Source organism: Nostoc sp., from assembly GCF_036917395.1.
Taxonomy (GTDB): domain Bacteria; phylum Cyanobacteriota; class Cyanobacteriia; order Cyanobacteriales; family Nostocaceae; genus Nostoc.
In genome coordinates this window covers 57,547-115,217 of record NZ_JBALDI010000077.1, presented here as the reverse complement: position 1 = coordinate 115,217, position 57,671 = coordinate 57,547, and the positions used below count along the sequence as shown (strand labels likewise).

Annotated in this window: 45 protein-coding genes and 3 pseudogenes (1 of these 48 running past the window's edge); 27 read left to right on the top strand and 21 right to left on the bottom strand. The window is 42.1% G+C overall.

The features are described 5' to 3' along the window. Positions 1–150 precede the first annotated feature (150 nt). Complete coding sequence (locus V7K46_RS26130; RefSeq protein WP_335118349.1) at positions 151–351, bottom strand: hypothetical protein; 201 nt, start codon at positions 349–351, stop codon at positions 151–153. A 72-nt stretch (positions 352–423) separates the two neighbouring features. Between V7K46_RS26130 and V7K46_RS26125 the strand changes: the two genes are divergently transcribed. After that, a complete protein-coding gene (locus tag V7K46_RS26125) occupies positions 424–1,722 on the top strand; it encodes a cation:proton antiporter (RefSeq protein WP_335118347.1) in 1,299 nt (432 codons plus the stop codon). Positions 1,723–1,881: 159 nt separating this feature from the next. Here V7K46_RS26125 and V7K46_RS26120 read toward each other — a convergent pair whose 3' ends face one another. Next, positions 1,882–2,271 (bottom strand): hypothetical protein, encoded by a 390-nt coding sequence (locus V7K46_RS26120; protein WP_335118345.1) that lies wholly within the window; start codon positions 2,269–2,271, stop codon positions 1,882–1,884. Between the two features lie 472 nt (positions 2,272–2,743). Between V7K46_RS26120 and V7K46_RS26115 the strand changes: the two are divergent. Continuing rightward, positions 2,744–3,013, top strand: a pseudogene (locus V7K46_RS26115) (cupin domain-containing protein); the annotation flags it as partial. Between the two features lie 123 nt (positions 3,014–3,136). On the opposite strand, the gene V7K46_RS26110 reads toward V7K46_RS26115, so the two are convergent. From V7K46_RS26110 to V7K46_RS26100, 3 genes are all read right to left on the bottom strand, one after another. Further along, positions 3,137–4,243 (bottom strand): saccharopine dehydrogenase family protein, encoded by a 1,107-nt coding sequence (locus tag V7K46_RS26110; protein WP_335118343.1) that lies wholly within the window; start codon positions 4,241–4,243, stop codon positions 3,137–3,139. Positions 4,244–4,344: 101 nt separating this feature from the next. Then, complete coding sequence (gene crtD / locus V7K46_RS26105) at positions 4,345–5,874, bottom strand: C-3',4' desaturase CrtD (RefSeq protein ID WP_335118341.1); 1,530 nt, start codon at positions 5,872–5,874, stop codon at positions 4,345–4,347. 421 nt (positions 5,875–6,295) lie between these two features. After that, on the bottom strand, positions 6,296–8,218 hold the full coding sequence (locus V7K46_RS26100; protein WP_335118339.1) for a pentapeptide repeat-containing protein: 1,923 nt from the start codon (positions 8,216–8,218) through the stop codon (positions 6,296–6,298). Positions 8,219–8,576: 358 nt separating this feature from the next. Between V7K46_RS26100 and V7K46_RS26095 the strand changes: the two genes are divergently transcribed. From V7K46_RS26095 to V7K46_RS26065, 6 genes and pseudogenes are all read left to right on the top strand, one after another. Further along, the gene (locus V7K46_RS26095) at positions 8,577–8,744 is read left to right on the top strand and encodes a hypothetical protein (protein ID WP_335118337.1); all 168 of its coding nucleotides are present in this window, start codon (positions 8,577–8,579) and stop codon (positions 8,742–8,744) included. 56 nt (positions 8,745–8,800) lie between these two features. Then, the gene (locus V7K46_RS26090) at positions 8,801–8,989 is read left to right on the top strand and encodes a hypothetical protein (protein ID WP_335118335.1); all 189 of its coding nucleotides are present in this window, start codon (positions 8,801–8,803) and stop codon (positions 8,987–8,989) included. Between the two features lie 5 nt (positions 8,990–8,994). After that, a complete protein-coding gene (gene aspS, locus V7K46_RS26085) occupies positions 8,995–10,782 on the top strand; it encodes an aspartate--tRNA ligase (RefSeq protein ID WP_335118333.1) in 1,788 nt (595 codons plus the stop codon). A gap of 121 nt (positions 10,783–10,903) precedes the next feature. Further along, positions 10,904–12,075, top strand: a pseudogene (locus V7K46_RS26075) (DNA cytosine methyltransferase). A 3-nt stretch (positions 12,076–12,078) separates the two neighbouring features. After that, on the top strand, positions 12,079–12,741 hold the full coding sequence (locus V7K46_RS26070; protein ID WP_335118327.1) for a restriction endonuclease: 663 nt from the start codon (positions 12,079–12,081) through the stop codon (positions 12,739–12,741). A gap of 55 nt (positions 12,742–12,796) precedes the next feature. Further along, on the top strand, positions 12,797–13,546 hold the full coding sequence (locus tag V7K46_RS26065; protein WP_335118325.1) for a Uma2 family endonuclease: 750 nt from the start codon (positions 12,797–12,799) through the stop codon (positions 13,544–13,546). A 132-nt stretch (positions 13,547–13,678) separates the two neighbouring features. Here V7K46_RS26065 and pirA read toward each other — a convergent pair whose 3' ends face one another. Then, entirely contained in the window at positions 13,679–13,834 is a 156-nt protein-coding gene (pirA, locus tag V7K46_RS26060) for an arginine synthesis PII-interacting regulator PirA (RefSeq protein ID WP_335024329.1), read from the bottom strand. Between the two features lie 111 nt (positions 13,835–13,945). On the opposite strand from pirA, the gene V7K46_RS26055 reads away from it, so the two are divergent. Then, positions 13,946–14,749 carry an SAM hydrolase/SAM-dependent halogenase family protein gene (locus V7K46_RS26055; protein WP_335118323.1) on the top strand — a complete coding sequence of 268 codons (804 nt, stop codon included), beginning with the start codon at positions 13,946–13,948 and terminating at the stop codon, positions 14,747–14,749. A gap of 228 nt (positions 14,750–14,977) precedes the next feature. On the opposite strand, the gene V7K46_RS26050 is transcribed toward V7K46_RS26055, so the two are convergent. Continuing rightward, positions 14,978–15,259, bottom strand: a complete 282-nt coding sequence (locus V7K46_RS26050; RefSeq protein WP_335118322.1) for a hypothetical protein — start codon at positions 15,257–15,259, stop codon at positions 14,978–14,980. Continuing rightward, positions 15,256–16,530, bottom strand: a complete 1,275-nt coding sequence (locus tag V7K46_RS26045) for a DUF4255 domain-containing protein (RefSeq protein WP_335118320.1) — start codon at positions 16,528–16,530, stop codon at positions 15,256–15,258. The genes V7K46_RS26050 and V7K46_RS26045 overlap by 4 nt, the downstream gene beginning before the upstream one ends. A gap of 570 nt (positions 16,531–17,100) precedes the next feature. Between V7K46_RS26045 and V7K46_RS26040 the strand changes: the two genes are divergently transcribed. After that, on the top strand, positions 17,101–19,014 hold the full coding sequence (locus V7K46_RS26040; RefSeq protein WP_335118318.1) for a protein kinase domain-containing protein: 1,914 nt from the start codon (positions 17,101–17,103) through the stop codon (positions 19,012–19,014). Between the two features lie 632 nt (positions 19,015–19,646). Here the strand turns inward: V7K46_RS26040 and V7K46_RS26035 are convergent. After that, the gene (locus tag V7K46_RS26035; RefSeq protein WP_335118316.1) at positions 19,647–21,248 is read right to left on the bottom strand and encodes a peptide ligase PGM1-related protein; all 1,602 of its coding nucleotides are present in this window, start codon (positions 21,246–21,248) and stop codon (positions 19,647–19,649) included. A gap of 748 nt (positions 21,249–21,996) precedes the next feature. Between V7K46_RS26035 and V7K46_RS26030 the strand changes: the two genes are divergently transcribed. Both V7K46_RS26030 and V7K46_RS26025 read left to right on the top strand, forming a co-directional pair. Then, positions 21,997–22,860 carry an SDR family oxidoreductase gene (locus V7K46_RS26030; RefSeq protein WP_335118314.1) on the top strand — a complete coding sequence of 288 codons (864 nt, stop codon included), beginning with the start codon at positions 21,997–21,999 and terminating at the stop codon, positions 22,858–22,860. A 495-nt stretch (positions 22,861–23,355) separates the two neighbouring features. Continuing rightward, a complete protein-coding gene (locus V7K46_RS26025; protein ID WP_335118312.1) occupies positions 23,356–23,613 on the top strand; it encodes a hypothetical protein in 258 nt (85 codons plus the stop codon). Between the two features lie 76 nt (positions 23,614–23,689). Here V7K46_RS26025 and mgtE read toward each other — a convergent pair whose 3' ends face one another. Next, on the bottom strand, positions 23,690–25,087 hold the full coding sequence (gene mgtE / locus V7K46_RS26020; protein ID WP_335118310.1) for a magnesium transporter: 1,398 nt from the start codon (positions 25,085–25,087) through the stop codon (positions 23,690–23,692). Between the two features lie 1,213 nt (positions 25,088–26,300). On the opposite strand from mgtE, the gene V7K46_RS26015 reads away from it, so the two are divergent. Then, positions 26,301–29,327, top strand: coding sequence for a PA14 domain-containing protein (locus tag V7K46_RS26015; RefSeq protein ID WP_335118307.1), 3,027 nt, complete (start codon positions 26,301–26,303; stop codon positions 29,325–29,327). 53 nt (positions 29,328–29,380) lie between these two features. Here the strand turns inward: V7K46_RS26015 and V7K46_RS26010 are convergent, their stop codons facing one another. The 4 genes from V7K46_RS26010 to V7K46_RS25990 all read right to left on the bottom strand — a co-directional run bounded on the left by V7K46_RS26010 (position 29,381) and on the right by V7K46_RS25990 (position 32,070). Beyond that, positions 29,381–30,934, bottom strand: a complete 1,554-nt coding sequence (locus V7K46_RS26010) for a mercuric reductase (protein WP_335118305.1) — start codon at positions 30,932–30,934, stop codon at positions 29,381–29,383. 466 nt (positions 30,935–31,400) lie between these two features. After that, positions 31,401–31,526: a hypothetical protein gene (locus tag V7K46_RS26000; RefSeq protein ID WP_335118303.1), complete on the bottom strand. Its 126-nt coding sequence runs from the start codon at positions 31,524–31,526 to the stop codon at positions 31,401–31,403. A 23-nt stretch (positions 31,527–31,549) separates the two neighbouring features. Beyond that, entirely contained in the window at positions 31,550–31,675 is a 126-nt protein-coding gene (locus V7K46_RS25995) for a hypothetical protein (protein WP_335118300.1), read from the bottom strand. Beyond that, a complete protein-coding gene (locus V7K46_RS25990) occupies positions 31,672–32,070 on the bottom strand; it encodes a CU044_2847 family protein (RefSeq protein ID WP_335118298.1) in 399 nt (132 codons plus the stop codon). Before V7K46_RS25990 ends, V7K46_RS25995 begins: the two co-directional genes overlap by 4 nt. Before the next feature lie 135 nt (positions 32,071–32,205). On the opposite strand from V7K46_RS25990, the pseudogene V7K46_RS25985 reads away from it, so the two are divergent. The 4 genes and pseudogenes from V7K46_RS25985 to V7K46_RS25970 form a co-directional block, all read left to right on the top strand. Continuing rightward, a pseudogene (locus V7K46_RS25985) lies at positions 32,206–34,554 on the top strand (nSTAND1 domain-containing NTPase); the annotation flags it as partial. Positions 34,555–34,627: 73 nt separating this feature from the next. Continuing rightward, complete coding sequence (locus V7K46_RS25980; RefSeq protein ID WP_335118486.1) at positions 34,628–35,698, top strand: pentapeptide repeat-containing protein; 1,071 nt, start codon at positions 34,628–34,630, stop codon at positions 35,696–35,698. Positions 35,699–35,921: 223 nt separating this feature from the next. Further along, the gene (locus V7K46_RS25975; RefSeq protein ID WP_335118296.1) at positions 35,922–36,305 is read left to right on the top strand and encodes a hypothetical protein; all 384 of its coding nucleotides are present in this window, start codon (positions 35,922–35,924) and stop codon (positions 36,303–36,305) included. 20 nt (positions 36,306–36,325) lie between these two features. After that, positions 36,326–36,787 (top strand): cupin domain-containing protein, encoded by a 462-nt coding sequence (locus V7K46_RS25970; RefSeq protein ID WP_335118294.1) that lies wholly within the window; start codon positions 36,326–36,328, stop codon positions 36,785–36,787. Between the two features lie 89 nt (positions 36,788–36,876). Here V7K46_RS25970 and V7K46_RS25965 read toward each other — a convergent pair whose 3' ends face one another. Then, on the bottom strand, positions 36,877–37,443 hold the full coding sequence (locus tag V7K46_RS25965) for a DUF2808 domain-containing protein (RefSeq protein ID WP_335118292.1): 567 nt from the start codon (positions 37,441–37,443) through the stop codon (positions 36,877–36,879). 22 nt (positions 37,444–37,465) lie between these two features. After that, positions 37,466–37,903: a DoxX family protein gene (locus tag V7K46_RS25960; RefSeq protein ID WP_335118289.1), complete on the bottom strand. Its 438-nt coding sequence runs from the start codon at positions 37,901–37,903 to the stop codon at positions 37,466–37,468. Positions 37,904–38,107: 204 nt separating this feature from the next. Between V7K46_RS25960 and V7K46_RS25955 the strand changes: the two genes are divergently transcribed. Beyond that, entirely contained in the window at positions 38,108–40,282 is a 2,175-nt protein-coding gene (locus V7K46_RS25955; RefSeq protein ID WP_335118287.1) for a DEAD/DEAH box helicase, read from the top strand. A 34-nt stretch (positions 40,283–40,316) separates the two neighbouring features. Here the strand turns inward: V7K46_RS25955 and V7K46_RS25950 are convergent, their stop codons facing one another. Both V7K46_RS25950 and V7K46_RS25945 read right to left on the bottom strand, forming a co-directional pair. Continuing rightward, positions 40,317–41,201 carry an SMP-30/gluconolactonase/LRE family protein gene (locus tag V7K46_RS25950; RefSeq protein ID WP_335118285.1) on the bottom strand — a complete coding sequence of 295 codons (885 nt, stop codon included), beginning with the start codon at positions 41,199–41,201 and terminating at the stop codon, positions 40,317–40,319. A gap of 63 nt (positions 41,202–41,264) precedes the next feature. After that, positions 41,265–42,203: an NAD-dependent epimerase/dehydratase family protein gene (locus V7K46_RS25945; RefSeq protein ID WP_335118282.1), complete on the bottom strand. Its 939-nt coding sequence runs from the start codon at positions 42,201–42,203 to the stop codon at positions 41,265–41,267. A gap of 313 nt (positions 42,204–42,516) precedes the next feature. On the opposite strand from V7K46_RS25945, the gene V7K46_RS25940 reads away from it, so the two are divergent. The 6 genes from V7K46_RS25940 to V7K46_RS25915 all read left to right on the top strand — a co-directional run bounded on the left by V7K46_RS25940 (position 42,517) and on the right by V7K46_RS25915 (position 48,832). Further along, entirely contained in the window at positions 42,517–43,659 is a 1,143-nt protein-coding gene (locus V7K46_RS25940; protein ID WP_335118280.1) for a glycosyltransferase, read from the top strand. A 112-nt stretch (positions 43,660–43,771) separates the two neighbouring features. Then, positions 43,772–44,530, top strand: a complete 759-nt coding sequence (locus V7K46_RS25935; RefSeq protein WP_335118484.1) for a sugar transferase — start codon at positions 43,772–43,774, stop codon at positions 44,528–44,530. Positions 44,531–45,055: 525 nt separating this feature from the next. Next, positions 45,056–46,135, top strand: coding sequence for a GDP-mannose 4,6-dehydratase (gene gmd, locus V7K46_RS25930; RefSeq protein ID WP_298917330.1), 1,080 nt, complete (start codon positions 45,056–45,058; stop codon positions 46,133–46,135). A gap of 23 nt (positions 46,136–46,158) precedes the next feature. Beyond that, positions 46,159–47,103, top strand: a complete 945-nt coding sequence (locus tag V7K46_RS25925) for a GDP-L-fucose synthase family protein (protein WP_335118276.1) — start codon at positions 46,159–46,161, stop codon at positions 47,101–47,103. 73 nt (positions 47,104–47,176) lie between these two features. Continuing rightward, complete coding sequence (locus V7K46_RS25920) at positions 47,177–47,752, top strand: 5-formyltetrahydrofolate cyclo-ligase (RefSeq protein ID WP_335118274.1); 576 nt, start codon at positions 47,177–47,179, stop codon at positions 47,750–47,752. 243 nt (positions 47,753–47,995) lie between these two features. Then, on the top strand, positions 47,996–48,832 hold the full coding sequence (locus V7K46_RS25915; RefSeq protein ID WP_335118272.1) for a carbohydrate ABC transporter permease: 837 nt from the start codon (positions 47,996–47,998) through the stop codon (positions 48,830–48,832). Positions 48,833–48,853: 21 nt separating this feature from the next. Here the strand turns inward: V7K46_RS25915 and V7K46_RS25910 are convergent, their stop codons facing one another. Together V7K46_RS25910 and V7K46_RS25905 are read right to left on the bottom strand one after the other, a co-directional pair. Beyond that, positions 48,854–49,567 carry a sugar transferase gene (locus tag V7K46_RS25910; protein ID WP_335118270.1) on the bottom strand — a complete coding sequence of 238 codons (714 nt, stop codon included), beginning with the start codon at positions 49,565–49,567 and terminating at the stop codon, positions 48,854–48,856. Between the two features lie 357 nt (positions 49,568–49,924). Next, the gene (locus tag V7K46_RS25905; protein WP_335118268.1) at positions 49,925–53,959 is read right to left on the bottom strand and encodes a hypothetical protein; all 4,035 of its coding nucleotides are present in this window, start codon (positions 53,957–53,959) and stop codon (positions 49,925–49,927) included. A gap of 556 nt (positions 53,960–54,515) precedes the next feature. Here V7K46_RS25905 and V7K46_RS25900 point away from each other — a divergent pair. The 3 genes from V7K46_RS25900 to cobT all read left to right on the top strand — a co-directional run bounded on the left by V7K46_RS25900 (position 54,516) and on the right by cobT (position 57,228). Beyond that, entirely contained in the window at positions 54,516–55,217 is a 702-nt protein-coding gene (locus V7K46_RS25900) for a Crp/Fnr family transcriptional regulator (protein ID WP_335025882.1), read from the top strand. 10 nt (positions 55,218–55,227) lie between these two features. Then, positions 55,228–55,965 (top strand): DUF2232 domain-containing protein, encoded by a 738-nt coding sequence (locus tag V7K46_RS25895; protein ID WP_335118266.1) that lies wholly within the window; start codon positions 55,228–55,230, stop codon positions 55,963–55,965. A 69-nt stretch (positions 55,966–56,034) separates the two neighbouring features. Continuing rightward, the gene (cobT, locus tag V7K46_RS25890; RefSeq protein WP_335118264.1) at positions 56,035–57,228 is read left to right on the top strand and encodes a nicotinate mononucleotide-dependent phosphoribosyltransferase CobT; all 1,194 of its coding nucleotides are present in this window, start codon (positions 56,035–56,037) and stop codon (positions 57,226–57,228) included. A gap of 213 nt (positions 57,229–57,441) precedes the next feature. Here cobT and V7K46_RS25885 read toward each other — a convergent pair whose 3' ends face one another. Continuing rightward, positions 57,442–57,671 carry the 3' portion of a hypothetical protein gene (locus V7K46_RS25885; RefSeq protein ID WP_335118262.1) on the bottom strand. Its footprint extends 142 nt past the window's final position, so only the last 230 of its 372 coding nucleotides appear in the window; the start codon falls outside the window, past its right edge; its stop codon occupies positions 57,442–57,444.

Here is a 57,671-nt window from a genome sequence, read left to right as displayed (position 1 = left end):
TGCATTTGGCTAGGCTTTGTGGACGCTATCTATATTATAGTATATTTGTACTAAATGGGGGCGATTCTGAGTGAGAAAGTAGAGAATATAGACCATTCATAGGAGCGTACGCTGTGCATTAACGATATTCCCGTGCTACAACCCATTGTTTTAATCCAGACGCGAATAATCTAAAGTGTGATGCCGTACCACTTCTCCTTTGGAGACGCTAGCGCGAACGTGGAAGCAAGCTACGCGTAGCGTCTCGTAGAGAAAGCAGGCAAAGCCAACGCCAAATTTATCTATTCCTTTCTTCTCTAATTTGGTAGCCTGTTTGAATCGCCAATCCCTAATCCGAAAAAATCTGTCCATAGGTAATTTCTAATACAAAGCTATTGCAATTAAGCTTATAAAGCAACACCTAATTTTTATATAAATCGCTATATGTTCGATACCTACATTATTGACCTATTTGTGATCGGTCTACTTTTGCTAATGGTCACATTAGGGTCAGGTTGGATTGCTCGCCTACCTCTTTCTTTTGCCCTTATCTACCTACTAGTTGGTATATTTCTAGGGCCTTACGGCTTAAAACTTGTTCAATTACGTCAAAATGAAGTTTTCAATGCTGAACTGCTGGAGAAAATAACAGAACTTGTAGTAATTATTTCTGTGTTTGGCTGCGGTTTAAGAATTATTCGTCCTCTAAAGTTGGGGGTTTGGGATATTACGGTGCGATTGATTGTATTTCTGATGCCAATTTCAATTTTTGCTCTGGCTGTTGTGGGTAAATTGTTTTTAGGGATGAATTGGGGAGAAGCGATTTTATTAGGAGCAATTCTTGCACCCACAGATCCAGTATTAGCATCAGAAGTACAACTGACCGATACAAATGACCAAGATGAATTGAGATTTGGTTTAACTTCTGAAGGTGGTTTAAATGATGCTTTAGCTTTTCCCTTCGTTTATTTTGGCATTCATGCATTAGAAAATGATAACTGGGGCAACTGGTTTAAACAGTGGATTGCAGTTGATTTAATTTGGGCGATCGCAGTTGGCATTATTATGGGAATTGTTGTTGCCAAATCTATAGTTTGGATTGAGCAAAAAATTCAAAAGCGCCGTGCTACCGATGAATTAATGGAAGATTTTGTTGCTATCAGCACAATTCTACTAACTTATTCTTTAACAGAAATGGTGAATGGCTATGGATTTTTGGCAGTATTTATTGCTGGGTTAGTTATCCAACGTAGTTACAGAAATCCGGAAAAGCCGCTAGCACAATTGGAATTTGTTGAGCAAATTGAAAAGCTGCTGGAAGTTGGAACCATTTTACTATTAGGTTCAATATTATTATTAAAACCAATACTCAATTATGGTGGGCAATCTTTGATAGTGATAATTTTATTATTCTTGATAATCAGACCTGTAGGAGTTTGGATTAGCACAATAGGTAAACGTCCTCTTGAATCACACCGTCGAACCATGCACCCAGGAACTCGGTTGTTATTTGGCTGGTTTGGTATTCGCGGTGTTGGTTCTTTATATTATCTTGCCTATGCGTTTGGTCATGGCTTAAAAGGTGAAGCAGGCGAACAAATTGCTTGGATAACTTACACTACTATTATTGCTTCTGTGATTATACATGGCATTAGTTCAACTCCATTAATGAAGTGGTATGAGCGCAATCTTGCAAATCAGAGAAAGACTACTCCTCCCGCCACAATAGATGAATTTGAGTAAAAGCAATTTTTGTAGAGTCGTTGTGAACAGTGCCCATCCTACTGCTTGGTCTAGTACAGTTTTTACTTCACTCCATACCTCTCTCCTTTTAGGAGAGAGGCCTTGAATCTTAATTTGCATCCCTTGTCGGGAAAGAGTTAGTGGTTAGGTCTATATTTCCTATTTACCTGTCACCTTTTCAATAACTTCTTTTGCTTTTTCACCGAAACTTTCTGGGGGATTTTGTTCTCTCTCAGCCTTCAAATTCCTTTCGTAAGCCTCCTCCATAGTAGTAAGGCTTCCTGCATCTTTTACTGCTTCTTCATAAGCTTCTTCTCGTTGTTCCTCTTGAACGCCAACACCTGGGTCAAATTCATTAGCGCGATTAATTTTTTCTTGAGAATTTGGTTTATATTCTGGAGGTACTAGCTTCAATTCTTCAAGAGTAGTTGCATAACTAGCTTGTTGAATGAAAATAAACGAACCTAACAAGCTGATGGAAATCATCAAGGCAAGAACCAAAAAGCTGGAACGTAACACTTGTTTTAAAGTTAATAGAATTTTTTGCATGAAAAAATCTCCTCTTTTTATTTTATGAGCCTTGGTCATGTATAAATATATTCAATATTTAAGGCTCACAGGCATCCTAAGTGTTTAAGTACAGTTCTTCCTTCTACCGCAGGGTATATTAATTTTTACCTATAGTTCAGTTAATGCTATCTGAACCTTTTAGGTTTTAGCACTACCTACATTTTTGTAATAGTCAAATTGTCGTGCTTACTGAGATCCTCTCCAGAAATAAATTTCAGCACCTTATAGCTAAAGTCCACTCAAGTGGACTGATATGATTGACAAAATTCCACATCCTGGTAAATGCGTAATTGGCTGGGGCTTAGAGGATGTCTGAAAAGTGTACCAAAGGTATAATTTGTCATTCTGTTCGTGCAGCGTTCCCGCAGGGTACGTAATAAAGTGGAGCGAGGAAGCGCAATTTACCGTGGGGTGATGAGATGCAACACTTGGCGATCGCTTCCAGCATGACGAGCAGACTATCGTTGCAACTGCTGGAACTTTCATGCATTTCACTAAGCGTCAATACCACGGTTATAAAAACATCGGGTCAAAGCCTGCCAAAATCCTAATGTGGGTGACACCAGCAGGGGGTGAGCAGTTTTTTGCAGAGGTAGGACAGCCTGTCAATTTACCATTGAATGAGCAAGAACGCAATCTTTTGGGAGTCATTAATCCCGCCGACCTCGAAAAAGCGATCGCACTTGCTTCAACAAAATATGATCTGCAATTTCAACAGTGATTGCAACACATGAATCAGTTCTAGGGACGTACTGCTGTACGTGCCCACCTATGTATCTGTATCTGATATTTGGTAAAATCAGATGAAATTTTCACTCGATATGCTTAACTCAAGCGTATTAAGCTATAACCAACTTTGATTAATTTTAATTCCTCGGCTTTGCATTACCTCTTCAAATAAATCTGTTGGTAGTGCTTCTTCCACAGCAAAAACACCTGGTTTCTTGAGTTTACCTTCTAGCAATAATTGGGCAATACTACCTGTGCCGCAACCAGAAGCCACCGCTGTATTTTCATGCACTACAGTTGAACAATAAACGGCGGTTTCACCATTTTTTTGCCCTGTAACTTCTGAACGAACTGCTACCCCAATTCCAGTAAAATTATTAGTGACATCTGTCATCGAATGGCTGACATGGGACAGAAATTCAATCATGTAACGACGCTGCATTAACCACTTGGGAAAAACGTGTGCCGCAATCCAAGTTAGGTGATTGTAAAAATCGGGAACAGAGCCAAACTTAGTAATTACAGTTTTTACTGATGGGAAAGCTTTGGGCAGTGTAAAGGTTTCTGGCATATCAAACCAGTAAACTCCGGTGCTTCCATAGGGAGGTGGAAACTCAACTAATTCTCTTTCACTGTAAGGCTTGATTAGCTGCCATTTTCCATCTATCCAAGTCTCAAAAGGATACTGCAACCCCAGAAAAGTTGTCCGCATCACTGTAATGCCAGCACCACCCGAACCCGAAACCAAATAACTTAAATGGATCTTTTCTGCTTGATCAAATTGTTCAACACCTTTACGTACCATGCTGTTAGAAATACCAGGAAAAATGCCAGTATTAATAATTGCTGTCACACCAGCAGCAGCAGCTTGTTCATTATACTTGAGAGCTTTGCTGGTATAGGAACGATGGTCGCTAACATCTACATAGTTAACGCCTAGAGCAATACAGGTTTCGAGAACATTAGTATCTCGATAGTGAAATGGGCCAGCACAATGGATGACTAAGTTAGAGTTTGCGATCGCATCTCGCAGCTTGTCAACTTCTGCCAAGTCCAATACTAAAAACTGCACTTGTCCTCCCGAAGACAAGCTAACAGCCTTCCCAAACTCCGCAGAACGTCCAGTAATCGTAATTTGTGCCTGCGTATGGGTAGCTAGATCCTGAGCAACAGTGCTACCAATCCGCCCTCGTCCACCAAGAATTAAAACGCTGTCTGTCATTACTCCAGATTAGCAATACTAATCTTATTTCACCAGTTTTCTGTACTGCTTGTCATCAGTTATAAGTATGACTTGCCTGCCAAGCAAGAAGGGCTTTTCAATTACTGGTAGTTAAGCAGTTTTTGTGCCTCAATTTGCCTGACTACCGTTAGCGCCGAATAACTCACCCCAGCAGTACCTTCGCCGGGATGGGTGGAGTCACCAACTAACCACAGATGCTGGATTGGTGTCCGATTAGCAAACCCAAAGGGGCCAAAGGTAGGTATTCTTTGACCAATGCCACCAACTATACCGCGATCGCGGGCTGTAAAATGGGCAAAGGTGCGCGGTGTTGCGGCTTCTTGATGAATAATCGTTTCTGGTTTGAGATAGAAGTATTGGGCAAGACGAGCGATCGCTTCTTGGGTAAACTTTTGTTTTAGTCCTTCATAATCTTCAGTCTGCCACCACTGTGCAGGATTGACAAATGAAGAAGCAATAATTGTGGCTTTACCATTTGGGGCGCGGCCGTCTCCAGGATGACTGACGGAAACAAATAGGGAATTATTCTCGCCAATCGGCCCATCAGCATCATACAGAAATTGTAGATGGGGAGGGCATCCAGGCGGAATCGCGCTGGCATCGACACCCAAATAAATCACAAACGCACTCGATGCTTGGGGCAGTTTTTCCACCCGGTTTTGATAACCAGATGGGGCTTGTTCTCCCAACAACTGCACCAAGTTTTGCACGGTGACGTTAGTAACTATGTGGTCGGCTGCTTCTGTCCAGACTTCGCCAGTTTTCTGATTTCTAATGACTACAGCAGTAGCTTTGCCATTCTCTACTTTGATTTCTTCTACAGTGTGGCGCATCAACAATTTGCCGCCATCTCTTTCTAAGGATTGTACCAGGCGATCGCTTAATACTTGCATACTTCCCTGGAGGTGAAACAATCCTTGGGGCAGTTGGGATACACTCAACGCTGTTGCAGCATAAAGTAATGCTGTGTTCTCTGCATCCACTTGGGAGTATAGCTTCAGTTGCAAATCTAAAAAAGTCCTCAGTCGTTGGTTATTTCCCAGTCCACATAACCGTAAAGCGTCTCCTACCGTAAACAAGGTGAAGGGTACGGTAATTAATGTACTGGGACGCACCGCTTGCGTTAGTTGCCACAAATCCCATAAATTACGTGGTGGTAGCACCGGATCGCGTCCTTGAAATTCCCAACTGGCATTAAATAAAGTTGCCATCAATTGCCAAAACGGTTCGCTACCAGGAAACTGTTTTTGTCGTTCCTCTTGCCATTTCTCTTGGTCGCGCCAGACATTAATCGGTGTGCTTTCCCCAGGTAAATAGACCGCACAAGCAGGATCACAAGGCGTTGCTTGGGGTAAATCTATTGACAATTCTGAGAAAATGCGGTGGTGAATTCCCCCTGGTTCCAACCCCGCCACCTGAGTTGCTCCCACATCGAAGGTAAATCCCTGCCGTTTAAACGTCGAAGCACAGCCTCCGGGTACGAGGGCCTGATCCAAAATTAAAACGCTGTAACCTCTATGAGCTAATAATGCTCCAGCAGTCAATCCACCTATTCCGGCACCGATAACGACAACACGAGAGTTACTTTTGTCAAGATAAATGCTGGACATTGATTAGTTTATTTAAAATTCTTAATACTTTTACTTATAATTTTACCTTAATCTCTAAGTTGAATGGGGTCGAAGGGTGCTGGTGTACACAAGTCATCGAATTACCCCCCTTAATCCCCCCTTATAAAGGGGGGAAACCGGAAAATCTGGTTCCCTCCCCTTTATAAGGGGAGGGTTAGGGTGGGGTAAATTTACGCCTAAATGCAAGTGAGTAGACTGTTTCAGACTTGTGTATACACGCCTTACTAAGGAGAGGGACAGGTTTTGCGTAGCATAACCTTTCTTAAGGTATCTCAGGGGTTACACGATAAATCTTAAATGGCCTCATCAATAATTTGTATATACACGGGGGTTAAGGAGGATCTAAAAGTGCCTAAATTCACAGCGAAACACTTTTTAAACAACCTCTTAATTTGACACGCTACCCTAAACCCAAAAAATTTGAAATCAACGGCAATATATTACTGCACTGTTCAACCAACTTTGTGGCACTGGGTAAACTAGAAATTGTCCCTTTTAAAATCTTTATAGCCGTTTTCGCCGCTTTTTGCATCGCCCCTTCTTGGGGACTTTTCCCCGCTTCTGCTAAAGCTTTCACTTGTTCTAATGCCTCAGCTTTATCTTCTTGCGGTAAGTTTTTATCAGCCTCAATCGCTGCTTGCAATTGCGTCAACAATTCCTTAATTCCCGGTTTCTCAGGTTCGGGAGACGCTGGTAACTGGTTGATGGTATTTTTAACCGTACCGCTAATATCACCTAAATTAATTGTTCCCGTTGCATTAAAATCTCTGCCGACATTAATATTGCGGCTGGCATCATTACTGTTAGTCATAGATATATTCCCTGCATTATCTCCAAATTGGAAGTTTTGAACATTACCACTTTGAGCCGCTAAAAATCTAACAATATTTGTCATTTCTGCACTTTTGCGGATTATCTCATCATATCGAGCTTGTGATAGTGCTTTATATTTTTCTACTTCTTGCAGCGCCAGTTGATACATTTGCTTCAAATCACTATGAATCTTTTCTTTATCAGCATCAATAGGCACTTTGATTCTAATAACAAATACGCCATATTTGTTCTCAATACTCTGGATAGCTAATTTTGTTTCTTCATTTTCGACTTGCACTTGTTGGAAAGCATTAACAAAAGCTTTCCAGTCGATGCCGTCGCGGAAAATTAAATCAACGGTATTTAAAACCTCTTCAAACAGCTTAGTAAATTCTCCTGGTTGAAATTCGCCACTACTGGGACGGCGTTCGCGGTCATCGGTTCCTAGCCTGGGATATTCTAAAAGATAGATAAAGCGACAATCTACGTTATATAACTTGGTTGTACTGTCAATATTCCATGCTTCTATAAAAGCACCAGTCATGTGAGCACTGGTAAAATTAGTATATATAGCTTGAGTAATAGTTAGGTTTGCCCATTCTAAACAAGCTCCCTCAAAGGTGACTGCAATAATATCAGCACCTTTAAGATTAGCCTTATTCAGGTCTGCATCTTTCAGATTTGCACCTCTCAGATTAGCACCAGCATAAGATTTTCCCCTACCATTGCAGGTAACAAGCAAGTTGAGAACAGCGCGGTTAGCTAGTATAGTGTCGTCTACTCTGGCAAAGTCTAGTTTTTTGGCTTCATAAAAACGAGTAAGTGTTAGGTTTGCTTTTCTAAAGTCTGTGTTTTCGAGAATTGCACCAGTAAAATCAGCATTAATCAAGTTAGCACCATAAAAACTTGTGCCACCTGTAGCAGCAAAGGTATTAACAACTGAATCAAACCAAGCGTCTTGGTCATCTCTACCTTGAATCCTCCACCCAATAAAGATATTAAATAATATGAAGGCAAAGCCCAAGAGTAGAGCAAAACCCAAGGCTAAACCTCTGGGTGATGTTCTAATCACAGGAAAGGCTTTAGGAAAGGCAACAAATAAAGTAAGAAATACGGGTGGAATAAGGATAAGAGTGACGGCTATAACTCCTAAACCTGCTATTAAATTTTTGCGAAGAGTGACAATACAAAAAACTGCTACAACAATAATGCAGACTGAACCAATGAAGAGGCTTCCAGTGTATCTAGTGTCAAAAATAGATGCTGCTGATAAACCAACACTGATTGAATAAATCGCTCCTTCTGCTAGTAGCACTAATGCGACTATGAGCAACATAATTACCCAATGAAGCTGTAGTCCAGCTTTAGCACCTGTAAAGTCAGCATTTTTGAGAATTGCGTTGGTAAAATTTGCCCCTCTAATATCCGCCTTGCTAAAGTTGGCTCCAGTCAAGTTTTGACCTTTAAAAGAGCGACCTCGGAGATTTTGATCTGCGTAGTCTGGCGGCATAATTGCGTCAGCAAGAGGTTTTTAATGAGATTTTATACAACTTTACTCTGTAATATTCAGTATTTAGGCAAAATCAAGAAAATATAAAAATTTTGGATGCAAGACGTGGTGTTAGTGCATAACTGTGCGACCTTACCTTTAAATGCTTGAGGTTTCATAAGCAATACTTAAGTTTTTATCACATTATTTAAGCTATAATTATCAATATTGCAACTGTAGCGGTCTACCTCGTGACGGGAGCGGTTCCCTAACTTATAGGAGCGGTCTACCTCGTGACGGGAGCGGTTCCCGAACTTATGGGAGCGGTCTACCTCGTGACGGGAGCGGTATCTCTCATGATTTCCAGGCAAAACAAAGTATGCGCCATCAAGTTGTGCTTGCCAACTTAGTGTTTTGTCTGAATTTAGCCGAATCACTCTCTGGTTCTAAATACAAAGCAAACAACTCACTCAAAACTTTTTCCCCAGCAATTTCTCCACGGCTGGTAAATCGTTCTACCTGTACAATATTACATCACGATGTGTAGGGGCACGGCACTGCCGTGCCCTTACGGGTGTACCTCACGTAAACGAGAACTGGTATATGAACAATCAACTATATGAACAAGATTTTAATCTGTGGCGAGAAAGCATTATTGAGCAGATTAAACAACATCCTTTACCAAATTGGCGTGAGATTATTGTATGTTTATTACTACAATTACTATTGATGCTAGATAATGGGAAGGCTTTGACATTTTCTTCCCAATCTAGCCCAGATAAACAGAACTAACACTTATGCGAACTCATTATTGCGGCGAACTCCGAAGAGAACATATTGGAGAAACAGTTACCTTTTACGGATGGGTAGACCGTCGCCGCGATCACGGTGGTGTGATATTTTTAGATTTACGCGATCGCTCTGGAATTGTCCAAATCGTCAGCGATCCGCAACGCACCCCAGACTCATACGAACAGGCGAACGCCCTACGAAATGAATATGTTGTCGAAATCACTGGTAGGGTAACGCACCGTCCCGAAGAATCCCTGAATCCCCGCATCCCAACAGGCGAGGTAGAAATCTACGCCGATAAAATTCAACTCCTCAATGCTGTCCGTAAACAGTTACCTTTCCAAGTTTCCGTAGCTGACACCGAGACAGTGCGGGAAGACTTGCGGCTGAAATATCGTTATTTGGATTTGCGACGCGAACGGATGGCACAAAACTTGCAACTGCGTCATCAAATTGTCAAAGCGATGCGTCGTTATCTGGAAGATTTGGAAGGTTTTATCGAAGTTGAAACCCCAATACTTACTCGTTCTACCCCAGAAGGGGCGCGGGATTATGTTCTACCTAGTCGCGTCAATCCTGGTGAGTGGTATGCTTTGCCGCAATCACCCCAGCTATTTAAACAATTGCTGATGGTATCCGGTTTGGACAGATATTATCAGATTGCCCGTTGCTTTCGTGATGAAGATTTACGCGCTGACAGACAACCGGAATTTACCCAGTTGGATATGGAAATGAGCTTCATGTCCCAAGAAGAAATTATCGAACTAAACGAGAAGTTAGTTTGTCATATCTTCAAAACAGTTAAAGGAATTGAGTTACAGCGCCCTTTTCCCCGTCTCACTTATGTCCAAGGGATGGAACGCTACGGTAGTGATAAACCAGATACCCGCTATGATTTGGAATTAGTTGACGTCTCAGATATTGTCAAAGACTCTAGCTTCAAAGTCTTTCGAGACACCGTTAACAATGGTGGGATCGTCAAAATCCTCCCCATTCCCAACGGTAACGATGTAATTTCTAATGTCCGCATTAAACCAGGCGGTGACTTATTTAAAGAAGCCAGCGAAGCTGGTGCGAAAGGTTTAGCTTACATCCGCGTCAGGGATGATGGCGAAATTGACACCATTGGCGCGATTAAAGACAACCTCAGCGACGAACAAAAACGAGAAATTTTACGCCGCACAGATGCAAAAGCTGGACATTTGCTGTTGTTTGGGGCTGGTGATGCTGCTACAGTTAATAAGACATTAGATAGATTACGGCAAGCGATCGCAAGAGAATTTGAGTTAATTGATCCAGAAAAAATCAACTTGCTGTGGATTACAGATTTCCCGATGTTCGAGTGGAATGCTGACGAAAAGCGTCTAGAAGCACTACACCACCCATTTACAGCACCGCATCCTGATGATTTGAGCGACTTAAAAACTGCACGCGCCCAAGCTTACGACTTGGTACTCAACGGTGTGGAAGTTGGCGGCGGAAGTCTGCGGATTTATCAGCGAGAAATTCAACAGCAGGTGTTTGAAGCAATCGGTTTATCTCCTGAAGAAGCACAAAGTAAATTTGGCTTTCTCTTAGAAGCATTTGAATATGGTACACCGCCGCATGGTGGCATCGCCTACGGTTTAGATCGTTTGGTGATGTTGTTAGCTAGAGAAGAATCCATTCGAGATGTAATTGCTTTTCCGAAGACACAACAAGCGCGTTGTTTATTAACAGATGCACCTTCGAGTGTAGATGCTAAACAGTTGAAAGAATTGCATGTTGCTTCGACTTATAAATCAAAGTCTTAGTGAACTAGGGAATTGTCTAAATAGGGTGGGCAATGCCCACCAATTAAATGAATTGAAAGGGCAAAGATAATGAATAATATACCTCTTTGCCCACAGTCATAACTTGTTTCAAAATTTGTAGATGACAACAAACAAACTCAAAGCCTTAGAGCTTTTTGCTGGGATCGGTGGCTTTCGCCTGGGTATGGCAAATGCAAATATTCAAACAGTATGGGCGAATGATATCAACGAACTTTGCTGTAAAGTTTATGAAAGTAATTTTGGCAAAGACTCTATTGTTTTAGGCGATATCAACGAAATCTCCATCTTAGATATTCCCAATCATGATATTTTAACTGCTGGCTTCCCTTGTCAACCTTTTAGTCCTGCTGGTAAAAAACTTGGCGTGAGAGATATAGTTAGGGGAACATTATTTGAGCGCATTATAGAAATATTAGACCAGAAGCAGCCAAAATATTTTTTTTGGAAAATGTCAAAAGACTTTTGACAATGGAAAACGGCTATCATTTTAGATTAATTTTAAATGCACTTTCTGAATTAGATTATTTTATCGAATGGCGAATAATTAGTCCCTTGAGCTTTGGTATCCCTCAAAATCGAGATAGAGTTTTTATCTTTGGCACAAAATTCAACTCAACAGATATAACACCTAATACTTTAGAAAAGCTATCAGTTTTTTTAACTAAGGAAAATAATATTTTACTGCCAAACCTTGATGCTCCATTGGTAAAATACATGTTGCCAATTATGACGATGAAAAGGAAAAACGATAATTGGGGAATTGCCTATAAAAATCAGATCTTAACTCAAAATATTTCATCTTTGCCTAATATCAAGCCGAAAAAGAGGCTACAGGATATTCTTCAGGATGAGTCAATGGTGGATACCCAGTTTAATTTTACTGCCGATACGCTGGAGCGGATTAAGCAAAGTAAGCCTGTAAATCGTTATTGTAATGGAGTTGAAATTTTGTATAACCAAGACGGAGGCGCGAGACTTGGCTATACCATATTCGGAACTAATGGCATTGCATCAACATTGACTGCCTCAACATCAAGGCATTATGAACGCTACCAAGTAGGTGATAAATTTCGACGTTTAACTAATATTGAATATGCCAGACTGATGGGTTTTCCTGATGATTGGTGTCAAGTTGCCAGAATTTACGATCAATACGCATTATTTGGGAATGCTATTGTACCAGCTTGTGTAGAGTGGGTGTGCAAAAGAATTGGTCAAACAAACTTTGAATTGAGTAAATCTGGTTGGCAACAATTAACTTTGGCTATTTAAAAAATGGAAGTGCTAACCTTATCTTCCTTGAAAACTGCTGCACGAGATTTTTGTGTTGTACTTAGTGCAACACCGATTCCTAATTTGTACGGGATTACAGATGGCAAAGCAGTAGGAACATATGTTGAGTTTACTTTTAATCAATATTTGTCTACAAAGTATGAATACATCCTTGGTAGTGCTGCTTTAGGGATTGATTTTCCTGGATTAGAAGTTGATTTAAAAGTGACATCAATTCGTCAGCCACAATCTTCTTGCCCCTTTCGGAATGCCAGCCAAAAGGTGTATGGATTGGGCTATCATCTACTGATATTGGCATATGAAAAGATTGATGAGCATAGCTCTCGCACTGCTAATTTAAAATTTCAGAATATTGTTTTTGTATCAAGAGAAAGAACTGGAGATTATCAAACAACCTACGGTTTAAGAGAAATCCTACGCCGTAATGGCAACAAAGAAGATGTAATAGCATTTTTAGAGGAACGCAACTTTCCATTAGATGAAATTGGGCGTGAGATACTTGCAGAAAGAATTTTGCAGCAACCGCCAGAAATTGGCTACCTGACAATTTATAATGCACTACAGTGGCGGTTGCAATACAGTAGGATTATCCAGGTAGCAATTACGACGACAACAGTAGGTGTAGAAAATCTACTGCTAGGGTGAAGAGAATTGATGCTGCTGCCACAATAGAATTAAGCTGCTACTCTCAGAATTCCTTATGAGTGAATCTATCATCTTGACAGACGTTGGCTTATTACCAGAAGATTTGTTACCAGATGTTAGTCATCTGGTGACAGAGGACGATGAACCCTTGGATAATTTGCCATCTGAAAAACAACAACGCCTACTGACAGAAACCCTTTACAGTTCTTGGAACGGCGCAAGTAATGCCCAAGGGTTTCTCGTAGCCGCCAATGTGGGGTTATTTACCACTGGTAAGCAACCGCCGATTGTGCCAGATGTATTTTTGAGCCTGGATGTACAGGTAGCTGAAAACTGGTGGGAAAAAAGACATCGCTCTTATTTCTTTTGGGAGTTTGGCAAACCGCCAGAGGTAGTGATTGAAATTGTTTCAAATCGAGAAGGCAATGAAACAGGACGAAAATTATTAGAGTACGCCAGGATGCGGATAATGTATTACATTATCTTTGACCCAACTCGGCAACTTGGTGGTGAAGTTCTACAGATGTACGAGTTGCGTGGGCGACAATATATAGCTACAAGCGAGCAATGGCTGACTGAAGTTGAGCTAGGTTTATGTTTGTGGGAAGGCGTATATGAAGGTAAGCGAGATGTTTGGTTGCGGTGGTGTGACGCTGAAGGTAATGTGATTCCTACTGGTGCAGAACGAGCCGAACAAGAACGCTTACGAGCCGAACTTGAGCGAGAAGCCAAAGAAACTGCCTTGCAACGGGTTGAACGCTTGGCAGCACAGTTACGAGCTTTGGGTGTTGAGCCAGAAGTATGAGGATGGAGAGTGGTGTAGTCCAACTAATTGAAAAACGCTGTAAGAGCGCAATTACCAGAGAAACCCCCCTAAAAACAAAAAAAACCCGCCGTAGCGGGTTACACAACAAACTAAGAACATTGAAAACTTGATTTAGCTGGAATACCTCATCTCAGCTTCCAGTTGACGAATCAGTTGTTCGTCGCCTTTTGCTCTGGCTACTTGCAAGCGATGCTCTAGGCTTCTTTGAATATTCTCTCTGTGAGCTTCTTGTGCTTTCCTGGCCCTTTGTAGTCTACTTTGATTCATAGTAATTACCCTCTTTAGCTTTTTATTTTATGTCTTGTATTCTTAACATAACACATATTTTGTAGCTGTTGTTACAGAAAATTCTGTTTTAATATAGATTTTAGCAAAAAGATGTCTAAAAACCAAATATATCAACAACCACTCGTAACTTTACTGAGCGATTTCGGCGATCGCGATGTTTACGTAGGCATAATCAAGGGAGTCATCGCCCAACTCAACCCCAGACTGACGGTGATAGACTTAACGCACCAAATTCCGCCGCAAGACATAGCCGCAGCCAGGTTTTGCTTGATGAATGCTTATCCCTATTTCCCAGTTGGGACAGTGCATCTGGCAGTAGTAGATCCGGGTGTGGGAAGCAAGCGACGAGCGATCGCAGTAGAATTTGCTCAAGGGTTTCTAGTAGGCCCAGATAATGGTATCTTCAGTGGGGTACTTAGTCAAAGTCCTGCGATCGCAGCCGTTGAACTCACAAATCTTAACTATTGGCGAACTCCTCAACCAAGCAAGACTTTTCACGGTAGAGATATCTTTGCACCAGTGGCAGCTAATCTTGCCAGTGGTGTTTCCCTCAAACAGCTAGGACAAGAAATTGAGCCAGCAAGTTTGGTAAAGCTAGATATAGGCGAGTGCAAGCAGACAACCACTGGCATAGTGGGTTGCATTCAATATATTGACAATTTTGGCAACTTAGTGAGTAACATTGCAGGGAGTTACGTACAAGGTAAAACTTGGTGTGTGCAAGCCGCCCTTTTGAGTATACCTGGCTGTGAAACTTACAGTGATGTCAACGTAGGAGAGATAATAGCTTTAGTTGGCAGTCATGGCTGGGTAGAAATTGCCATTAATAGCGGCAATGCTCATTCACAGTTACAGTTAGATTTGCAAGAAACGCTTCAAGTTGTGCTAACTTAAATACCGCACCTTGTGAGTGCCGCATCAAGAGAAACATTAAAGTTATATCCTCTTTCCAGAGTTGGTAGATGTCCTTACGAAACATTCACCCTTGATTTTGATTTGTAACGCTAATTCAGCAGTTAATACTCAAGAAAAAAAAGCTAATTAACCCAAGTTGCGGGTTATCAGGCAGAGGAATGCTTTTCACCCCAAGGTTCGTGTGATTAATGCTAAGTTAATTTAAAATCACATCCACCCCCCAACTTCCGCGTCAGTTAAAGGTTTCTCTAACTTGGTATATTCTGCCTGAGCAGCCCGCAACACATGTTTCAATTGAATGACTTGTGCAGGCATAGCAGCAGCTGCTTCCTGTAGCGCTTGCTGTAAATATTCTTGGTTTTTCTCCTCTGGTTGATTTTGCTCCCTTGCCGTGTGATTTTCCAAAATACCACACACCAACGCTAGGGCTGCTGATAGATAGCGGTAGTTTGCCTCATTCCAATTATGATTAATTGTCGTAGCATTCATAGAATTGTCACCTGTGGCGAATCATATTCTCCAGACTGATTCTTGTGCAGTGGACTTTGTGCCCCATCTACCTGCGCCCGGACAATATAAGTTCCTGGTTTAACATTTTTGACAGGAATAGTGATTGCATCAGTATCTTCGGTACGTGATGCAACCAAAAAAGAGTAAGCTATCGGACTATCACCTGACACTTCATTGAGTAGCAAAACTACCCGCTGTGCCTTACCAACTTTGGGCTGGAATTTAACGGTAATTTCTGCTATGCGTAAATTGTCGCCGCTATTTTCCACTTGAGTGACGAATGCTGTAATTGTTGGATGCAGGACAAAAGCCGCAACGTTTGATTCAACTAGATGATCCGTTTGCCCTGCATTGCCCATTGTTAGATGTACAACTTGGACACTCTGCACACTTGCGTATAAATTTGGCGGGACTAATAGGCTAATCTGTGTTTCTTTGACTTCCTGAGGTACTATTAATGTCTCCGTATTACCCAAACGAACTTGTGTGATCTTACCGCGTAACCGCTTACCACGAATTACTAATGTTGTGCCTGCAACAATTATTTGATCAGTCTTTGCCGGAGCCATAACTTGCTCTATATTCGGTTGAGACAAGGGCATCATGTAAAAACTTTCAGAGTTCTTGTCATTGCTACTGTCAATCAATACCATTGACGCCAGATAGGTAGCTGAAGGTCGATAGTGCGTTTGGAAAGCAGACCATAACTTAGAAGTTTCTTCCATGTTAAAAAACTCTGGAGTCAGTTTTATCTGCCCAATTTCTTCAGCTAAATCAGATACAGATACACCTGCCATAGCTTGCGAAAAAGCACTTGAGGTATTGGTTGTAGATGCATTTATCAGAGTATTCTTAATAATATCAGATGTAATAACTGATGTTTTGTGTAATAAATGCATTGCATAGCCTAGTAAAAGCTCCGTCTGAAAATCCTTGGCTCCGTAAGCTGTTATTAAGTAATGAAGGTCAAGAGCTAGTGGTGGAGTCAAAGAGCGCGGTTTTCCATTAATCTGTGAGTGCTTGCTCCGAAATTCCTGAGATACCCAATCGACATTGCGATTCTGCGTCACTTGATAGAGAAAAAGGTTGAGTTGAGCACGTGCGTCAGCTTCAACTGAAATTCGATCAGGCGGTAGAGCAGTTACAATTACATCACCAACACTAGCAGTGATCGGATCACTGACTAAACCATTTTCCAGCAAGACTTTTAGTACTGCTGTCACGGCGGCTATAGAGAGCACATTACTCATTCTCATTCCTCATGGCAATAGCACGTATCAATCATGTATGTCAGAGCAAATTGACAAAATATATTTTGCAAAACTTCAAATATTCTGTAACGGAGACTATCTGCACGCCATACAAAAGCACATTAATAACTACTAGTCTGTCAAGCTTGACTTGCTAGGTTCGTAGTTTGCGTTTTAGTGATAAACTGCAAACTACGAACAATCCCACCTCTCAATTACTTCTTGATCCACTACTACTTCTCAGCAGATAAGCAGATAAAAAGAACCTTAATTCGATGACTAGAGTCTGCTATAGCTCAAAATGATTAAAAAAGAGTCACGCTGACGACCCTCGTCGAATTTGCGTTAAGTTAAGATCAGGAACAAATTTCAACTGTCATCAGTCTTAATTTTAAACATTTTATCAAATTGCTAGCATTACTTTTATATTTATCTAAGTATAATTAAAAATATTGGTAGTATAAAATAAGAATATTTATTTAGTTTACGAAGCAAGCACTTATATTTGTAATACTAGTACTATCTCTGACTAAAGCTAACACTTTAAAGTAACTAGGATGGGTTGCCCAGATGAAATCCCCACCTTCTTCAAATTCTTGGATTGGTCGTTTCGTAGGTGATAATCAGCGATATCGTTTAGACCGACGGTTAGGCGGGGGTGGCATGGGAGAAGTCTTCCTGGCAACAGACACCCGTGTAGGTCAGCAGGTAGCGTTGAAGTTGCTCAAAGATACGCTGGTGGCATCACAAGAAATGAGAAAGCGCTTTGAGCGTGAGGTGGCAGTTTGTGCTGCTTTGCAAAGTGACCATATTGTTAAGATTAGTGACTGTGGAGTCACCCCGGAAGGTTTTCCATTTTACGTAATGGAATATTTGCGGGGGCAAACGCTCGGACAACTACTGCTGCGTGAAAAGCGGCTATCTGTTGAGCGGACGGTGAAGATTATGACGCAAGTTTGCAAGGGTCTACAGCTTGCCCATCAAGGAGTTACTCTCCGACGGGATGGCGGAAAAACCACTGAACATATTCAGGTAATTCATCGTGACCTGAAACCAGACAATATATTTTTAGTGCCTACAGATTTGGGAGAGTGGGTAAAGGTTTTGGATTTTGGTGTTGCCAAAATTCGGAGTGAATCTTTAGAAAATTCCAACATTACAAATATAACTAGTACATTTATCGGGACATTTCGTTACGCACCTCCTGAACAAATCCAAAGTGATAAAAACCTGGACGCTAAAGGCGATATTTACAGCTTAGGGATTATCCTTTATGAAATGCTGAGTGCAGCCGACCCATTTGGAATCAGCATTAAAGGTAGTCATATCAGTGAAGCTTCTTGGGTATTAGCTCATGCTTATGAGCCACCGAAACCACTGCGATCGCAACCAGGGTGTGAGAATTTACCCGTACAAATAGAAGCAGTGGTGATGAAATGCCTCCAGAAGAACCCAGCTAACCGATTTGCAACAGTAGAAGAACTGAATCAGGCTTTGCAAGCTGCTGCCAAATTTGTCACAGGAACTACTGTACCGGAACAGATTACTGGGCAATCGCAACCTCGCTACAATCAAGGTTCAAATCACGAAACTGTTCCGAGACAATCGAACGACGACACCATTATTCGTCCTCCATCTGCACACAATCAAGATTCAAATAACGAAACTGTTCCGAGACAATCGAACGACGACACCATTATTCGTCCTCCATCTGAGTACAATCAAGGTTCAAATCACGAGACTGTTCCGAGACAATCGAACGACGACACCATTATTCGTCCTCCATCTGCACACAATCAAGATTCAAATAACGAAACCGTTCCGAGACAGTTTAACCCGATTGAGCAAAACCAACCTGAGTCAAGCGTTCCTCCCCTTCAGGCTGGGTACAATCAAGGTTCAAATAACGAAACCATTCCGAGACAGTTTAACCCAGTTGAGCAAAATCAACAGAGTCCTGTGAATAATCCGAACGCTAGCAAACCGGATGTAACGTTGTATCAACCGCGACCTGCGTCTAATCAAGGTGGGCAACAAGTGCCACCAGATAAGACGTTGTTTCAACAACGACCCGCATCTAATCAAGGTGGGCAACAAGTGCCACCAGATAAGACGTTGTTTCAACCGCGACCTGCATCTAATCAAGGCGGGCAGCAAGTGCCGCCAGATAAGACGTTGTATCAACCGCGACCTGCATCTAATCAAGGCAGACCACAAATGCCGCCCGATGTGACGTTGTATCAACCACGACCTGCATCTAATCAAGGCAGACCACAAGTGCGAACGGATGACACTATTTACCAACCAAAGCTAAATGAGGAGTTAGCTAGGAGAATTACTCCCAATTTCTTGCGAATCCTGGGAGTGGTCTTAGCCATTGGGCTGACTTTAGGATTAGTAACCTATATATATACTCAATTTCAATCTCGTAAACAGCCAAGCAACCAGCAAGGTTTACCTAATAACGAACGGATTCAGAACTAATTAGCTAATTAGCAATGAACTACCCCGCTCATCTAAGAAGATGGGCGAGGTTTCTGACGCATCCTAAACGGCTAGTACAGCGCGGCGGAAATAAACAACCCATTTCAAATCAAAGAAACGTTTACACTGTATTTCTATTGACTTTTGACTTCCGCCTTGCGGTACTAGTTGCTTAAACCCACCGCATGGGTAGAAGCAGAGCTATCCGATTCTGCCTCAAGACTAGCGGCAGAGCCGCAATTGAAGAGCATTTCCAGCCAGAGGCTGGAAACGAGGTTTTAAAAGGGTTTGAGCTTAAGTTGACACCAATGAATCACGCTGGCTCCCCAACACACTGGCTCGTCTACACGAGGCAAAACCCACCTCTGTGAGTTTCAAGCCGTGAATTTTTCCTTAATCCGCGCAGGCTAACTACCCTGCGAGAAGGCTTTGACTAGCTTTGTATAGCCAGTGCGATGGTCGGGAAGCGAACCGCCTTCTCTACGAGACGCTTTGCGTAGCTTGCTTCCACGTTCGCGCTAGCGTCTCCGAAGGAGAAGTGGTACGGCATCGCAATCCGGTTCTGTTAAGATTTCCCCGCCTACGGCAATCCCTTAAATAAGGGGGTAAAAGAATGTTGCAAACGACATTTATTAACTATATTCATCCCAAGCCACGGGAAAGGAATAATCTGAAAACGCCGAGAAATTCTGATTGTTGCTACGGGTTTCTTCATCCAGAACTTTGATAACTTTGTTATAAATGTCTTGTGCCTGCTGCGGGGAATCACCGATGCTGGTTAATCCCAACTTGCCAAACTGCGAAAGACAACCTATAAGATGAAACACTGTGCCTGTTTCACTACAGCTGTCAAAGTGCAATCTGTGTTCAGCGATGATATCCATCAAATTATTCGGTAATAATCCCTGATAGCGCTCTTTTTGGAGATTATCAGTGGCGATGTAGTATTTTGGACGACCTTGCTGAGTATAAAATAAACCCGTGGAAAGGTCATAGCGACCGTTTGTTAATAATTTCAAGGTCATGAATGGATGAGTAGTGCCGCCTTTACGCAGGTTAATTTCGATCGCCTGAATATCCCACTCTTTGTTACCCTTGTCAACGGCGATAAAATCTAATCCAAATCGCTCCAAAGTACCTTTCTCTGCTAGTTTTCTGCCAACTTGTAATCCCAATTGCTGTAATTGCAACCGATAGCTTTCATCAGCCGGGAAGCGACAACCAAGATAAATCTGACCGTCTGGGCCTCCGAGAATTTGGTCGTGGGTTGAAAGGATTTCCACTTCGCCATTGGGTGTGATCCTTCCTTGGACGCTGGGCGATCGCTTAATTTCCCCTTCCACAAATGCTTCAGCAAGCGCCCCCAACTCAGGCATTTTTCCGGAAAAACTATCCCAAGTCTCTTGTTTTGCTTGAAAGCGCATTGTTGAGAAGCGATCGCTAATTGCTGCTACCCTTTGGGCCCGAGTCCCTTTGCCTGGTGCTACATTCTCAATTGGTCTAAAGTCTAGCAGCGCATTCCCTTCTCCAGAAATGCCTTCGTTGAGTTTCACCACTACCCGTTTTAATGTTGGTTGGCGTTCCCACAAATCACTAGTAGCTTCTGCCAAATCTGTGTGGTTCCAAACTTTTTCGGTGCCATCTGGATAAGGTAGTCCACTTTCGGCAAAGATTTGCCGACTGCCACTTTTTGTCCCCCAAATCTGTAAATCTGGTGCAGCAGCATACAGTGGTACACCTAATTTTACAGACAATTCGCCTTCCCACTGCGTAGAGTTGTAGCAGATCATAAACGATTTGTCTAGCCTCAAAGCTTGATGAATTCGCTCTAGCAGGCGGGGGCGTTCTAAAATCTTTTGGCTCAGAGGCTTAAGGGAGGAATCGTAAGTAGAAAGTAGCAGCAAGCGATTGCGAGCATGAGAAAAGGGAATTCCTGGCAAAAGTTGCAAGTAATAATCAATGATACTAGGATGCAGTGGTACTGATGTTACATAGATCAGCCGAGTCCGGGGATTCTGCAACCGGATCAAGGAAAATAGTAATCTTTCTTCATAATGCTCGCAGCCTTCGATCTTTTGGAGTTCGCCCTGGTCGATACTCAAAGAGGGAATAATTAAAATATCTGCTTCACTATTGTCAAATAGCTCGCTCGTTTCCCAGCGATCGCGTAGAGTTAATTGTAAGTTGCGAAACTTTTCAACTTGTTCTAACTCGGAAATATTTTCTATTGCCATAACCCCTGCCCTCAAATGATTTCAATGTAGCGCACCATGCAGGCTTTTGGATTATTAGTTTCAGGACTAGTCGTCAGATACTTTTGTAAGGAGTTTAGTCTGCAAGAAGATAGCTATGCAGATATCAGCCAAAATAAATATTAAGATTAATACAAATCGATGACATAATTGTAGGTATTTTTGCAAATAGGAAGTGAGAAAGTATAAAATTTTATTTTCATTGAAATCTTTATTTTCATTTATCGAAAATGGCACGATTCTTAAGCCGATAGAGATGATTATAAACTAATTAAATACCTCTCATTTATTTAATTAATTCTCAGTCTTAAGGTTGAGTAAACTTCCGTCTTTTTACCTCTAAGGAGCGATAAATTAGAGCAATATAATAGTAAACTTGAAAGCAGGGGAAAACTAGAAATCCTTCATCAGACTTCATCAGATGAAAGTTGTGTACTTATTTTTCGTTATCAGCTTCATAGCGTGGATAAACTGTGAAGATAAATGATGTAAGCCGTGTCTAGTTGCGAGCAATAAGTACGTTTGGCAACTATTAAGGTGTATAAACGCCTAAAATTGCAAATGGCATGTGGGAGCCAAAGCAAAAAACAAACCTTGGATCGAAAATTCTATCCAAGGTTTACTTTTGGAATGAAAATTGCTGGAATGAGTGAAACAAGGAGAACACGGGGAATAACCAATGCCCCATGCCCAATTCAATATTCAATATTCAATTACCAAGACAAAACCTATGCCTAAATCAAAAGAGAAAAAATTACAACCGCCACAGGAACAACAAACACCAGGTGTTGAATCAGAAATGACACCAAAACCCAAAGCAGATGATGAGCAGTATCGGGGTAGTGGCAAGTTAAAAGATAAAGTAGCATTAATTACGGGTGCAGATAGTGGTATTGGTCGTGCTGTAGCGATCGCATTTGCTAAAGAAGGTGCAGATGTGGCGATCCTTTACCTGAATGAACATGACGATGCCAAAGAGACAAAACATTTGGTAGAAAAACAAGGGCGTCGTGCAGTAACTATCGCAGGCGATATTGGCGATGAAACTTTTTGTCAGCAAGCTATACAACAAACAGTTGGTGAGTTTGGTAAACTCGATATTCTGATCAACAACGCCGCAGAACAACATCCTCAAGAAAGTATTGAGGAAATCACCAAAGAGCAACTAGAGCGCACTTTCCGTACTAACATATTCTCGATGTTTTTCATGACTAAAGCTGCACTCAAGCATTTACAAGCAGGTAGTTCTATCATCAACACTACATCGGTAACAGCTTATAAAGGTAACCCACAACTACTAGATTATTCTTCCACAAAAGGTGCGATCGTTGCCTTTACTCGTTCTTTATCACAAAATTTGATATCAAAGAATATTCGCGTTAATGCTGTTGCACCAGGCCCAATTTGGACACCTTTAATTCCCTCAACTTTCCCCAAGGATAAAGTTGAAACTTTTGGTAAACAAGTACCAATGGAACGAGCCGGACAACCAGAAGAAGTTGCTCCTAGCTACGTATTTTTAGCCTCTGATGATAGTTCTTATATCTCTGGACAAGTTTTACATGTCAATGGTGGAGAAGTTGTCAATGGCTAATTCAAGAGGGAGTAGGGATCGGGAAGTAGGGAGTAGGGATTTTAATTAGGGAGTAGGGAGTAGGGAGTAGAGAGTAGGGGGAAGAATGGGGAATAATAATTACTGCGTAATGACAATTCTTAGGATGGGGAATATATCTTACTCCCTACTCCCTCACCCCTACTCCCTACTCCCTACTCCCTCGTTAAGTTTTATGTCTCGTACTACGTATCTCGACATAATTCTTTTATTATAGGGGGCTTTAGACCCTAAAATGCAAGTTTTTAAAACACTACTCCCTACTCCCTACTCCCTGTTTTGTAAAATAGTTATGAGTTATGAGTTAGGAATCAGAAACGATATATTTTTAATTTAGAACTCTTAACTTTTAACTTTTAACTCCTAACTATAAACTCTTAACTCCACCCTAATTGTCTTCCATTGGAGGGATGAGTCAATATGGAAATATTGATAATCTGTCTAGCAGTAAACATTTAAGAAATAATAACGACGTCTATGGCATCTCCTACACCCCTGCATGGCACGGAACTAGTAGATTGTGCTAGAGCAAATGCCAAGGAAGGAATTGAAACTGCTGCTTATCAATGTGGCTATGGTCAGGACCTCAACAAATTTGCACGAGAACTGAGACAAGCTTGTGAAGAAATGAATTTACAAGTGAACGAACTCAGCGGATTGATTACTGACCAGGATGCGATATTACAATTGGGTACTGGCGAAATTGTTGCTCCAGATACGGAATCAGAATTGTAAAAGTTAGGAGTCAGCAGTGAGGAGTTAGGAGTGAGGAGTTTTGAATTAAAAAAATATTTAACTCATAACTCATAATTCATAAATTTAAAATTACCCGCGCCAAATTGAAGTAAATCAAAACGCCAACAACATCAACTGCTGTGGTGATAAATGGTGCTGACATTAATGCCGGATCTAAACGAAGGTAGCGAAATAGAAACGGCAATGCTGAACCAGAAATAGAAGCTAAAATAGAAATCGCTACCAGACTAACGCCTACAGCGATCGCTACTTCTAATCGTCCTTGGAGATAATAAGCCCAGACAGTAGCGATCGTACCTAACATTCCTCCCAATAATACCCCAGCGATCGCCTCCCGGCCGATTACCTGCAATACGCCAAGCGATCGGATTTCATCGGTATTCATCCCGCGAATCACGACTGTGGAAGATTGGGCACCCACATTACCACCAGTACCAGTCAGCAACGGCATAAACGCTGTCAGTGTCACCACTTTTGCTAACAAATCTTCTTGCGACTTAATAATTGTTCCTGTGATGGTATTGGTTACAAGTAAGACCAATAACCACACAACCCGCTTCCGAGCAATTTCCAGTAAATTCATCTGAAAATAATTATCGCCCCCCGACTGCACACCACCCAAGGCATAGATATCCTCGGTGGTTTCCTGTTGCAGAATATCAATCACATCATCCACGGTAACAATACCTACTAGACCCTGTTCCCGATCTACCACAGGCACAGCCAGAAAGTCATATCTTTGGATTAATCTTGCAACTTCTTCCTGGTCTGTATCAGTGTGGACAAACACCACATCACGGGTCATAATTTCGCCAATAATTTGCTCAGGCTCAGACGTGACCAACTCCCGTAACGAGACAATTCCGGTTAAGCGCCTTTCTGCATCAGTGACATAAAGATAATAAATCATCTCACTGGCATTAGCAAAGTTGCGAATTCGCTCTAGGGCTTGAGATCCTGTAAAGTTTTCTTTCAGCGAGATTAACTCTAGCGTCATGATTCGCCCAGCAGTATCAGCTTCATAACCCAATAGTTGGGCTGTAGCTTGACGTTCTGCTGGACTGAGTTGTTCTAGCAGGCGATTGACGACTTTTGCTGGTAATTCATCAAATAACCTAGCTCGGTCATCTGGCGACATTTGATCGACAATATCGCGGACTTCCTGGCTTTTAAGTTCCTCGATTAACCGTTCTTGAACACTGTAGTCGAGATATTCATAAACTTTGATCGCCTCATCCTTAAAAAGCAAGCGAAAAGCCAAAGCGTGCATTGCTTTTGGTAAACCCTCAATCGCTTCGGCAATATCCGCAGGCTGCACAGGTACGAGAATAGCTTTTGCTCCCTGCAAGTCTCCCGCTTCTAGGAGCATTTGCAGCTGAGTCCGCACTAAATCTCGCAATTCCCTGCGTGAGAGATTCTGGATGGTAGAGCTTAAATTGTTTGTCTCAGTCAAAGTCCACTTTCCTCAGCCAGTTTGAACAAGGTTGCTGCCCCTAGTCTAGGGGAAAGTGGGAATGTACAACCTCAAACTTGTAATTTTTCCGACTTTGAGTAAATTGAAACCTTTTATAACTTAACGAAATAATCAGGGTTTCGGACGCTGGTATAGTTCACCTACAACAGGGTGAGGAGAAAAGTACAATCATCGAGTAATTCCAGCAGATTGTATTCTCTAACTTAAATGCACGATTGGTGAGGCTTTTGCAAAACTTTTCGCTCCACTGACTTTAGGTTAGTAGTATACCTCTGCTGGGTCTTGTAACAAAGATATGAATTTCAGTTAATATCAAGCAAAGATAAATAATATTTTTTCAAATCTTTAAAAAGTTTTTTCTTTATACAACTTTTATACAACTTTTATATAACTTTTATATAACTTTTATTTATCTGGATAAAAAACATGGGATTATTCGATAGGTTGACAAGTTTATTTAAAGATCATCAAAAATTTGATATTCCTTTAAAAAGGTATATATTAATGTGAATTTTTAAATAAAGTTTCACAAAAAAGATAGACATAACACTGTGATTTAGTGTCAAATGTGTAGTTGATTAATCCAAAAACAATACTTAAACTAAAATATGTAAATTTATCATTTTTAACTACTTAAGTATGTATCTGCCCTGATTGGGCGTTGCTTCACTCAAACTTAATGCACCTGCATATCAGTAAAATTAGAAGCTTTCAATAATGGTGATTTATAATTTTTGTTTGATTAAATTCACCAAATTGAATTTATATGTATCAAAAACTCAGAAATTTGTCGAAAGAAAACAAAGATTCATAAGGACTAATACGCCCTTCAAGTAATCTCTAGTATTTTTTGTCATACACAATTTTCCTATATATCTGCTTTCCGAGAAGATATAGGAAAATATATCACGTCATGCTTTTTTATTTTTATGTTGAGCTAAATAGGCAGCACAGTAGTAAAGCAGATGAGGGAAGGAGGATATATCAAAGGAATAATTTGTATCAGCAATTAAGTGAAATCGGATCAGCATTCATTAATAAATATATTAATAGGCTAATAAAGATTAGCTTATCAATATGTTTAAACCTAGCAGTATTACGTATTTTTACCTTGAAAACATTAAATATAAAACTAATCCTAAAGCCTTGATTATGGCGTTAGTTTTAGCTCTATTGTGAGGCATATATCTCAATGAATTCACAGAATAAACAGTTGTCAACATCTGTAAGTCCAACAATTGCTGCTCCATCATCTGGTCTAGATAAGGCACAACTCAGTATTTCCGGGTCTAGCAGCAGCGTGCTCTCTCAAGGAGATGGACTCAAAGCACAATACTATGACAACAAAGACTTCACCAACCTGAAGGTAACTCGCACAGATCCGACGGTGAACTTTAACTGGGGCCAAGGTTCTCCAAATCCATCCATAGGTGCTGATACCTTCTCAGCACGTTGGACAGGTCAGGTGGAAGCCAAGTACAGCGAGACTTACAAGTTCTACACCACTGCTGATGATGGTGTGCGACTGTGGGTCAATGGTCAGCAAATCATCAATCAGTTTGTCAATCAATCTGCCACAGAATCTAGTGGCTCGATCGCACTGGTTGCAGGTCAGAAGTACGATATTAAACTTGAGTACTACGAAAATACCAGCTATGCCGTTTCCAAACTGGCTTGGTCAAGCTCCTCTCAGACCAAGGAAATCATTCCCCAGTCCCAACTGTATAGTAATGTCAACACACCTGCTAATGGCAACGGACTCCAAGCCGAGTACTACGACAACAAAGACTTCACCAACCTGAAGGTAACTCGCACAGATCCGACGGTGAACTTTAACTGGGGCCAAGGTTCTCCAAATCCATCCATAGGTGCTGATACCTTCTCAGCACGTTGGACAGGTCAGGTGGAAGCCAAGTACAGCGAGACTTACAAGTTCTACACCACTGCTGATGATGGTGTGCGACTGTGGGTCAATGGTCAGCAAATCATCAATCAGTTTGTCAATCAATCTGCCACAGAATCTAGTGGCTCGATCGCACTGGTTGCAGGTCAGAAGTACGATATTAAACTTGAGTACTACGAAAATACCAGCTATGCCGTTTCCAAACTGGCTTGGTCAAGTTCCTCTCAGACCAAGGAAATCATTCCTCAGTCCCAACTGTATTCACCAGTCCTTCAGTCCACTATCACCTTAGGATCATCTTCCACGACTGTGAACGAAGGCAGTGGTAGTGTTACCATAAATTTGCTGAGAACTGGTGATTTAAGCAGCACTTCTTCAATCAAGTATGCAACCATAGCTGGTAGTGCTAAAGCAGGAATTGACTACGGAAGTGAAGGCACCGAAAGCGCTGGAACACTTATTTTTGCGGCGGGACAAAGCAGCAGACAGATATCCATTCCGATCAATGACGATTCATTAGCAGAACCAGATGAAACTTTTAATTTTGTGATTGATCAGCCAGGGGGGGCAACACTAGGACTCCAAAGAACTATCGGAATTACGATTCAAGATAACGATAGCTCTAGCCTCGATTTCACTCAGCCAGTAGTTAATGAGGATGCAAGTACTGCTACGGTGACAGTTACACGGGGTAATGCCTTGGGGGCTGCTAGTCTGGACTACATAACTGTGGATGGGACTGCTAAAGCTGGATCTGACTACAAGGCTGTATCTGGAACCTTAGCCTTTGCAGCAGGACAAGCCAGTAAGAATATTCTTATCCCCATTATTAATGACACCGTTGGGGAGCAAAATGAAGCGTTTACTTTGAAGTTCAGTAAGGCAGTTGGAGTGCAACTAAATACTCAACAGACAACTGTCACTATTATCGATAATGACCCTGGGAACTTTGCTTTCGATACGGTAGCTTCTGGTTTGACTCAACCCACAGCTTTTGACTGGACATCTGACGGTAAGCGGATGTTCATTGCCCAGAAAGATGGGGTAGTGCGAGTTTTGAACAACGGCACCTTATTATCAACACCATTTATTGATATTTCTGGACAAGTTAATGATACGCGCGATCGCGGTTTGTTAGGCATTGCCGTACATCCAGATTTTGGCAAAAATCCAAATGGCAACAATTATGTTTACCTCTTGTATACCTACGATCCACCAGAAACCAATCCAAACAATTCTAAGAACAATCCCAACAGCACATTGGACAATGCCGATCAGAATGGGAATCGGACTGCACAGCTAATTCGGGTGACAGCTGACCCCAAGACTAATTACACTACTGCTATTGCTGGCAGCCAAGTTGTGCTGCTGGGTACTAATGCCACTTGGGATAATATCAGCCACCCAGATGGAAATAGTACAAATGTCTCACTTGGCTTCGCACCATCAGGAATTATCAACAAAGATACTGGTAAGCGGTTTACCAGCTTGCAGGATTATCTCAATAATCTCGATAAAGTCGAAAATGTCCAGAATTTTATAGCCAACGATAGTGAATCTCACTCAGTTGATTCTGTGCACTTTGGTACTGATGGTTCTCTGTTTGTGAGCGTAGGAGATGGCACTTCCTACAATGGGATAGACCCCCGAGCAATTCGCGTTCAGGATGTGAATAGTCTGTCTGGCAAGATCCTGCGGATTGATGCGATTACTGGTAAAGGCTTATCAAGTAATCCTTTCTACAACGGTGACCCCAATAGCAATCGTTCCAAAGTTTATGACTTAGGTTTGCGTAACCCCTTCCGTTTCACAATTGATAAAAAGACTAATACCCCTGTTATTGGTGATGTTGGCTACTATCTTTACGAAGAGGTCAATGTCGGAAAACCAGGAGCTAACTTTGGCTGGCCATTCTTTGAAGGTGGCCTTGATGCGAATAATAATATCGTCAGCCTGAAACAACCAAACTATGATGACCTAGATGCAGCGAAAGCCTTCTATAGTAGTGGCAAAACTGTTACAGCACCAGTTTACACCTACAAGCATTTTAGTTCTAATTCGATTGTTTTGGGTGACTTTTACACAGGCAATACTTTTCCCTCAATCTATCAAGGTGCGTTATTCGTTGGTGATTTCAGTCAAGGAACTATCGATGCTTTGACATTCGATAGTCAGGGCAAATTTGTCTCAGTTAAGCGGTTTGCTACCCTGACAGAAAAACAAGGAGTGGCTGTACAAATCACTACTGGACAGGATGGCAATCTGTATTACGCAGACATCGCCAACGGCAATATTGATCGCTTCCGACCTGTTTAAAGATCACATATCACATAACAGTGAACAGTCAGATGACTGTTCACTGATTTTGGTCAAGATAACTTTGTCAAAAATCCCAACAATTTTTTGGTATTTGATGTTAGGAGTGTATGACGATAAGCATCAGCTGCTTTTTTAATAGCTTCGGCTTGAGTGGGATAAGGATGAATTACACTGCTTAACTTACTCAAACCGATCTTATTCACAATTGCCGTAGTTACAACTGATATCATCTCACCCGCGTGACTGGCGACAATAGTTGCACCGATAATTTCATCAGACCGCTTTTTATGGTGGATTTTGAGAAATCCTGACTCTTCACCATCTGCGATCGCTCGGTCTATACTACTAAAGGGTATCTTAATTGTCGTCACCTCAATCCCCAACTTCTGCGCCTCGTGTTCGGAAAACCCTACATGGGCAATTTCTGGATCAGTATAAGTTACCCAAGGCATTACCAGACTACTAAGTTTGGAGCGTCCTAAGCCAAAGGGAGAAAACAGCGTATTTTTAATCACAATCCGCGCCGCTGCATCGGCAGCATGGGTAAACTTCCAGTTCATACAGATATCACCAGCTGCATAAATTTTAGGATTGGTCGTCTGGAGATAATCGTTTACCTTCACACCTTGGCGCTGATCATATTTTACCCCCACTGCTTCTAAATTCAGACCTTCCACATTTGGCGATCGCCCCGCACATACTAAAATTTCATCTACTGTCACCGAATCTCGATGACCATTGGAGGAAAAGTAAAGCCGTTTCCCCTGAGTAACTGTTACCACTTCTTCCAACTTGGAATTTAGTACCACGCGAATTCCTTCGCTAATCAAAACGTTTTGGAGAATTTCAGCAGCCTCAACGTCTTCTTTATTCAGAAGATGAGAACCGCTATGGAAAAGTACCACCTCAGAACCCAAACGCCGGAAAGCTTGCGCCAATTCGCAACCAATGGGGCCGCCACCAATCACCGCCAAACGTTCCGGTCGTTGAATCAGGGAAAAAACCGTCTCATTAGTTAGATAACCCGCCTTTTCAATTCCCGGAATCGACAGTTGTGCAGCTCTAGTGCCAGTAGCAATTACAGCTTTTTTAAACCGGAAGGTTTTGTCGCCAACTTCCACGGAATTTTTACTTGCAAATCGACCGCTACCCAAAAAGACATCAACACCCAAGAATGAGAAGCGTTCCGCCGAGTCGTTATGGCTGATACTAGCCCTTATCCGCCGCATCCTTGCCATGACTTTGGGAAAATCAACATCAATATTATTATATTGGGGAATATTAACTCCCAAGTCTTTAGCATCCCAAATTTCGCCAACAACGCGAGCAGACCGAATAATAGTTTTAGATGGTACGCAACCAACATTTAAGTAATCCCCACCCATGAGATGCTTTTCAATTAACGCCACTTTTAAACCCAAATCCAGACCTGCCGCCTCTGCTGCCACCACTAATCCCGCCGTACCAGCACCAATTACTACCAAGTCGTAAACATCTGCTGGTTGAGGATTAACCCAATTTGGCGGATGGACATGAGACACCAATTTTTGGTTATACTCATCCATTGGGCGAACTGTGACTCTCTCTAAATCTGAATTGGACATTGGTGGAACCTCATTTGAGAATTAAAAATGCTCAAGTCAACGCCTTTGCGGTATTCAAAATTAAGAATCCCGATAAATTTAGGCGGCTCAATCTTTTATTTTTAATGGTTGTTTAACAACGAATACAGCCTTTGAACTGTTTTGTCCGTCTGGAATTGACAGATTCTATTGAAGTTTTCGTGTATAAAGGTTTCAGCAATGGATAATTTATCTTTAAGTGATTAGATATTGGTGTAGAGACGCGTTAAAAGCGGCACGAAGTGTAATTTCGTGTCTTTAGAAGGTTTTTGAAATCACGTAAAATCATTTTCCTCGCTGAATTCAGCAACGCCTGAATTTTTAATTGCTACTTACTTCCTTGTTCATTTGCACAGCCCGACCGGGAGACAATGAGATAACTTTGACACTTAATGACTGAGCAATTTCTCCTGTGCTATCTTCTGAGCCAGCATCTACTATAGCAGTCCTAAATCATTTGTAAAAATAAATTAACCGCAGAGGCACAGAGGAGGGCAGTTGCATGGGCGGGTTTCCCGACTTGAGCAAACTGCCCGTAGCGCAGAGAGAGGAATTGGAGATTTTCACGACTCATTTAGGATTGCTATATGATTACTTCTATATCTTTACTGGGTTGAGTAGTTGCGTTGGCGTAGCCCACCGTAGGTATCGCTTCTTGATATTCCCCGCTTCACTGAGTACCGGAATAATATAAATTTTGGCAGCAGCAATATTCTGACTCATGATTGCTGAGTTTTCTTTTCCAGTTGGTCAGGAAATGAACACTCTACCGTTACCTTAAGATTGCTCTCAGCCGTGCCTTTAGTTACGTAAGGTATACCTGCTTCACCGCCAACTTTGATCCCAAATTCAAGAGTGACTTTATTAATATTAGCAATAGGAATTTTCTTAAAAGCATTGAGTGTATAAACAGTGTAAGCCCGAATTGTGCCTTCAATTGCTTGGAAATTTTGCACTATCTGTTTTTGTGCAACATCAGCATCCCATCCCTTATCAATTAGTGCTTCTTCCTCTCCCTGTGGGGATTCGATGCTAACTGGTGGTACATCTACATTATCTGTGGCTTCAATGTAAATAATCGTGCCATCTTCTAACTGGATAGGTGTGAGTTGAGTCATGGGTAAATCTTGGATAAAAGAATTGCGTGTAAGGTAGCACAGCCGTAGTAACCTACAAATTTTTACGGAAAATGCGGTAAATTTCTTGTAGAAGCTAGGAAATAATTGGGCACAACTATCATAGGGCTTTCCAGGATGAGTCGAGACGCTTTGGTGGTGGGAATTAATACGTATGACCGCTTAAAATGTCTCAACGCACCAGCTGCGGATGCTGAAGCGATCGCTCAAATCTTACAACAACATGGGGAATTTCAGGTAACGCGGCTCCCAGCAGTCAAAGATAAGGAAAATGAGACGGTTCGCATTGGTAAGCAAACCAAAGTTGCTTTAACTCAGCTAGAAAAAGCCATAGTCCAATTATTTAAACCAGATGGGAAGCCGCCAGATACAGCGCTACTGTATTTTTCTGGTCATGGATTGCGGAAAAATTTAGGAATTCAGGAAGGGTTTTTAGCAACGAGTGAAGTTAACCCCGATGCGGGTAATTGGGGATTATCTCTACAATGGCTGCGGCGACTGCTGCAAGAAAGTGAAGTCAGACAACAAATTGTGATTTTGGATTGCTGCTATAGCGGGGAAGTGCTAAATTTTGCAGAGGCAGATCCAGGCGATCGCGGTAAAGGCAGAGACAGGTGTTTTATTGCGGCTTCTCGTGGTTTTGAAGTAGCTTTTGAAGAGATTAACAGCCAACACAGCGTCCTAACTGCCGCACTGCTCAAAGGTTTGGAACCAAAACAAGACCGTTGGGTGAGTAACTACACCTTAGTAGACTTGCTCAATCAAGAACATCACCCCTTCCCCCAGCGTCCCATTTTTGCTAACTCTGGTGAAGCAATTAATCTCACCCGCAAATGGAATTCCTCTCCTATTAACCCCACAGTACAAATATCAGCTATTTGTCCTTACAAAGGGTTGTCTTATTTTGATTGCACAGAAGCAGATGCCAACTTATTTTATGGCAGAACAGCGTTAACCGACGAATTATTAGAAAAAGTGCGATCGGGTAATTTCTTAGCTGTCTTGGGAGCATCAGGAAGTGGTAAATCTAGTGTTGTGAGAGCGGGTTTACTTTATCAATTAAAGTTAAGACGCAGGTTATCGCGTAGTGAAACTTGGCAGTTAAAAATATTTCGACCAGGGATTAACCCCTTACAAAATTTAGCACTGGCATTTGTAGAATCAGAATTATCAGATATCGAACGCGCATCACAATTAGCAAAAGCTGAAGAATTAATTGCTAGAGGCGCAATTGGTTTAGGACAGTTGATTACTGCTGCACAAACTCAACGCGTAGTGCTAGTGGTAGACCAATTTGAGGAAGCTTTTACTCAATGTCAAGACATTACAAAACGACAGCAGTTTTTTGAATGTGTGCTAGGTGCTTTGCAGCGTGATGACAATAAACTTTGCCTAGTAATCACAATGCGGGCTGATTTTTTGGGCAAATGTCTGGAACAAGAGTATGGCGGACTAGCTAAGAAAATTCAAGAGTATTTAGTAACAGTAACACCGATGAATCGGGAGGAATTAGAAACAGCAATTATCAAACCTGCTGAACAGGTGAACTTAGCAGTAGAACCGGAATTAGTTTCTCAAATGATTGCAGATGTAGAAGATTCACCGGGGAGTTTACCGTTGTTGCAGTACACGCTGACAGAACTATGGCAGCAAAGAACTGAAGAACGGTTAACCTTGACTACGTATAGCAAACTAGGTGGAGTCAGGGGAACCCTGCAAACACGCGCTACAGAAGTTTATGAGTCATTATCACTTGAAGAACAGCAAGCAACAAAGCGGATTTTTTTAGAATTAACGCAGTTAGGAGAAGGAACAGAAGACACACGCAGACAGGTTGTGCAACGAGATTTAGTTACTTCCCAGCATCCAGAAGCTTTAATTAATAGAATAATTCAACGGTTAGCTGATGAGAAGCTAGTTGTCACCAGTACCTTATCTAATCAAATTGCTGTGGTAGATGTGGCACATGAAGCACTGATTCGCCATTGGTTGCTATTACGCAAATGGATTGAGGAAAGTCGGGATATATTGCGACAACAGCGAAAAATTGAAGCGGCAGCTATTGAATGGCGAGATAGGCGAAGGGTTAAGGATTATCTGTTTCAGGGGAAGCGGTTGAGAGAGGTAGAAGATTTTCAGCAGCAACAAACTGAGAACTTAAGATTATCTGACTTAGCTATTGAGTTTATTCAAGCAAGTGTCAGACAAAGACGGAATAATCGCTTTCGGTCAATTGCTGTTTTTTTAATTATCCCGCTGGGTTTATCAGTATATGTCGGCATAGTTATTGAGAAACAGATTAGGATAAACCAACTTTGGCAAACTGTTGATACTGCTAAAGGAAAGAAGGATAGTCAGGCAAGAATTCAAGCATTTGAAAAACTAGTCGAAGCTGGCGAGAATCTAGTTAGTAAAGATTTCAGCGGTGCCAACTTCAGGAATGCCGACCTCAGGAATGCCAAGCTCAGCACTGCCGACCTCAGCCGTGCCGACCTCAGCAGTGCCAAGCTAGCTCAGCAGTGCCGACCTCAGCTATGCCATCCTCAGCAGTGCCGACCTCAGCAGTGCCAACCTCAGCAGTGCCGACCTCAGCTATGCCAACCTCAGCGGTGCCAACCTCAGCAGTGCCAGCCTCAGCGGTGCCGACCTCAGCAGTGCCAGCCTCAGCGGTGCCGACCTCAGCAGTGCCGACCTCAGCGGTGCCAAACTCAGCGGTGCCGACCTCAGCGGTGCCAAACTCTTCTGTGCCAAATTCTTCTGTGCCGACCTCAGCTATGCCATCCTCAGCGGTGCCGACCTCGGCGGTGCCGACCTCAGCAGCGCTAACCTCAGCAGTGCCAACCTCAGCAGCGCCAATCTCAGCCGTGCCAACCTCAGCAGCGCTAACCTCAGTGAAACCAATCTCAGCCGTGCCAACCTCAGCAGCGCTAACCTCAGCAGTGCCAACCTCAGCAGCGCTAACCTCAGTGAAGCCAATCTCAGCAACGCTAACCTCAAAGATGCTATTTACACTCATAAAACTAAGTTTCCTGAGAATTTCGAGCCTACTAAGCAACAAATGCACTTAATTGCTCCTAATGCCGACCTCAGGAGTGCCTCCCTCAAAGGTGCCGACCTCAGCAGTGCCGACCTCAGCAGTGCCGACCTCAGCGATGCCTCCCTCAAAGGTGCCTCCCTCAGCAGTGCCGACCTCAAAGGTGCCTCCCTCAGCAGTGCCGACCTCAAAGGTGCCTCCCTCAGCAGTGCCGACCTCAGCTATGCCTCCCTCAAAGGTGCCTCCCTCAGCAGTGCCTCCCTCAGCAGTGCCTTCCTCAAAGGTGCCTCCCTTAGCAGTGCCGACCTCAGCGATGCCGACCTCAGCAGTGCCTTCCTCAGCCTTGCCGACCTCAGCAGTGCCGACCTCAGCTATGCCGACCTCAGCAGTGCCGACCTCAGCTATGCCGACCTCAGCCTTGCCGACCTCAGCGATGCCGACCTCAGCGGTGCCGACCTCAGCTATGCCAAAAACCTTAATCCTGAGCAAGTTCAATCTGCTAAAAATTGGGATAAGGCAAAATACGAAAACGATTTTCGTGCCAAGCTCGGTTTACCACCAGAACCAGCTAAGTGAATACTTTGGGGTTGCGTTTTTACTTCTAACCAATCCTGCAATGCAACTTTTTGCAAACTTTTTCTACATTATTATTCGACTAAAAGTAGTTGTTTTGCGGTCTTCTTTGCGTCTATGAGCAAAACAAAAAAATTTATTTGTCAGAGCGAGTAAAGTTCACAAGACTTAGAGATTGCTTTGCTCACAATGAGTTTTTATAATTGAGCGATCGCAGCAAACAAAAATGAACCTTGAAGTCGGTTTGAGGAACCTTAAAGTTAGTTTGAGGAACCTTGAAGTCGGTTTGAGGAACCTTAAAGTTAGTTTGAGGAACCTTGAAGTCGGTTTGGGGAACCTTAAAGTTAGTTTGAGGAACCTTGAAGTCGGTTTGGGGAACCTTGAAGTTGGTTTGAAGAACCTTGAAGTCGGTTTGAGGAACCTTGAAGTTAGTTTGAGGAACCTTAAAGTTAGTTTGAGGAACCTTGAAGTCGGTTTGAGGAACCTTGAAGTCGGTTTGAGGAACCTTAAAGTCGTTTTGAGGAACCCTGAAGCAGCTTTTGCAAACCCTGCATCTAATCTGAAAAAATGGCATCAAAGAGCAATTATTAAGTGCAATAATTCACAATAAATCTGTTTTTCAGTAATTCAATGATTATTAATCCCCAAGAAGTACCTAGTGAAATACGCACAAATTATCCTGATGAGTTCAAGCCAATGGTTGCAGGAAGAATACGGCAACAGTTAGGTAACTTTGCAGGATTGCAGAACTTTGGAGTAAATCTGGTAAAGTTAGAACCTGGAAGCTATTCTTCTATAAGACACTGGCATTCTCATCAAGATGAGTTTATCTATGTTTTGGAGGGTGAACTGACATTAGTCACAGATAGAGGTGCAGAAATTCTCATACCGGGAATAGCAGCAGGATTTCCCGCAGGTGAGGCAAATGCACATCATTTAGTAAATCGCTCATCGGTGGTTGCTATTTATTTAGAGGTAGGAGATCGTACTCCCAATGACAAAGTTACTTACCCTGATGAAAATTTGATGACAACAGCTAGCCCTGATGGTAAGTCTAGAAAACTTATTCGTAACGATGGCACACCCTATTAAATTTAGTCCTAATTTAGTTTATTGGTTCTTAATCAGGTGAGCTGTCGTGATTCCACAAAGCGTTGTTCATAGGATTGACGGAATGCACCCTATGGAAACCCCCAGCTTCCCCTATTGCTGTAAAACTGAAACCGTCCAAATCCGAGAAATTGTCCGTGGGAATTTTCACCCACTGGGAACGCTGTCACACCTAGTAAATAGACACCAGAAAAGCTAGGATTCTTCACAGGGCGGAGGGCGATTGTGACTGTCTGTCCTGGAGTCACAGGTGGATCAAAGTTCACAGTAAGTGTTCGTGTCTTGCGTTCGCTGGTGACTGCGCCTAGTGTAAGTCGCGTTTCTTTGCGGTCGCTTTTTCCGACAAAGGCGTAGGTATCATTAAGATCGTAGCGGATGTTTTCTGCTCCTTCCCTCTGGGCGATCGTTACCTTCTGGAGGGATTCTCCAGCATTATCTGGCAGGTTGATAGTGAAATAGTAAGTTGCGCCCCAAATATTCACATCTTTGTAAGTAGTTGTCGCGTTAACGAGTTTCGGCGGTTGGACAAAGTAGACTATGCCATCTCTAAGCTGCACAGCTTGAGTCACCGGAATGGCAACTCCTGCAATGCTTATTCCTAACGAAAGTGTTATCCCAAACAAAGTTGCAACGCGCATGATTCAGATATAAAAAACGCACTCATTTCAATTTTAGTTCTTTGGGAATGAGTGACTTGGGAATGATAGAAGCTTGTTTTTCCGAATTAGAAGATTTCGTGTACCACCAAGCCCAAGCAATTAAAACTGCTTGAAGGGGAAGCCTGATTATATGTACCCAAGGTGAATTTGGTATATGTTCTAGCTTAATATGATTAACCGCCATATTGATATTGGCAGGGTAAACCGCAATAAAAAGAGCAATAAGTCCCCAAGCAGCAGCTTGACTTACAGGCGGGACTAATAAGCCGATACCACCCAAAATTTCATAAAATCCACTGAGATAAACTAACCCTAAAGGGTAAGGTAGTTGCGGCGGCATAATTTTGACATACGGTTCTGGAATAACAAAGTGTGTCACTCCAACCACAATGATGCATATAGCAAGGACGACACGTAATATTTCCTTATACTTATTCATAGGTTTTGCCTGATTATATACTTGTCCCTATTACTTCAGTTTGGTTTATGGATGTTAATCTGTCTTGAGTCAATAGGAGTAAAAATCGGCAAAATTTACCCAAATACCACTTACTTCAGAGATTCATCTAATTGTCCATCACATCTTACAGCTATGTGAGCGATTCTTTAACGCTCACATAGCTAACAATTATTCATAAAAAATATGAGCGATGCCTTTAGCCGACTTGCACCTTTCATCCAAGAATATATTTATTATCACCAGTGGACTGAATTGCGACCAGTTCAAATTGCTGCTTGTCAAGTTATATTTGACACTGATGCTCATTTGTTAATTACTGCTGCAACTGCTGCGGGTAAAACAGAAGCAGCCTTTCTGCCAGTTTTGACTTTATTACATGCTAACCCTGCTGCAACTATCGGGGTATTATATATTAGTCCAATCAAAGCTTTAATTAATGATCAATTTGAGCGTCTCAATGACTTACTCAAAGAAGCAGATATTCCAGTTTGGCGCTGGCATGGTGATGTTTCTCAAAGTCGAAAAAACAAGCTTTTAAAGAATCCTCAAGGCATTCTCCAAATTACACCAGAATCTCTAGAAAGTTTGTTAATCAACAAAAATAACGACCTCCTTCACTTATTTGGTGATTTAAGATTTGTGATCATTGATGAAATTCATGCTTTTATGGGTTCAGAACGCGGTTGTCAAATTATTTGCCAATTACAACGTTTAGCACAGTTGACACAAAAACAACCGCGTCGTATTGGTTTATCGGCGACTCTGGGTGATTATTCAACAGCTGAAAATTGGTTGTGTTCTGGAACAGAGAAGCCAGTAATTACACCGCAAATTGACGGGATAAAACGCCAAATAAAACTAGCTGTAGAACATTTTTATATTACTGATGGAGTAGATGAATCAGAAACAACAGCTTATGAACAATATATTTTCAATCTCAGTAAATCTCGCAAATGCCTGATATTTGCTAATAATCGGACACAGACCGAATCTATAATCGCATCTTTACGACAAATTGCCACAGAACAAAAACTACCAGATATATATCATGTGCATCATGGGAGTATATCTGCTAGCTTGCGGCAAGCAGCTGAAAATGCGATGCGTGAACCCAATAATCCAGCTGTTACTGCCGCTACTCTGACTTTAGAATTAGGCATAGATATCGGTCATTTAGAGCGAATTATTCAGTTAGAATCACCCTTATCTGTAGCTAGCTTTTTACAGCGCTTAGGACGTAGTGGCAGAAGAGGTGAAGCTGCCGATATGCGCTTTATCTGTGCTGAAGAGAAACCATTATCAGAAGCTTCTCTACCAGAGCAAATCCCGTGGCAACTTTTGCAGTCTATCGCTATCATTCAACTTTATTTAGAGGAGCAATGGATTGAATCAATCAGACCGATTAAATACCCTTTGAGTTTGCTTTATCACCAGACAATGAGTATTTTAACAGCAACGGGGGAACTTTCACCTAATGCCCTAGCTAAACAAATTTTTAGTCTGTCAAGCTTTGCTGCTATTTCCAAAGAAAATTTTCAATTATTGCTCCGCTATTTAATTGATATTGGTCATATTCAGCATACTGAACAAGGTAAATTAATCCTGGGTTTGGCAGGAGAAAAGGTTGTGAGAAAATTTCAGTTTTATGCTGTCTTTGCTGAACAGCAAGAATATATTGTTAAGCAAGGTGCAACTGAAATTGGCAGTATCGTCACGCCGCCTGCTGTTGGCAATCAGTTTGCTTTAGCTGGGAGAACTTGGGAAGTCGTAGAAGTTGACTTTAAAAAGAAGGCTATTTTTGTTAAACAAGCCGAGGGGAAAGCTAGTATTTATTGGCGTGGTGGTGGTGGCACTATTCATACCAAAGTTTTGCAACGAATGCAGCAAGTTCTATTTGAAAATGTCGAGTACAGCTATTTGCAAAAAAATGCTTTGCAACGTTTACGTAAAGTTCGCCAATTAGTGCAGCAGGTTGGATTAGATAAACAAAATATATTGCAATTGGAAAAAGGTAAATGCTGCATTTTTCCGTGGATGGGTACGGTTGCTTATCGCACCTTAGAAAGATTACTTAACTCTTACTGTCGAGAATCGTTAGAAATTATCAGTATTGGCGGAGTAAATCCATATTATTTTACAATTAAGTTAGGCAAGGATAAATTTAAATATCTTTATCATGAAATTGGTTCCTTGTGTGAACAAAGAATTAACCCAGAAGATTTAATCAGTACTTCAGAAGCACCAAAAATTCAAAAGTATGATCAATTTATTCCTCATCCACTTTTACGAAAAGCTTTTGCTAGCGATTATTTAGATATAAAAGAACTTAAACAGCAAGTGGCACTATGGAGAGAATAAAGAATAGCCCAATGCTTTAATTATCTGAAAATTGCTATAATTCCTGAAAACCATAAGTAGGTAATCCAGTAACATCAGTTTGGAGAGCAAACAAATCACCAGAGGAGAAACTTTTTTCAATCTCTGCTTGGCTGAGTCCAACTGAAGCAGTGGTAATGTAAAGTGTTTGCAAATCCTCGCCCCCAAAAGTACAGCTAGTTGGCAATTGCACAGGTAGCTTTATCCGCAATATCTCTTCACCCTTGGTGTTGAAACGAATCACACACCATCCATCCCACATAGCTGACCAAATATTTCCTTCACTGTCTATTGTCAAACCATCTGGGTAGAAGGATTCATTATTTAAATCAACAAAAATACGGCGATTACTAATGTTTCCTGTTACTGAATTAAAGTCGTAAGCGTATATTTTTTTGTGTGGAGAATCTGTCAAGTAAAACGTCTTTTCGTCAGGACTCCACCCTAGACCATTAGAGACAGTCAATCCCGTTTCCATCACATGCAATGAACCATCATTGTCATAGCGATAGAGGCTAGCATGAGGTTTTTCCAAAGAAGACATTGAGCCAAACCAAAAGCGGCCTTGAGAGTCGCATTTGCCATCATTAAAGCGATTATTTTGCAGATTTGATTCAATTTCCAAAATACGGGTAACTACACCTGTCTGGGTGTTGAGGAATGCCAGGTGATCACGTAGCGCCATAATTAATTTATCTGCACCTGCTGTTGCGATCGCACCGACGACATCTCCGACATCAAAAAAGCTGTTTTTCCCCGTGGTAGGATGAAACTGATGCACCCGATGGTTATAAACATCGACCCAGTACAGTAAGTTTTGGGTAGAGTCCCAGATGGGGCCTTCACCTAAGCGGGCACGGGCTTCTAGAACATTGTGGAGTGGATATTGCAACTCGTTCATTTTATCTTTGTTTTGACTAAGGCTGAGATTCCCGACTTTTTAGATAAGTCGGGAATCTTCTTGTTAAACAGCTTGTAAAATCTCCTCATCTACAGAAAAATCTACTTCGGCTTTGTCTTTTGCATTAGCCAAATAATCATTTTCCAGAGAGTCTTGTAACCCAGAAATCAAATCATATTCAGGTTGCCAGTTTAATTCTGTTTGCGCTTTGTTCACCGAAGCAAAGAAATGCTGCACTCGCATCGGAAAAGCTTTGCGCTTGCCGAAATCAAACTTTTTCGGGTCGTAATGGACGATTTTTACAGCATCAGGTGATTTACCAGCAGCTACAGCACTAGCACGGGCTAAACCATCAAAAGTGACAAAGCGATCGCCAGAGATATTATAAATCTGTTTTATTGCTTGTTCATTACCCAAAACCTGAGTCATTGCTTTTGCCAAGTCTTTTACATGACCTAGCTGCGTGATATGCAAGCCATTTCCGGGGATAGGAATGGGGCGATCGCGCACAATTCTATCAAAAAACCAGCCTTCCAATTCATTATAATTACTAGGGCCGTAAATATAAGTAGGACGAATAGAGGTAAAGGGCAATCCCAATTGAGTCAGATAAGCTTCTGTTTCATGTTTACCCTTGTGGCGACTTTTGGGATCTACTGGATCACCTTCTACATGGGGCAGTTGGTCAGATTTGAGATACACTCCCGCAGAACTCATATACACAAAATGTTGCACCCGGTCTTGAAAAATCTCTGCTAATGGTTGAGTATCAGTCAGTTCCCGCCCATTATTGTCAAAAATCACATCAAAATTTTCTTGTGATAATTTTGCTTTTAATTGGGTAGCATCCGTGCGATCGCCTATAATTTGTCCTACTCCCTGCAAAGAAGGTGCTGGCCGATTCCCACGATTGAACAGCACCACCTCATGTCCTTGTTCTACTAGTATTTGAGTCAAATAGACACCAATGAACCGAGTACCACCCATAATTAGAATTCGCATAAATTCCCCCTTTCTATATCAGTTGTCGTCAAGGGAGTGGGAAGTGGGGAGTAGGGAGTAGGGGACAAGTGGACTAGGAGAATAACCATGCCCAATACCTCATTCCCCATTCCCCATTCCCCATTCCCCATTCCCCATTCCCTATTCCCCATTCTGAGGTTATCAGGTTGCAGCAACCATCTGGAACCTCTGAGAGAAAGATTGCGTCTTCTGTGCTAATCTGGGGCGCTTCCCGTTAATTAATCACAAGGGGAAACTTTTCAGTTAACCTCATCAAGTTGGCCTTTGTATTTTCCATTTATTCAAGTTAGCTGTGCCCTTGAAATATGCTCTAGTTCATGAGTGGCTGACACCTAAAGCCACTGGTGGTTCAGAACTCGTTGTCCGAGAAATTTTGAATCATATTGATGCTGATTTGTATGCCCTCATCGATTTTGAATCCAGCAATAGAGAAAGTTATTTATATAAGCGTCAAATTGGCAAGACGTTTCTCCAGAACTTTCCCTATGCCCGCAACGGTATACAAAAATACTTGCCAATGTGGCCTTTGGCAATTGAACAACTTGATTTGCGGCATTATGACATAATTTTGTCTTCATCCCACGCTGTTGCCAAAGGAATCCTTACCACTCCCGAACAGATGCATATTTGCTACTGTCACAGCCCTATGCGCTACGCCTGGGACTTGACCTTTGATTATCTGCGCCACAGCAAAATGGGTAGTGGTTTGCCTGGGTGGGTAACGCGATATTTATTACATCGTTTGCGTCAGTGGGATGTATTGAGTGCCAATCGAGTTGATTACTTCATTGCCAACTCGCAGCATACAGCTCGGCGGATTTGGCGTTGCTATCGGCGAGAAGCAACAGTCATTTACCCACCAGTGAATATTACGGAATTTCCATTTCTGTCTGAGAAAGAGGACTTTTACCTGACAGTTTCCCGATTAGTGAGTTACAAGCAAATATCGTTGATTGTCAAGGCTTTTAATCAACTAAAACGACCATTAGTAGTCATTGGTACAGGAGATGAAATGAAAAAGATTCGCAAGATGGCAAACTCCAATATCCAAATACTGGGATGGCAACCCGATAATGTGGTAAAAAAATATATGTCTAGGGCTAAGGCGTTTGTGTATGCAGCTTGTGAAGACTTTGGTATTGCCCTAGTGGAAGCACAGGCCTGTGGCACACCAGTGATTGCCTACGGTGCAGGAGGTGCTCTAGAAACAGTGCGAGATATCCGCTCTTGTGTGGATACAGGGACAGGTATATTCTTCAAGACGCAAACAGAGGCGGCTTTAGTGGAGGCAGTAGAAAAGTTTGAAACGTATGAGGGTTTGTTCAGTTCCGAGTATATGCGATCGCACGCGGCGCAGTTCTCACCGCAAATCTTTGCAGATCGTTATCTAGATTTTGTAAACAAGTGCAACGAAAAAAGACCGTTTTTGGAATGATGGTCTTGGTTAATGTCTTATTTTTTTAGGCTTTTGGCAATTTCCCCCCAGAAGAACCTCATTTTGGCTTTAATATTGGGACTATGTGTGGTGTGGATTATTAAGGAGTATGATGACTGCCCAGAGCTCACTCCTCTCCGGCAAGCGAGGCGTACGGCAAGACACTAGAGGGTCTACGCGTACTTTCTTAAAACGCGGTCAAAAAACAAAGACGCCAAAAGTTAAACCCAAAGGTTTATCTTTTCAGGGTTTAAACGGAGAGTTTGCCAAACGACTGTTCGATATAATGTTTTCGCTGTCGGTGTTAATTTTGTTCTTCCCCGTCTACTTAATCTTGGCCTTGCTGATTGCTCTCAGCTCAGAAGGTCCAATTTTTTATGTCCAGGAACGGGTAGGGAAAAATTACAAGGCGTTTAATTGTATTAAATTCCGAACAATGGTGAGCAATGCCGACGAAATCCTCATGCAAATGATGGAAACATCGCCCCAGTTGCGACAAGAATTTGAGAGCAGTTTTAAGCTGAAACAAGACCCCCGGATTACCAAAATTGGTCGATTTTTGCGAATTACTAGCTTAGACGAATTTCCCCAGTTCTGGAACGTTTTAAAAGGGGACATGAGTGTAGTCGGTCCCCGACCTTTAGTAGCAGAAGAACTGCCAAAATACGGTTGTCACATTGATGAGATTTTAACAATCCGTCCAGGAATTACTGGTTTGTGGCAGGTGTCTGGGCGTAATGACATTCCCTACCCTCGGCGAGTCCAAATAGACCTGCATTATGTCAAATTTAGGAATTTCTGGCTTGATTTATGGATTATCTTGAAAACTGTTGATGTAGTCATTCTGCCCAAAAATAACGGGGCATACTGAGTAAGTACTTAGGGTCGATTCTGTGGGACAGTTAATGTCCCTAAGTACCAATTCTTGCCGTAAAACTAAACCACTGTTCATCTTTGTTTATATAGTTATCTATCTATATTTATGCCTTTCTACCTAACTCAGACTTCTGTTAATGTTCATCTGTAGCTTTTTTTGCTCTTATTCAGATTTTTGCCAAAATAAAGTTTAATTTAAAATATTTATTTTATTCAGTCTTCACAAAACTAGAGATATATATATGAAGTTTTGACAAAAAACAACGTATATAATACAGAATCTTTAAAGAATCTTCATCTATTTGGTAAAAGAAAAAATATACATAATTAAACAATCTTCATTTATCTAAGGTTGATATAACGTGTTAAATTAATTTTTATTAAGTATATTTATTTATGGAAAAAGTCTTCTAACAACAAGAAATCGTATGTTTACCATTAGGCAATTCAGCAATTAGCTGCTAGGTTGTATAAGATTGACTGTAACTTTTTAATCAAAGACAATAAGGGATAATTGAGGATGACGCAACAGAAGCGAGCGTTGATTACTGGTATTACTGGTCAAGATGGTTCATATCTGAGTGAGTTTTTGCTGGAACAAGGTTATGAGGTTCATGGCATTATTCGCCGGACTTCTACCTTCAACACAGACCGCATCGATCACATTTACGAAGACCCACACAAAGACGGAGTGCGGTTGTTTCTTCATTATGGTGACTTGACGGATGGTACGACGTTGCGGCGTATTTTAGAAGACGTCAAGCCAGTAGAAATTTACAACCTGGGCGCTCAATCCCATGTCAGAGTCAGCTTTGATTCACCAGAATACACAGTAGATGCTGTAGGAATGGGGACACTGCGTCTGTTAGAAGCAATTCGGGACTACCAACAGCGTACCGGAATTCAGGTGCGATTTTACCAGGCGGGTTCTTCTGAAATGTACGGTTTAGTACAAGCAGTACCTCAAACTGAGACAACACCCTTTTATCCCCGCAGTCCGTATGCCTGTGCGAAAGTTTATGCCCACTGGCAAACTGTAAATTATCGTGAGTCTTATGATTTGTTTGCTTGTAATGGCATACTTTTTAACCACGAGTCACCAAGGCGTGGTGAAACCTTTGTAACCCGCAAAATTACTAGAGCAGTGGCTGGTATCGTTGCTGGGAAGCAGAAAAAAATTTACATGGGTAATCTAGACGCCAAGCGAGATTGGGGCTATGCGAAGGATTACGTCAAAGCAATGTGGTTGATGGTGCAGAAAGACCAGCCAGATGATTACGTAATTGCTACTGGTGAAACCCACTCGGTGCGGGAGTTTTTGGAACTGGCATTTAGTTACGTAAATCTCAATTGGCAAGATTATGTAGAGTTTGATGAGCGTTACCTCCGTCCATCTGAGGTAGAGTTATTGATTGGCGATTCTACCAAAGCACGGCAGAAGTTAGGCTGGACACCATCAGTAACCTTTGAAGAACTAGTTTCCTTAATGGTAGAAGCAGATTTACAAGCATTGGGTCACACTTCACCCAATGGAAATGGTTCGCAATTTCCAAATGATATTGCGACTATTCGTCAACAACTGGGCGCTTTGCACTTCTGATTCACACCACAGAGGATAAAAATATGACCGCCTTAGAATTAAAAAATAAACGCATTCTCGTCACTGGTGGGTCAGGGTTTCTAGGTCGTCAGGTGATAGATCAACTGGGTAAAGCAGGGGCTGATCGTGAGAAGATTACAATAGTGCGATCGCGCGATTGTGATCTGCGTGTCTGGGAAAATAGCCAACGTGCAGTTGACCAACAAGACATAATTATCCACTTAGCAGCTCATGTCGGTGGCATCGGTCTGAACCGCGAAAAACCCGCAGAGTTGTTCTACGATAACTTGATTATGGGAACCCAGCTAATTCATGCTGCCTATCAAGCTGGAGTACAAAAATTTGTTTGTGTTGGGACAATCTGCGCCTATCCTAAATTCACTCCAGTGCCATTCAAAGAAGATGATCTTTGGAATGGCTACCCAGAGGAAACCAACGCCCCCTACGGAATTGCTAAAAAAGCACTTTTAGTCCAATTGCAATCTTACCGTCAGCAGTACGGTTTTAATGGGATTTATCTACTGCCAGTGAATTTATATGGCCCAGAAGATAACTTTGACACTGGAAGTTCCCACGTCATTCCAGCATTAGTACGCAAAGTTCACGAAGCCCAAATTAAGGGAGAAAAGCAACTCCCAGTTTGGGGTGATGGTAGTCCCACCCGCGAGTTTCTGTATTCAGAAGATGCAGCGCGGGGGATTGTTATGGGGACTGAATTTTATAACGAATCGGAACCAGTTAACTTGGGAACAGGTGATGAAATCTCTATCCTTAATTTAGTAACTCAAATTTGTGAATTGATGGAGTTTAAGGGTGAAATTGTCTGGCAAACTGATAAGCCTAATGGTCAACCCCGCCGCCGTTTAGATACTGAACGGGCAAAGCTTGCCTTTAATTTCACAGCTCAGGTGGGCTTTGAAGAAGGGTTAAAGAATACGATTGAGTGGTATCGTCAACACGCTGCATAACGATGTACTGGTGAATGTAGGGTGGTATAAGCTGGGCGATGCCCAGCTTATTTGTTTGACGCTATAAATTTTCATGGACAAAGTTAATCATCAACTAAATAAAGCAGAACTACGCCGCACTCTACTCAAAACACGTCAATCAATGTGTGTCGAAGAGTGGAGAGAAAAAAGCGATCGCATTTGCTCTCATTTACAAAACTCTACTTTATTCACCCAAGCAAAAACAATACTCGCTTATTTCAGTTTTCGCCAAGAACCTGATCTCAGTCCACTATTTACAGACAGCAAATACCGTTGGGGATTTCCTCGCTGCGTTAATAAATCCCTATGTTGGCATATTTGGACACCTGAAGATTCTCTCCAAAGCGGCGCTTATGGCATTCCTGAACCGCACCCTGATGCTCCAATATTAGATCCGGCTGAAGTGGATTTGATTATCGTCCCCAGTGTAGCTTGCGACTATCAAGGATATCGTTTGGGTTATGGCGGCGGATATTACGATCGCTTGCTCAGTTTACCGCAGTGGCAGACAAAGCCGACTATCGGAATTGTCTTTGAGTTTGCCTATTTGTCCAAAATATCTATTCAACCTTGGGATAAACCACTACAAGCTGTTTCTACGGAAACCGGATTGACTCAAAAAGGCTGAAGGATTCAGGATAATGAAGACATTAACTCAAAAACTGGATTCAAAAATACGGTTTTTTGACAACTTTCTTGGACTAATATCATAAGTAAAGTGAATAATTTAATATTTTTAAAAATAAACAGCAGGTAGCGTGAATGTTTACATTATTGTTGAATTAAAAACTCAAATTCGCAATCATTATGCTTATTTTTGTGCTTACTATACAAAAGCCTTTCAGAAAAGCTAATTTCTCTTATTAATCAAATGCTGAACTGGAAAAAATCACGATCGCAAATTCTGCTAATGTATGCGCTATTGGGAGTGATCGCACTGGTGATGCTCTTTCCTTTGCTGTGGCTAATTAGCACAGCCTTGAAATCGCCTACGGAAAATATTTTTCAGTCGCCGCCACAGTTGTTGCCTAATCAACCAACACTAAATAACTTCTTTAGTGTCTGGAACTCTCTACCTTTTGGACAATACCTGTATAACAGTACCTTGGTGTCAGTGCTGACTGTGGGCTTAAATCTGCTGTTTTGCGCTTTAGCTGCCTATCCGTTGGCAAGATTATCATTTGTCGGGCGAGACTGGATTTTTGTGGCGATCGTCTCCACGATTATGATTCCCTTCCAAATCGTGATGATTCCCCTCTATATTTTGACAGTCCAGTTGGGTTTGATAAATACTTATTTAGGGATGATTTTTCCTAGTTTAGCTTCTGCCTTTGGCATTTTTCTGTTGCGCCAAGCTTTCATGAGTGTCCCCAAAGAAATAGAAGAAGCCGCCCGAATGGATGGCAGTTCCGAGTTAGGTTTATGGTGGCATATAATGTTACCAGCAATTCGCCCAGCACTGGTAACTTTAGCTATTTTTGTATTTATTGGTGCTTGGAGTGACTTTTTATGGCCTTTAATTGTCATCCAAGACGAAAATTTATATACTCTTCCTTTGGGAGTCGCAAAGCTAGTAGGTACATTTTCCCTTGACTGGCGGTTAGTAGCTGCTGGTTCAGTGATTGCGATCGCCCCAGTATTATTACTATTTATATTTTTACAACGTTACATTGTACCTACGGAAACTGGTAGCGGGGTCAAGGGTTAAACAGGTGCGAGTAGCAACAAATTAATAAGCACCAGTCTTTTTTAAGACTACCCAGATAGTTTTAACAATCAGACTCAAGTCGTAAGTTACAGACCACTTGTGTTGATAATCTATATCCATCTTGACAATGATTTCAAAGTCTTTGATGCTCGAACGACCATTAGCTTGCCATTCTCCGGTAATACCTGGTTTGACTCGCAATCTATCCCAGTGATGTGGATCGTAATGCGTGACTTCATCAGGAGTCGGTGGACGAGTACCAACTAAACTCATGTCCCCTACTAGAACATTCCAAAATTGGGGGAATTCGTCCAAGCTAGTACGCCGCAAAAATTTACCCACAGGAGTAATCCGAGGATCGTCAACAGATTTAAAGATGTGACCTTTAGCTTGGTTTTCGACCAAATGCTTGAGTTTATCGGCATCGACGATCATAGAACGGAATTTCCATATCCGGAAAGTTTTTCCGTTCAAACCGCAGCGCATTTGGGAATAAAATATTGGACTTGGTTCATGAATAACGGTAGCAATTGCTACGGGAATTGCTATTAAAAATGTAATCATCAGCCCCACAATGGCTCCGATAATGTCAATTAATCGTTTAGCCATGCTTACAGTTGAAGGATGTAAGGGCTGTTGTGAGCAATCAACTGAATAAAGATAAAGATGATTCACAAGGGCTAATTTATCTACAACAGGACTTTTTGCATCAGTAATGTGTGTAGATATGGACATAATTTTGTTAATGCGATTTTTACTGCTTTGACCATTTCTACTGAGTGTTAACATACACAAAAATCAAACAAAAGAAAAACTGAAAACTCAAAATTTACAAAATCTTTTAATTAGGATGATGAATTATAAATTTTCAGTATTTTTCCGTAGAAAATACTACTAAGGTTCACAACCAGTAAATTCCGAGTAACAGTAATTTTCCTCAGAAAATTACGCGTTGTAACTGGGAAATTTTTTAGAGAGCAGGTTGTCCTGAAGTAATACTAACGCTTTGTAGAATTCAAAATTCAAAATACTTATGAGGTAAGCATTTTGAATTTTGAGTAGTATCCTTATTTACACTGTGATCTACTAGTCTCAATGATCAACCTCTAAGGCGAAATTCACCGTATATGGTTCCTCCAATGATTGCTGATTACTAGCCTTAATTGCATCTAGATAGCGACGCAAAGACAACAGTTGTTGGGAATTGGGACGATAAGTGAGACTCCCTTGTTTTTCAAAAAGTGGGGCTGTGGCGATCGCCTGATAGTCAGGATTTTCTTGTGAACCGTGAGTCAGCCAGGTTGATTCTGTAACTGAAGGTATCAAACCCGAAGGCAGTTCACCTTCCAAAAAAGCCAGCAGCCGTTGCTGACAAGTGCGAGTATTAATCCCACGACCCTCAAATAACTGGATAACTTCACCGAAAGATAAGGGTCGATCTGGTAGCAGCCGCAGCAATTCTGTAAATAGAAAATAATCAGTGTATTGTTGCCTGGGTATATCTAATATTTGGGGATGCAGAGGCAGCATCGCCAATCCATAAGCAACCCGACTACAATTGGGAGCGCCGTTTTCGCCGAGATATAAATCTTGAATAATCTTAGCGTTGGGGAGTTTTTGCCGTAACCAGCGGTTCACCGTCCCGACACAAGCCACTCCACCAGTCAAAATCGCTTGATTAATTGCTTCTGTAGGGATGCCACGAGCTACCAATAACTTGTTGAGTTCTCGATTCAGGCGGCGCACAAAGGGGATAAATACCTGGCTTTCTAAGTCTCGTCGCTGCAAAATCCACTGATGATCGGCCAATTCCAGGGTAAAAGAGTCTTGGTGTTGCAAAATCAACTTTAGGGCAAGTGCGGCATCTAATACCGCCTGTCCCAGCAGAGAACTTTCTAGACGCTGTTGGAGGCGAATCCGAGCGGTAATATCTGGTTCCCCAACTCTGGGTAGTTCTAATTCTTCCAACCCTAAACTCTGCCAACGCATTTGGTCTAAACCGGGAATTGATGGTTGCCATTGCCAAAGATTACTACTAATAGTTTTGCGATCGCTTTGTGTTTGGGCGCGTGATTGCCGAGATTTCGGTGGCAATAGCAGCTGGCAGATAATATCTTGTTCAATTCCCTTGCCAGCATAGGCAAAACTGTGGAGCATGAAATCATTGTATGTCAATTGCAGCAGTGTTTCTGGTATATCTACCAGTAACATTTCTGTGGCAGTTGTCCCAATGTTAATCACCAGGGTGTTGCCAACAATGGGATGTTCGCTGGTTTTTGCCGGATGAGAACCCTGATGTTGGCTTAATTTTATTTGCTCACCGTTAGCAGCATCGAGTTCCGGGAGTAGACTAGCGATCGCTTCTTCCACAAAAAAGACTTGCTGCGGATGTTGGATGAGTTTGCTGGTGAGCAAAGCTTCCCGCACGTTGAAGCGGTATTGTTCCGACCAGCTAGATGGGCAGGTGCAAATCACACCAGCAATATTATTGATAATCTGCGGAAAATTTTGTTCGCTAATCCCAACAGCAGCAGCCCTTAAACTAGGGGTGGTACTAGTTTGATCGGATTTGAGGGTTAATAGTAGCTTAGAGAGCGATCGCACAACCCAAATCAAAGGCCCCGCCGAAAATTCATTTAATTGCAAAACAGGTTCCCATTTTTGCCGTTCACTCTTGTAGGGAATGGCTACTTGTAAATAGGGCTTCAACTGTGCCGAGTAGAGATTATTTTTCGTCGGATCTGCTGTTGATCTAGGTGTTGCCGGAGTGGTAGCTGAGTGGTCAGGCACTTTATCTTGGGCAACAGCCGCAGGTGCTATCTGCTCATGTGTTTCGATACTTTCATTTTCCCCGTGGGGTACAGAAGCTGTAGGTAGATAAACCTCTGTTGGTAAACGAAATGATTGCTGGAAGGAACTTGTTCCTGACGGATTTTCTGCTGACCAGTAGATAGGATGTACAACAAAAGTCGAGCGATTTAATAATGCGGCAGAAATTCCTGTTGTACCTAAATCAATTCCTAAATACCAAACTGATTCTAGAACATTAAGCGAAACTTCTGGATTGGTGATCGAGTTGGAAATTGAAGGTAAAGAACTGTCTTGAACAGGAGTTGTAACTTCCTTTTTTTTTTCAGTTTCTACCTGGGGAACTGCCAAACTGGAGAAAGCAGCAGTTGAGGTGTTTTCTGCTGTTTGGATATTTTCTGTTTGCGGTTCTGGGGAAGTTGTGGGGATTGTGTCTTGAGTTTTATCAATTAGTTCAGAGAAAATATCCAACTTGGTAGCTGGCTCCGACTCAGAATTTAGCTGCCGATCAAAATTAGCCAAATCCCGATCTAATTGTTGCAACTGCTCTTCATCCAAGGAAATATCAGGTAAGATTCGAGCCTGGTTTGACTCTAAAGAAAGTAAGTTTTCTTCGGGTGAAGCAGCAATATAGTTATCTAAAAACGGTTCTGGCTGCTCATCGTTAATTAATACTTCCGATGTGGCAATACCTTCTCTACGAGACGCTCCGCGATCTGTAGCCTTTGCCAACGCAATTTCTGCTACTTCTGGAGTAACTGGTGGTGTAGTTGTGGCATTATCCATAGAAGATGATACTTCCGGCAGTTGCTGATCACTACCTGCATCAGCCAATAGCTCAGTTAGGGTATTAATTGTATCAACAATAGCTGGCTGAGTGTCGAGTTGCAACAAGAAACTCTCTGTTTGTGGCACAGAGTTGCTAAGAGGCGAGTCTTGGTTAGTATCCTCTTCAAAAAGTGGTTCTGATGAATTTGTGGTTTCTACTGGAGTCTGTTGAGTTGTTTGTGGGTGAATGTTGCTCAGATCCAACAAATCCATATCTGGTGTCACAACCGCAGAATCCACGGTTGGAGGCACAGGTGGACTCTCAGCGATGTTCAACGTTGATGGGGATGCTGGAGAAGCAAATAAGTCATTTGTGACAACCTCAAGACTTGGGTTATTAACATCACCAGTACCAAACAAACTGGCGTAAAGCTGGTCTACTTCATCACCAATTAATGCAGAAATATCTTGCGGTAATTCGGTCGGGGTTTCAGAAGATTGAGACGAGTCTAAGCCAAGCTGCAACAGCACTGCATCTAAATCCTCTGTGAGGGTAGTTTCCTGTTGCTCAGAATTAATTGTGAGTGAAGATGAAGTTTCTGGCTGGATCAGATCCAAGGGTTGGGGCGCGACTTCAGTACTGATCTCGGCTGGGTTAGCCAATGATGGTGGTGTCTCAGATTCTCCCCCAAGGAAAGATGGCTGGGAACTAGGGGATTGTTGCTGCAAATGCTGGGTGAAATTGTTGAGAAAGCTGGTCATCAACTGTTCGCCTTGCATTCCCTTGCTATGCATTCTTGCCAGTGCTTGCGACAGGGACTCGTCATAAGTATTAATGTTGCGCTGTAGTGCCTCAAAGACTACATTTACCGTCCCATCTAACGATAATAAGCGTTGATCCAACTCTCTGGCCAGCTGGGTTAACTGCTGCACGCGGTCTGGTGATTCTAATAAAGGTTGAGTTCCAGAGGTTACGTGATTAATTCCTCCTGAAGAACTGGTGGAATTTTCCCCCGTCTGTGGTACTACTGGCGTTAAAGTTGGCACAAGGCGACTTATGAGTACCTGTAAAAACTCGGTAATCATTTGTTCCTGGTTTGTCAACTGCTGCGCTAAAGAGTAGTTTTGCAAACGCTTTTGTTCTAGCTGGCGAATTTCTTGGATGAGAGTGGCTCGCTCTTGCAAGAGCAATTCTAATTCCGATCGCAATGGCTCTATCAAGCTCGAAAATTCACTTTTTAATTGTCCTGCCCCAACAGTACTCTCTTCCTGACTGAATTCGAGCGGCGGTAGTGGATACTGGTTATAACCATGATCAATAAATTTTGTTAATAAAGGCGAACGCGGTTCTTCAGAAGACTGATTTGGGATGCCGCTCTCTAATGCTTCTTTTCCTTGTAGCCTCACCAAGAAGTTGCGAATTCGTTCTAAAACCTCTTTAGGCTCTTGCGTCTGACCAGGCAGAAATCTAGACAGGCGCTTACCACCGCTGGCAAGTAAGTTGTCAATGTCTGCGATCAGCTTTTGAATTTCATCTGCACTGGAAGTCACTTTTATCACCTTACCTAAAAACGTATGTCAACTAATGTAACCATTCCTTTCCAATCACCGTACGCCTGTGGGGATCTTGCTACGCGCAGCATCGACCATAGGAGAAGTTTTGAGTGGCAAAAGCCGCTGCTTGGATTTGTGACTTTCATTATGTTATGGATTACTGGGAGTCGTGGCAATCTTCAGTCAGCATTTGTTTAAGAAGCTTAGTTTTGCAGGTCATTGGTTGCCTATTTTTGAAAATCGCTAAAATACCTGAGCAATAATTTACTCCCTTTAGTATCATTAATGTTGTTTGCCTATATTCTTAACTAATCAAGTTTGCAGTGCAGCTAGCCCCTAAGCAATACAACCGCCGGCTATAAACTACTTTTTGCAAAACTTTTACCCCATTTAAACTTATAGGTAAAGATTATTTATAAAAACGTTCTTGTCGCTTTCTTATGTAGCATAGTTGGTTTTCCCTTTGAAAGGGGGCTGTGCAATGATAGCTTAGGCTATAAAATGGCGCTCTTGTTTGTTGTGTGTACATAGCAGCTTGAATAAAGATGTCATAATGGAAGACCGATATAGCTTGCAAGCACAGGCTCATCCCTGGATGATCACATCGGCTCCCTTTTTTCAAGGGTTGCCAAAAACTGCTGTGGAATCAGCCCTCATCCATCTTGTCACCCGCACTCACCCAGCCAATCAGGTGATTCTGCTGGAAAATGACTGGGGTGGTTCTGTGTATTTTATTATGGACGGATGGGTAAAAATTCGCACCTACAATCTGGAAGGAAAAGAGGTAACGCTGAATATTCTTGGCAAAGGGGAATTGTTTGGTGAAATGGCGGCGCTAGATGAAGTACCTCGATCGACAGATGTGATTACCTTGGCCCCGACGGTAATTGGCAGTATGCCTGCTCAGGATTTTATCAAGTTACTTCAGATAGAACCCTTGGCAGGAGTTCGATTAGCGCAACTAATGGCACGACGTTTGCGGCAAGTAAATCGCCGATTGCGGTTGCGGGAATCTGATAGCCAGTCACGAGTGGCAGATACGTTGCTATTTTTGGCAGAAGGACAGGGAAAAAAAGGGCAAACAGGAACTCAAATCCCCAATTTACCTCATCGAGAATTGAGTAGTTTGAGCGGACTGGCGCGGGAAACTGTGACACGAGTATTGACAAGGCTAGAAAAAAAAGGCTTGATTAAACGGGATCAAGACAATATTTGTATTCCCGATTTGTCAGCCTTGGAAAGAATGATAGTGTAAAGTACCAGATATGAGTATTTTAGATTCTCTGCCAGATGAGCCGCAAGAAGATCCATCCCCTGAATCTGCAACTTCCCGCAATCATTGGTTAGATAAAGAACAGCAATTAACACCTCCTCAACTCAAGGCTGATGCGCCCTTGAGAATGGTGGAAACGGCATTTTTAGCCAGTACCGCTAGCTTGATTTGGTTTATTAATTTCTATTTTCCCTTGGGCCCAGTTTTACGGATATTTTTTCCGGTGCCGATCGCTCTAGTTTATCTGCGTTGGGGCAAGCGTGCGGCATGGATGGCAGCACTCACCTCTGGGTTACTGCTTACAGTACTGATGGGGCCAGCCCGCAGTTTGCTGTTTGTCATGCCCTATGGGTTCATGGGCGTGCTTTTGGGGGCAACGTGGTATCGTCGTGTTCCCTGGATTGTTTCTATCACCTTGGGTACACTGTTGGGTACTGTGGGAGTCTTTTTTAGGCTGTGGTTGCTGTCTGTTTTGTCAGGTGAAGACCTGTGGATTTATGTGATTACGCAGGTGACTGAATTCATTGAGTGGGTATTTTTGAAGCTAAGTTTGTTGGCGAGTCCCAGTGTATTTTTGATTCAAGTGGGAGCGATCGCTCTAATTGTACTCAACAACTTTATCTACCTTTTTGTGGTACACCTGGCAGCATCGTTTCTTTTTGACCGCCTGGGCAACCCCATTCCCCGTCCACCACGCTGGGTGCAAGTCCTCATGGATTATGAAGGATAGTGACCAGTTGCAAGTTAGGAGTTATGAATTAAACTCCTAACTCACAACTCTTAACTCCTAACTTTTTAAATGATTAGTATTTATACTCAAGAAGAACAGGGTGAAGAATGGCTACGACGGTATCGTGGTTGTCTACCCGTATTTGCCTGTGTTTTAGGATTTACTGAAACTGGTTTAATTCCAGGGATTTCAGCGGCTGGTCGGACTCCAGAGGATCGAAAATATACTGCTTGTGCCGATGCCGAGTTTTTGTATTACGGCCCAGAACATAAGCCGCAATATCCCCTACCACCATTAGCGGCCGGGGCTTCACCTGTATTGATTTCTCGCGCTGTTTTGGAGTCACTAAAGATACCAGTTCATTTGTTTAATGCTGGTTTACCTCAGCCTCCTGCTTTGCCAGTTATTGATTTGGGTGGCGCTCCTGCTAGATGTTTAAGTGGAGGTGCTGCTATGGAAATCACAACGGTACACCATTTGTTTGAACAAGGGCTACTTTGGGGAGAACGTCTTGCTACCAATATCAAACAGGGGTATCTGATTGTCAGTGAGTGCGTCGTTGGAGGCACTACAACTGCCCTGGCAATTTTAACTGGTTTGGGTATAGAAGCTGCTGGAAAAGTTAACAGTAGCCACCCTGTTTGTAACCACGCGCAAAAGTGGGCACTAGTGCAAACTGGGCTGGAGCAGGGAGAAATAAACTTCCAATCTCCAATCCAAAATCCAAGTTGCGCTGTCAGCGCACCTTTGGTGCGACCTAAAATCCAAAATTCTGTAGATCCTCTAAAACTCGTCGCTGCTGTGGGTGATCCCATGCAGGTGGTGGTAGCTGGGATGGCGATCGCTGCTAGTCGTAGTTGTGGTGTAATGCTTGCTGGTGGGACGCAAATGCTGGCGGTTTATGCGCTGATAAGTGCGATCGCTCAAGCTTACGCTTTATCATGGCAACCAGAAGCAGTAGTTGTAGGCACAACCCGCTGGGTGGCAGAAGATCCTACTGGGGCTACGGTTGACTTAGCCCTCAATTTAGGAAAAGGCAGCTTAACTCAGAGTGGAGGAACCCCTCCCCTATTAGCAACTCATCTGAGCTTTGCTGATTCTTGTTATCCCCAACTGAGAGCTTATGAGCAGGGCTTTGTGAAAGAAGGTATGGGTGCAGGAGCCGCTTGCATAGCCGCCCATCTTAGCCAAGATTGGCAGCAAACCCAACTTTTGGCAGCGATTGAAGCCCAACTTGAACGGCTAAGTACAGCATTTGATTAATTCGTAGCGAATTAAATTTGGATCTACAAATAGATATATCACACTATTACGTAGATATATGTAATAGTGTGTTTAACTTTTTTATCAATTTGATAGCTAGATTAGTTGCTTATACTTAATATATGCCTACAAAGCCATGACTCGACATTGAACCTAAAGGCTTGCGTTCCCTACCTCCAGCCATTTTTTTAAATCGTTAAATTTAGGTTAAATTTAATGAATTCTGTCTCTGAGTAATTGTTCTTCTAAAGCTGCAATGCGATTGTATGCTGCTGTTAATTGTGCTGTCAGTCGTTGTATTTGAATTTCTGGTGTTATGTTATCTCCACATTGACGATGCATGTCTAGATAAATGCCATCTGTCAATACATCCTTATGTTCCATTTCTGGATTTAAGCTGATACGTCCTTTGAACTGGTAAGCTCCAGCCACGTCATTTTCCT

What these genes read in the sequence shown, in the direction of transcription:
- V7K46_RS26130 (WP_335118349.1), bottom strand. Translation starts at nt 351, where the DNA reads ATGGACAGATTTTTTCGGATTAGGGATTGGCGATTCAAACAGGCTACC.
- V7K46_RS26125 (WP_335118347.1), top strand. Translation starts at nt 424, where the DNA reads ATGTTCGATACCTACATTATTGACCTATTTGTGATCGGTCTACTTTTG.
- V7K46_RS26120 (WP_335118345.1), bottom strand. Translation starts at nt 2,271, where the DNA reads ATGCAAAAAATTCTATTAACTTTAAAACAAGTGTTACGTTCCAGCTTT.
- V7K46_RS26110 (WP_335118343.1), bottom strand. Translation starts at nt 4,243, where the DNA reads ATGACAGACAGCGTTTTAATTCTTGGTGGACGAGGGCGGATTGGTAGC.
- crtD (WP_335118341.1), bottom strand. Translation starts at nt 5,874, where the DNA reads ATGTCCAGCATTTATCTTGACAAAAGTAACTCTCGTGTTGTCGTTATC.
- V7K46_RS26100 (WP_335118339.1), bottom strand. Translation starts at nt 8,218, where the DNA reads ATGCCGCCAGACTACGCAGATCAAAATCTCCGAGGTCGCTCTTTTAAA.
- V7K46_RS26095 (WP_335118337.1), top strand. Translation starts at nt 8,577, where the DNA reads ATGCGCCATCAAGTTGTGCTTGCCAACTTAGTGTTTTGTCTGAATTTA.
- V7K46_RS26090 (WP_335118335.1), top strand. Translation starts at nt 8,801, where the DNA reads ATGAACAATCAACTATATGAACAAGATTTTAATCTGTGGCGAGAAAGC.
- aspS (WP_335118333.1), top strand. Translation starts at nt 8,995, where the DNA reads ATGCGAACTCATTATTGCGGCGAACTCCGAAGAGAACATATTGGAGAA.
- V7K46_RS26070 (WP_335118327.1), top strand. Translation starts at nt 12,079, where the DNA reads ATGGAAGTGCTAACCTTATCTTCCTTGAAAACTGCTGCACGAGATTTT.
- V7K46_RS26065 (WP_335118325.1), top strand. Translation starts at nt 12,797, where the DNA reads ATGAGTGAATCTATCATCTTGACAGACGTTGGCTTATTACCAGAAGAT.
- pirA (WP_335024329.1), bottom strand. Translation starts at nt 13,834, where the DNA reads ATGAATCAAAGTAGACTACAAAGGGCCAGGAAAGCACAAGAAGCTCAC.
- V7K46_RS26055 (WP_335118323.1), top strand. Translation starts at nt 13,946, where the DNA reads ATGTCTAAAAACCAAATATATCAACAACCACTCGTAACTTTACTGAGC.
- V7K46_RS26050 (WP_335118322.1), bottom strand. Translation starts at nt 15,259, where the DNA reads ATGAATGCTACGACAATTAATCATAATTGGAATGAGGCAAACTACCGC.
- V7K46_RS26045 (WP_335118320.1), bottom strand. Translation starts at nt 16,530, where the DNA reads ATGAGTAATGTGCTCTCTATAGCCGCCGTGACAGCAGTACTAAAAGTC.
- V7K46_RS26040 (WP_335118318.1), top strand. Translation starts at nt 17,101, where the DNA reads ATGAAATCCCCACCTTCTTCAAATTCTTGGATTGGTCGTTTCGTAGGT.
- V7K46_RS26035 (WP_335118316.1), bottom strand. Translation starts at nt 21,248, where the DNA reads ATGGCAATAGAAAATATTTCCGAGTTAGAACAAGTTGAAAAGTTTCGC.
- V7K46_RS26030 (WP_335118314.1), top strand. Translation starts at nt 21,997, where the DNA reads ATGCCTAAATCAAAAGAGAAAAAATTACAACCGCCACAGGAACAACAA.
- V7K46_RS26025 (WP_335118312.1), top strand. Translation starts at nt 23,356, where the DNA reads ATGGCATCTCCTACACCCCTGCATGGCACGGAACTAGTAGATTGTGCT.
- V7K46_RS26015 (WP_335118307.1), top strand. Translation starts at nt 26,301, where the DNA reads ATGAATTCACAGAATAAACAGTTGTCAACATCTGTAAGTCCAACAATT.
- V7K46_RS26010 (WP_335118305.1), bottom strand. Translation starts at nt 30,934, where the DNA reads ATGTCCAATTCAGATTTAGAGAGAGTCACAGTTCGCCCAATGGATGAG.
- V7K46_RS26000 (WP_335118303.1), bottom strand. Translation starts at nt 31,526, where the DNA reads ATGAGTCGTGAAAATCTCCAATTCCTCTCTCTGCGCTACGGGCAGTTT.
- V7K46_RS25995 (WP_335118300.1), bottom strand. Translation starts at nt 31,675, where the DNA reads ATGAGTCAGAATATTGCTGCTGCCAAAATTTATATTATTCCGGTACTC.
- V7K46_RS25990 (WP_335118298.1), bottom strand. Translation starts at nt 32,070, where the DNA reads ATGACTCAACTCACACCTATCCAGTTAGAAGATGGCACGATTATTTAC.
- V7K46_RS25975 (WP_335118296.1), top strand. Translation starts at nt 35,922, where the DNA reads ATGAACCTTGAAGTCGGTTTGAGGAACCTTAAAGTTAGTTTGAGGAAC.
- V7K46_RS25970 (WP_335118294.1), top strand. Translation starts at nt 36,326, where the DNA reads ATGATTATTAATCCCCAAGAAGTACCTAGTGAAATACGCACAAATTAT.
- V7K46_RS25965 (WP_335118292.1), bottom strand. Translation starts at nt 37,443, where the DNA reads ATGCGCGTTGCAACTTTGTTTGGGATAACACTTTCGTTAGGAATAAGC.
- V7K46_RS25960 (WP_335118289.1), bottom strand. Translation starts at nt 37,903, where the DNA reads ATGAATAAGTATAAGGAAATATTACGTGTCGTCCTTGCTATATGCATC.
- V7K46_RS25955 (WP_335118287.1), top strand. Translation starts at nt 38,108, where the DNA reads ATGAGCGATGCCTTTAGCCGACTTGCACCTTTCATCCAAGAATATATT.
- V7K46_RS25950 (WP_335118285.1), bottom strand. Translation starts at nt 41,201, where the DNA reads ATGAACGAGTTGCAATATCCACTCCACAATGTTCTAGAAGCCCGTGCC.
- V7K46_RS25945 (WP_335118282.1), bottom strand. Translation starts at nt 42,203, where the DNA reads ATGCGAATTCTAATTATGGGTGGTACTCGGTTCATTGGTGTCTATTTG.
- V7K46_RS25935 (WP_335118484.1), top strand. Translation starts at nt 43,772, where the DNA reads ATGACTGCCCAGAGCTCACTCCTCTCCGGCAAGCGAGGCGTACGGCAA.
- gmd (WP_298917330.1), top strand. Translation starts at nt 45,056, where the DNA reads ATGACGCAACAGAAGCGAGCGTTGATTACTGGTATTACTGGTCAAGAT.
- V7K46_RS25925 (WP_335118276.1), top strand. Translation starts at nt 46,159, where the DNA reads ATGACCGCCTTAGAATTAAAAAATAAACGCATTCTCGTCACTGGTGGG.
- V7K46_RS25920 (WP_335118274.1), top strand. Translation starts at nt 47,177, where the DNA reads ATGGACAAAGTTAATCATCAACTAAATAAAGCAGAACTACGCCGCACT.
- V7K46_RS25915 (WP_335118272.1), top strand. Translation starts at nt 47,996, where the DNA reads ATGCTGAACTGGAAAAAATCACGATCGCAAATTCTGCTAATGTATGCG.
- V7K46_RS25910 (WP_335118270.1), bottom strand. Translation starts at nt 49,567, where the DNA reads ATGTCCATATCTACACACATTACTGATGCAAAAAGTCCTGTTGTAGAT.
- V7K46_RS25900 (WP_335025882.1), top strand. Translation starts at nt 54,516, where the DNA reads ATGGAAGACCGATATAGCTTGCAAGCACAGGCTCATCCCTGGATGATC.
- V7K46_RS25895 (WP_335118266.1), top strand. Translation starts at nt 55,228, where the DNA reads ATGAGTATTTTAGATTCTCTGCCAGATGAGCCGCAAGAAGATCCATCC.
- cobT (WP_335118264.1), top strand. Translation starts at nt 56,035, where the DNA reads ATGATTAGTATTTATACTCAAGAAGAACAGGGTGAAGAATGGCTACGA.